Consider the following 45,390-nt stretch of genomic DNA (forward strand, 5'->3'; position numbering starts at 1 on the left):
ACCCGGGCGCGCAGATCCGCGACAACGCGCTGAGTAAAGCCCGCTACGAGTTCCGCTGGGACGACCAGTTCAACCTGGGCCTCGACCCGGACAAGGCCAAGAGCTTCCACGACGAGACCCTGCCCAAGGAATCGGCCAAGGTCGCCCACTTCTGCTCCATGTGCGGCCCGCACTTCTGCTCGATGAAGATCACCCAGGACGTGCGCGACTTCGCTGCCGCCCAGGGCATCGCCGAGGCCGAAGCCCTCGAGAAGGGCATGGAGACCAAGGCGGTCGAGTTCGTGAAGAAGGGCGCGGAAATCTACCAAAAAGTCTAAAGTCACCTTTCGCCGCTTCCGACGAACGGGCCTCAGGGCCCGTTCTTTTTTTGTGCATTGAACCGCTTTCGCATGGCTTCCCCGGCCATGCCGGCGCGCCGCATCCCCCGCGGCACGCGCCTTTCCGCCCCCCTCAAAAGCACCTGCTGCATTGCGGAATATCCAGTCCCCGCGCGGGATGCGCCGCTCGATCTACCGTTCGTCGCAGCCATCTCAAGTTCGCATCCGCGCCGCCGTTTCCTACTGGACCGGAACGAACGGGACGTCGTGACGCAGATCACCGAACCCGTTTCAGTTTTTTTTCATTTTTGTCGTTACCGTAATTAGTACGAGACCAGATTCCGCGCTGGCCTGAACTGTCTGCAAAGACCGGTAAACCCCAAAAACTGACCGCCGCCCCGGCAACGGAAGTGGCCCGAGAACCGAGATGCGCAAGCTGCCCGAAAACGGATTCACGCTGGTCGAGTTGCTGGTGTCGGTCGCCATTGCCGCGATCCTCATCAGCATCGCCGCGCCGTCGTATGTCGCGCTGACCAACACAAACCGGCTGGCCACCCAGGCCAACGACATCCTGGGCGGCCTGATGATTGCCCGCAGCGAGGCGATCCGCCTCAACCAGCGCGTGGTGTTCTGCCGCAGCGACGACGGCAGCACCTGCTCGGCGGCCACCGACGGCTGGAAGGGCTGGCTGGTGTTTGCCGACATCGACGGCACCGACACCCCCAGCGCATCGGAAATCCTGCGCAGCGGCACGATCTCCAACGCCTCCGGCATGAGCGTGCTGGCGAGTGCCGCGATCAGCGGCCAGACCAACCGCATCCGCATCGGCTCGGACGGCTTTGCCCGCACCGCGCCGGGTTCGTCGTCAGCCCTGCTGCAGGCCAAGCTGTCGGTGTGCATCGTCACCGCGTCGCCGGCCCACAACGCCCGCGAGCTGCGCATCGCCTCTGGCGGCCGCCCGCTGATCGTCCAGGTGGACAACGACGGCGCCTGCCCCACCCCCTCCAACTCCTGACCCCTATCCACAGGCATCCCGGAAATGAGAAACAAGTCCCTCCTCAAGCGGCAAAAAGGCGTGGGCCTCATCGAAGTGCTCGTCTCGATGGTCGTGCTGTCGCTCTGCATGCTTGGCATGGCCGCCCTGCAGACCGTCTCGCTGCGCAACAACCAGAGCGCCCAGTCGCGCTCGATGGCAACCATCATGAGCGCCTCGATCACCGAATCCATGCGCGCCAACGTGATCGCCGCCAAAGGGGGCGAATACAACGTGGACACCTGCTCGAGCGCCAGCGGCACCAGCCTCGCCAGCACCGACGTGGCCTCCTGGCTCAACGCCCTCAAGGGAGCCATCGGTCGCACCGCGTGTGGCGGCATCGTGTGCCGCAACGCCACCTGCGACATCACCGTGCAGTGGGACGACTCCCGCGCCACCAGCGGCAAGTCCGCCTTCAGCGTGACCACCCGCGTCATCCTGTGAAGACCGCCATGTTCGCCCCGATCTCACGCCCCGCCCGCATGAAGGGGCTGACGCTCATCGAGCTGATGATCTCGCTCGTTCTGGGCATGGTGCTGGTGGGCGGCGTGCTGGTGGTCTTCCTGGGCAGCCAGACCTCCTACAAGACCTCCGACAACCTCTCCAAGATGCAGGATTCGGCGCGGATCTCCTTCGCGCTCATCAGCCACGAGATCCGCGAGGCGGCCGGCACCGGCTGCGGCAACGGCAGCCGCCTGGACAACGCCATATCCAAGCGCAACGAGAGCATCCTCAACGCCGCCCAGGCCACCACCCCGGCCTGGTGGAGCGTGATGGGCAACGGGGTGATGGGCTACGACGCAGGCACGGCCAGCCCCGCGATCGCCATCGGCACCGGCACTACCCAACGCGTCAGCACCACCGACGCGATCCAGCTCACCGGCGCTTATGGCGCCGGCTTCAGCATCGACGCCCACAGCAACACCGGCTACAGCTTCACCCTCAACACCGCCACGTCGGGCCTCAACGCCAACGACGTCCTGATCGCCTGCGACTACAAGCAATCCACGGTGTTCAACGCCTCGTCCGTCGCCGGCAAGACGGTGACCTACGCGGCCGGCGCCGGCAGCGCCCGCAACTGCGGCATCGCCCTGGGTTACGACGCCGACAACAACTGCTCCACCACGGCCTACAAGTACGACTCGCTGGTCGCCCGCCTGTACCGCTTCGGGGCCAGCACCTGGTACATCGGCAACGGCACCAACGGCCGCCCGTCCCTCTACCGCGTCTTCCTGAACGGCAACCCCGAGGAGATCGCCACGGGCGTGACGGACATGCAGATCCAGTACCTCCAGAACGGGAACACGGCCTATGTGGACGCCGCCTCCGTCACCGACTGGAGTGCCGTCATCTCGGTGCGCCTCACCCTGAACTTCGAAGGCCTGGACAAGAACATCGCCACCGGTGGAACCGGGGATCGCCGCATCAGCACCGTGGCCACCAGCACCATCATGCTGAGGAACAGAACGCCATGAGCCGGAACCCGCACCACGCCCAGCGCGGCATGGTCCTTGTCGCCTCGATGATGATCCTGATCATCATCACCCTCCTCGGCCTCTCGGCCATGCGCAGCGCCGGCCTCGAGGAGCGGATGAGCGGCAACCAGTACGACCAGAACTACGTGTTCGAGGCCGCCGAAGCGGCCCTGCGGGAAGCCGAAATCGTCGCCGCATCACCGCTGACCTTCACCAGCACCTGCACCAATGGGCTCTGCCCGACGCCCGTTGCGGGCGCCACCGACCGCTGGATGGACAGCAGCTTCACCGGGTGGAAATCGGCCGCCAACGCCAACGCGGGCATCGTCACCGCCCAGTACATCCTCGAAGACATGGGCGCCCAGCCGGTGGATGGCACCTGTCATCTGCAGGTGCCGGTCGAGCCCACCTGCCTCATCCCGATGGTCCGCATCACCGCCCGCGCAGTGGCCGCCAACGGCCGCGGCACCTCGGTCACGCTTCAATCCAATCTACGCCAGTAATCCAGGGAGTCGGTCATGAGCAGCCCGTCCAATCTCAAGCGCAACTGCAAGTCCGGGGCCGTTTTCACGCCATCGCTGGTCGCCCTTGCCGTCGCACTCATCTGCCAGCCCGCAGGCGCCGCCCTCGACATCCCGAGCGCCCCCCTGCAATCGGCCGCAGCGATTCCGTCGAACATCCTGTACATCCTGGACGACTCCGGCAGCATGCAGTTCGAGATGATGCCGGACGATCTGGTCATCTTCCCCGACAACGCCACCACGGCAAGCCAGCTGGGCACCTACCTCTTCCCGCCGCCCAACCGGACCATCTACGGCTCAGACACCTACGGCTGGGGCAACGCCTCGCAGGTGCTGATCCCGGCCTTTACCGACACCAGTTTCCAGAGCTTCTACAAGCGCTCGTCGTACAACAACAACGTCTTTTACGACCCCACCATCACCTACACCCCGTGGGTGAGATATGACGGGACCTCCTACGGCAACGTGACGCCGTCCGCAGCCCCCTGGCATCCAGCCAATTCCGGCGCGGGCACGATCAATCTCACCGCCCAGCAGACCTCCACCGCCAACTGGATCACGGGCACCTCGCTGACCTCCTGGAACTCGATCTGCGGGTGGGGTGGCAGCTGCAGCCACAGCTACTACCCGATCACCTTCTACGTGTACAAGGGCAGCGGTTCCACGGCGGCGGCGGCCAGCTACATCCGTTACCAGATCCGCGGCTCCACCGGCTACAAGCAGGATCTGAACGGCGGCAGCAACACCACCGTCACCAGTTTCAACTGGGGCTCGGTCAGCCGCACCGTGGCCGAGGAAGCCCAGAACTTCGCCAACTGGTTCAGCTACTACCGCTCGCGCACGTTGGCGGCCCGGGCCGGTTCGAGCATTGCGTTCTCCAAGCTCGGCACCAACTACCGGGTCGGCTTCACCACCATCAACAGCAGCAGTTTCGGCGACGCGATCCCCACCTCCGGCGTCTTCGAGAGCACCAACCGGCAGACCTGGTTCAACAACCTGTTCACCAACACCGTCCCAACCCTCGGCACGCCCCTCAAGGAAGCCCTCGACAAGGCCGGCCAGTACTATTCGCGCACCGACAACACCGGCCCCTACGGCCCCGCCCCGCAGCTGTCGTGCCGGCGCAACTTCACGATCCTGACCACCGACGGCTACTACGCCGACACCACCATCGCGGGGGTCGACAACGAAGACGGCACGGCCGGCACCACCATCACCGGCACCAGCTCCCAGTCGTACAAGTATTCGGCAGTCAGGCCCTACCAGGACAGCTACACCAACACCCTGGCCGACATTTCCATGTACTACTGGAAGCGTGACCTGCGGACCGACATGGCCAACAACATGCGGGCCACCAGCACCAACCCATCGTTCTGGCAGAACATGAACACCTTCACCCTGTCCCTCGGGCCCCAGGGCACCCTCAACCCGGCCACCGATCTGGCCGCCCTCACCTCGGGCACGAAGACCTGGCCCAACCCGCTCGACGGCGACGCCCAGAAGATCGACGACCTGTGGCACGCGGCGGTTAACGGCCGCGGCAGTTTCGTTGCCGCCAAGAACCCCACCGAGTTCGCCAACGGCCTGGTTTCGGCCCTCACCACCATCGGCGAAGCCGGCGGCGTGTGGAACGTGGCCGTCACCGCCTTCACCCTCGAAGCCAACGGCAAGACCTTCGTCGCGCGCTACGACGGCAACTGGGGTGGCGACCTGTGGGCTGTGGGCTACAACGCCAACGGCCAGATGAACACCACCTCGGACGGCACCCCGATCCCGCTCTGGAAGGCCTCCGCCAACGTACCGGCGCCCGCCTCGCGCAAGATCTACACCTGGAAGGACAGTGGCGGCGGCGGCACCACCTTCGAGTACACCAACCTCAGCTCCAGCAAGAAGAGCGCCCTCGGCAGCTCGGCGGTGGTGGACTACCTGCGCGGCGTGCGCACCGGCGAAGTCTCCAACGGCGGCGCCTACCGCAACCGCACGTCGGTGATCGGCGACTTCGCCAACCCGGCACCGGTTTACGTGAAGGCCTCCAACACCATCTTCGCCGCCGCCAACGACGGCATGCTCCACGCCTTCAACGCCACGAGCGGCGTCGAGCAGTTCGCCTACATTCCGGGCAGCGTCAACTTCTCCACGATGGCCACGCTCGCCAACCCCAACTACTCCCACGCCTACCTGAACGATGGCGAGCTGGTGGTCTCCGACCAGGCCACCGTTGGCAAGAACATCCTGGTGGGCAGCCTGGGCCGCGCCGGCAAGGGCATCTACGCGCTCGACGTCACCACGCCCTCCACCTTCGGCACCAGCAACGTGCTGTGGGAATACACCGATTCCGACCTGGGCCAGACCCTCGGCAAGCCGCTCATCGCCCGGCTCAACACCGGCGACTGGGCGGTGATCATCGGTAACGGCTACAACAGCACCAACGAAAAAGCCTTCCTGTACATCCTCAACCTCAACACCGGGGCGCTCATCAAGAAGATCGCCACCGGCGCGGGCTCGTCGTCGGCCACCAACGGCCTGTCTTCGCTGGTCGGCTTCGACAAGGACGGTGACAGCAAGATCGACCTGATCTACGCGGGCGACCTGCTCGGCAACTTCTGGCGCTTCAACCTGACTGGCACCGATACCTCCGCATGGAGCGGCACCTCGATGTTCACCGCCCGGGATGCCAGCAACAACACCCAGCCGATCACCGCCGGGCTCTCCGTTGCCATCGACCCGAAGACCAACAAGCGCTGGGTTTTCGGCGGCACCGGACGCTACCTGACCAACGGGGACGTCTCCGACACCGCCATCCAGAGCTGGTACGGCCTGATCGACGACGGCACCACCATCGCCAGCCGCAGCGCCCTCACCCAGCGCACCCTCACCGCCGAAACCGCCCAGGGCAGCTACCTCACCCGCACCTTCTCCGAGGCCGTCGCCAACGACATGGTCGGCAAGAGCGGCTGGTACGTGGACATGGCCGTCGGCGGCGTGAAGACCGGCGAACGCATCGTGTCGCGCAGCCAGTACTCGGCAGGCGTGCTGTACGCCAGCAGCGTCATCCCCAGCTCGGACAAGTGCGCCTCGGGTGGCAGTGGCTATCTCAACGCCCTCAGCGCCTTCTCGGGCGCCACGCTCACCAAGCCCTTCTTCGACATCAACAACGACAACGCCTTCGACGACGCCGACAAGAAGCTGGTCGGCGGCAAGCTCACCCCGGCAGGCTCGGTGCGCACCGGCGGGATGATCGGCGAGATCACCATCAAGAAGGTGACCGACTCGAAATTCACGATCCAGAGCTGCGACTCGACCGGCGTCTGCAAGGCCCAGCCGAACGTGAACCTCAGCGAACTCAAGGGGCGCGTCTCGTGGCGTGAAATCCGCAAGGAATGACTTGGCGTGCCGTTATAGCGGTGGTCAGTCGCAACCACCGCCACCGGAACACCCACCATGCGTAACCGTCTTCCTAAAAACCAGGCCGGCATGACGCTCATCGAGCTGATGGTCGCCGTGTGCATCGTCGGCATCCTGACGATGATCGCCTACCCCAACTACTCGACCTACGTGGTGCGCAGCAAGCGCAACCTGGCCACCGCCTGCCTGCAGGAAGCGGCCCAGTACATGGAGCGCTTCTACACCACCAACCTGCGCTACGACCAGGCCCTCGACGGCACGGCCGTGGCGCTGCCCACCACGTCCTGCGTCAATGACATGAAGGGCAACTACGTGCTGGCAGTTGCCTCGGTGAGCGCCAACGCGTTCGTCCTGAAGGTCACCCCCCAGGGCGGCCAGGCCAGCTCCGACACCCAGTGCGGCACCCTGACCCTCAGCCAGAGCGGCGCCCGCACGGTATCCGGCACCGGTACGACCAGCACCTGCTGGTAAGCATCACCCCGACAAAGGCGGGAAGTCCCGGCCCATCCGGCCGGCGCTTCCCGCCTTTGTCATTCAGGCAACACTTCGCACCCATCCGCCAGCGGCGCCGGCACGTGGGCAACACCCTGCCGTCGGGCAGGTGCTAGCATTCCTGGATACCGACCACCAGAAGCCAGGCCCGCCCATGAACCTCGAGAAAGTCATCTTCGGTTTCTTCATCGTCTTCGCCGCCACCCTCAACTTCGGCTTCTTCATCGGCGAGATCGACAACCCGGCCCACCACGACATCTACGAGCTGTTCGCCGCGGTGGTGGTCAACCTGATCGCCACCGTGCTCAAGTTCGGCGACCGCACCCAGATCGGCGCCATCCACCTCGCCACCAGCCTCGTGGCCGACTTGCAACTGCTCGCCGCCGCGATGGTGTGGGGCTACGTCGTCCACGTGGCCGGCACCGGGCTCACCCCAGCCACCATGTCGAGCATCGTCTCGCTGTCTGGCGGCGCCCTCTTCGCCAACATCGTGTCGGTGGTGATCCTCATCGCCGAAACCATCATGCAGCGGCGCTGACGCCGTGAACAACACCCCCACCAGCACGATCTTCCTGGTCCTGCGGCGGCTGCGCACGCCGCTGATCGTGCTCATCGTGATCTTCGCGGTATCGGTGCTGGGCCTCACCCTGGTGCCCGGCCCGCCCGACCCCAACGGCGGCGGCCTGGGGCCGCGGATGAGCTTCTTCCACGCCGTCTATTTCATCAGCTACACCGCCACCACCATCGGCTTCGGCGAAATCCCCTACGCCTTCTCCGAGCAACAGCGGCTATGGACGCTCCTGTGCATCTACCTGTCGGTGATCGGCTGGGCCTACACCCTGGGCACCGTCTTCGCGATGCTGCAGGACAAGAACTTTCTCAACGCCATCGCCGTACAGCGCTTCTCGCGCCAGGTGCGGCATCTGCGCGAACCCTTCTTCCTTGTGTGCGGCTACGGCGAGACCGGCCGGCTGATCTGCCGGGCGCTGGACGAGCTGGGCTTCCGGGCGGTGGTCATCGAACTGGACGAGACCCGGGTCGGCGACCTGGAGCTGCAGAGTTACTCCGCCGACATGCCGGCCCTGTGCGCCGACGCCGGCAAGCCCGACACCCTCGTGTTTGCCGGGCTCACCAGCAAGTACTGCCGTGGGGTGATCGCCCTCACCAACGACGACGGCACCAACCTCGCGGTGGCCATCGCCGCCCGCCTGCTGGCCCCCGCCCTGCCGGCCCTGTGCCGCGCCGAACACGCCGAAACGGTTGCCAACATGGCCTCGTTCGGCACCCGGCACATCATCAACCCCTTCGAAAAGTTCGGCGAGTACATGGCCCTCGCCCTGCATTCGCCGGCCGCCTACCACCTTCTGCTTTGGCTCACCGGCCTGCCCGGCACCACCATCACCCGCCACCGCGAGCCGCCCGCCGGCAAGTGGGTGCTGTGCGGTTACGGCGCCTTCGGCCGGGTGATGACCCAGGCCCTCGAAGGCGCCGGCCTGCCGGTGACGATCATCGACCGCGCCCCGCCCATCGACCCCAGCCACACCTGGATCAAGGGCGACGGCACCGGCGTGGAAGCCCTGCGGGCCGCCGGCATCGCCGACGCGGTGGGCATCGTGGCCGCCACCGCCAACGACGTGAACAACCTGTCCACCGTCGTCACCGCCCGGGAGCTCAACCCCCGGCTGTTCACCGTGCTGCGGCAGAACCACGTCGCCAACCACACCCTGTTCGAGGCCTTCGAGTCCGACTTTGCGATGGTGCCCAGCGAAATCGTCGCCCACGAATGCCTCGCCATCCTCACCACCCCACTGCTGGCCCCCTTCCTCAACGCCGTGCGCCGGGCCGACGACAACTGGTCTCAGCAGCTGCTCGACGAGCTCACCGAGCGCTTCGGGTGGGACGTGCCCATGGTGTGGAGCGTCACCCTCAACATCGCCCAGGCCCCGTCGGCCTATCGCCTGCTGATGCGCCACGACAGCCTGCGGCTCGGCCAGCTGCTGCGCGCCCCAGTCACCGGCCGACCGCCCCTGGAATGCCGCGCCCTGCTGCTCCTGCGCGAAGGCGATCCGCCCCACCTGCTGCCCGGGGACGACCAGGACATCAAGCTGGGCGACCAGCTGCTGCTGGTGGGCCTCGAGGCCGCCCGCAAGGATCTCGACCTGACCCTCTTCAACGCCCACACCCTGTCCTACGTGCTGACCGGCCAGGATTCACCCGGCGGGCTGGTGTGGGAATGGCTCGCCGCCCGCCGCCGGGCCGGCACCACCTGACACCCGGCGCGGGCGGCGGGCGCCCGGGCTGCCGCCACCGCTGAGCTAGAATGCGCGCTCCCGATCACCGCAACCCGCCATGCCCTTCCGCCTGCCCCCGCCCGTCATCCGCACGCTGTTCGCCCTTGCCCTCATCGTCATCTTCATCCTGGCGATGATCCCGATGGCTGTCGTGCCCGAGGTGGTGGATTTCCAGGACAAGCTGCACCACAGCGCGGCCTTCGCGGTGCTGACGCTGCTGGGCTGGGCCGGCTGGCCGGCGCGCATCAACGCCGTTGCCGGCGGACTGCTGGGCTACGGCATCCTGATCGAGATCTGCCAGCACACCCTCACCACCAACCGCTTCGGCGAACCGATGGACGTGGTGGCCGACATGCTCGGCATCGTCATCGCCCGGTGGATCATCCAGGCCAGGACGGCACGCCCGGCGTAAGCGCGACCCGACGTCTCCGGGATCAGGCCACGGCGAAGCGGTCGCGCACGACGATCTCGTCGAGCGGCAGCGGGCCACTGCGCGGATGCGCCGGCTGGGCCGCCTTGCCGATCGCGACGAACATCGCAATGACGTGATCGGACGGCAGCTGGATCAGACGGGCCACCGCGTCGAAGTCGAAGCCATCCATCGGGCAGCTGTCGTAGCCCAGCTCCTGCGCCGCGAGCATCAAGGTCTGCGCGGCGATCCCGCAGGAGCGCATCGCCTCGTCGCGCTGGACCACATCCCGGCCGCGGTAGTAGCCGTCGAGCATTGGCAGGATGGCTTCCTTCACCGGCGCCGCGGCATCGCGCCAGTAGCGGGTCGGTGCCTTCTCCCAGGCCTTGAGGTCGGCGGTCACGACAACCAGCAGGGACGCATCGGTCACCTGCGCCTGCCCCCACGCGGCCGCGCGCAGTTGCTGACGCAGTGCCGGGTCCTGGGCGAGGACAAAGCGCCAGTTCTGGATGTTGAAGGCCGTCGGTGACAGCTTGACCAGCTGCATCAGCGCCTCGATTTCGTCCTCGCCGATGCGGTGTGTCGGGTCAAAGGCCTTGACGGCACGGCGCTGGCGGATGGCTTCGGATACTTTCATCATGGATCTCCTGGAGGGTTGAAACATACAAACCAGTTGGTATGTATTGGGGTAAAAAAATCAGCGCGGCGGGCGCAGGCTGGCGACGTAAGCGCGCAGTTGCGCCATCGTCGCGTGAAAGGCCGCCGCCGACTGCAGGTTCTTCGACACGCTGACGGCACCTTCCCAGGCCGCAACGATGAACAGCGCGCAGGCCTCGCAATCCACGTCGGCGCGAATCTCCCCGGCGGCCTGCGCCCGCCGCAGCAGCGCGGCCAGCTTGCGCTGCCAGCGCTCGAGGATGGCTGCGAGATGGGCCCGAAAATCCTCGTCGAGGGCGCTCATCTCCTGCATCAGGTTGTTCAGCGGGCAGCCGAGATTGATCGCCGACGCATCGGCCGAATGGCTGCACGCCAGCAGGTCGAGCAAGGCCGCCACCGACGCCTGCGGCCCGTCGTCGAGCGGACGCACCACCCAGTCCTCGAGCAGCGGCGCGATGCGCTCGTCAATGACGGCGAGCCCCAGCGCCTTTTTGCTGGGAAAGTGGTGGTAGAAGGCGCCCTTGGTGAGCCCGGTCTCCGCCAGAATGCTCGCCACGCCAGCCGCCCGAAAGCCTTCGCGGTGGATTTCGGCGAAGGCGGCATCAAGGATGCGGGCGCGGGTGAGATCGGGCTGGCGGCTCATGGTGGGCGAATTACATACCGATCGGTCGGTATGTGTCAACAGACCTGATCGGGCAAAAAGAAGGCTGCCCGCGGGCAGCCTCTTCATGCAGCGCAAAAACCGCTCAGGCGGCAAACACGTGCTTCACCCGCAGGGTCTCGCCCCGCTCGACGAGGCCGATCAGGCGGTCGATGTTGGGGTGCTTGCCCGGATTGAGGCGCGCGTCCTCGCTGTGCTCCGAGTAGATCTCGATACCCTGGGCGGCGGCAGTCGGGGTGATGGCGCCGTGGATCTGGGCCAGGTGGTTGTACACCGCCAGCGAGCCAGCCTGGCCGGGCTTGTTCTCGATGGTGGCCACCACCTCATCGGCGGCGCCCAGCAGCTGGATCGAAGCCAGATGCGATACGCCCGGCAGGGCCTTGAGCTTGTCGGCAAATGCCATGGATGAATCTCCGCAATCAGGTTGAAACTGAAACGCGAAGGGCGACCGTCGTCGCCCTTCTGCCCATGCCGGCACCTGCGCGCCGGCGGGATCTCAGATGCGCTTGGCCAGCTCGGCGGCCTTGCCGATGTAGCTGCCCGGGGTCATCTCGAGGAGGCGGGCCTTCTCGGCTTCGGGGATCGCCAGGGTGCCGATGAACTGCTGCAGCGCTTCCTTGGTGATGCCCTTGCCGCGGGTCAGCTCCTTGAGCTGCTCGTAGGGGTTGGGCACGGCGTAGCGGCGCATCACCGTCTGGATCGGCTCGGCGAGCACTTCCCAGCAGGCGTCGAGATCGGCGGCGAGGCGGGCGGGGTCGGCTTCCAGCTTGCCCAGGCCGCGCAGGCAGGAATCGTAGGCCAGCACGGCATAGCCGAAGGCCACACCCATATTGCGCAGCACGGTGGAGTCGGTCAGGTCGCGCTGCATGCGGGACACCGGCAGCTTGTCGGCCAGGTGGCGCAGCACGCTGTTGGCGAGGCCCAGGTTGCCTTCGGCGTTCTCGAAGTCGATCGGGTTGACCTTGTGCGGCATGGTGGACGAGCCGATCTCGCCGGCCTTCAGCTTCTGCTTGAAGTAGCCCAGGGAGATGTACATCCAGATGTCGCGGCACACATCCAGCACGATGGTGTTGGCGCGGGCGGTGGCGTCGTACAGCTCGGCCATCGCGTCGTGGGGTTCGATCTGGATGGTGTAGGGGTTGAAGGCGAGGCCCAGGGATTCGATGAAGCGGCCGTTGAAGGCTTCCCAGTCGAACTCGGGGTAGGCCGACAGGTGAGCGTTGTAGTTGCCCACGGCGCCGTTGAACTTGGCGGTCAGCTCGACGCCGACGATGGCCTTGCGGGTGCGGCGCAGGCGATACACCACGTTGGCCATCTCCTTGCCCAGGGTGGTCGGGCTGGCGGGCTGGCCGTGGGTGCGGGAGAGCATCGGCAGGTCGGCGTGCTGGTGGGCCAGCTCGACGAGACGGGCGATGATCTTGTCGAGGGAGGGCAGCAGCACGTCGTCGCGGCCGTCGCGCAGCATCAGCGCGTGGGAGACGTTGTTGATGTCCTCGGACGTGCAGCCGAAGTGGATGAACTCGGTGACGCGGGTGACTTCGGGGTTGTGGCCAAGGCGCTGCTTGAGCCAGTACTCCATGGCCTTCACGTCGTGGTTGGTGGTCGCCTCGATGGCCTTCACGGCTTCGCCGTCGGCCACCGAGAAGCTGGCGATCACGCCGTCGAGCTCGGCGATGGTGGCGGCGGAGAACGGCGCGATCTCGGCCAGTTCGGGCGCGGCGGCCAGCGCCTTGAGCCATTCGATCTCGACCTTCACGCGGTTGCGGATCAGGCCGAATTCGGAGAAGTGCTCGCGCAGCGCGGAGACCTTGGATTCGTAACGGCCGTCCAGCGGCGACAGCGCGGTGATGGGTTGCAGGTTCATGCGTAAAGCCCTTGAGGCAGAAAAGCAAAGTTCTCTATTTTACCGCCTTGGAGCGCGCTTCGCCGATGATAAAATCCGGGCTCCCCAACTGCTGTGCCAAACCCATGAGAAAAGGTCCGCAACTTCTCGAGAACTTCATTTTCTGGAGCCGCTGGCTCCAGGCGCCGCTGTACCTCGGCCTGATCGTCGCCCAGGGCATCTACGTGTGGCTGTTCATGGCCGAACTGGGCCACCTGGTGAGCAACGTCATCAACTCCGGCGGCCACATCAGCGAAACCGAAACCATGCTGGTGGTGCTCGGCCTGATCGACGTGGTGATGATCGCCAACCTGCTCATCATGGTCATCATCGGCGGCTACGAGACCTTCGTCTCGCGGCTCGACCTCGAAGGCCACCCGGACCAGCCCGAGTGGCTGTCCCATGTGAACGCCGGCGTACTGAAGATCAAGCTGTCCACCGCGATCATCGGCATCTCGTCGATCCACCTGCTCAAGACCTTCATCAACGCGGCCAACCTGCCCGAGAAGGCCATCATGTGGCAGGTCATCATCCACGTCGTGTTCCTGTTCTCTGCCCTCGCCATGGCGTGGGTCGACAAGATCATGAACCAGACCGTTCTGCTGTCAAAACACTAAAGAGAGGGAGCCTCACCCATGACCGCAATCAAGCAGGAAGACCTGATCCAGTCCGTCGCGGACGCCTTCCAGTACATCAGCTACTACCACCCGCTGGACTACATCAAGGCCCTCGGCGAAGCCTACGAGCGCGAAGAATCCCCCGCCGCCAAGGACGCCATCGCCCAGATCCTGACCAACTCGCGCATGGCCGCCGAAGGCCACCGCCCGATCTGCCAGGACACCGGCATCGGCATGGTGTTCATCAAGGTCGGCATGCAGGTCACCTGGCCGGACGCCACCATGAGCGTCCAGCAGATGATCGACGAAGGCGTGCGTCGCGCCTACGCCAACCCGGACAACCCCCTGCGCGCGTCCGTGCTGGCCGATCCGGCCGGTGCCCGCAAGAACACCAAGGACAACACCCCGGCGGTGGTCCACTTCGAGCTCGTCCCGGGCCACCACGTCGAGGTGATCTGCGCAGCCAAGGGCGGCGGCTCCGAAGCCAAGTCCAAGTTCGCGATGCTCAACCCGTCCGACGATCTGGTGGATTGGGTCCTCAAGAAGATCCCCGAGATGGGCGCCGGCTGGTGTCCGCCGGGCATCATCGGCATCGGCATCGGCGGCACGCCCGAGAAGGCCATGCTGCTGGCCAAGGAATCCATCATGGCCCCGGTCGATATCCACGACCTCAAGGCCAAGGCCGCTGACGCCGCCGCCAAGGGCGAAAAGCTCACCCGCGCCGAAGAGCTGCGTCTCGAGCTCTACGAGAAGGTCAATGCGCTGGGCGTCGGCGCCCAGGGCCTGGGCGGCCTCACCACCGTCCTCGACGTGAAGGTGCTCGACTACCCCTGCCACGCCGCCAACCTGCCGGTCGCGCTGGTGCCCAACTGCGCCGCCACCCGTCACTGCCACTTCCACCTGGATGGCTCCGGCCCCGCCAAGATCGAGCCGCCCAAGCTCGAGGACTGGCCCGCCGTCACCTGGACGCCGGATCTCAAGTCCGCCACCCGCGTGAACCTCGACACCCTGACCAAGGAAGAAGTCGCTGCCTGGAAGCCGGGCCAGAAACTGCTGCTCAACGGCAAGATGCTCACCGGCCGCGACGCCGCCCACAAGCGCATCGCCGACATGCTGGCCAAGGGCGAGAAGCTGCCCGTCGACTTCACCAACCGCGTGATCTACTACGTCGGCCCGGTGGACCCGGTGCGCGATGAAGTCGTCGGCCCCGCCGGCCCGACCACCGCCACCCGGATGGACAAATTCACCCGAATGATGCTCGAGCAGACCGGCCTGATCTCCATGGTCGGCAAGTCCGAGCGTGGCCCCACCGCCATCGAAGCCATCAAGGACAACAAGTCCGCCTACCTGATGGCCGTCGGCGGCGCCGCCTACCTGGTGGCCAAGGCCATCAAGTCGGCCAAGGTCGTCGGCTTTGCCGACCTGGGCATGGAAGCCATCTACGAGTTCGACGTGCAGGACATGCCCGTCACCGTGGCGGTCGATTCTTCCGGTACCTCGGTGCACAACACCGGCCCGAAGGAATGGCAGGCCAAGATCGGCAAGATCCCGGTCACCGTCGCCTGATTCTCTGCTTCGCAAGAAACCCGACACGCGTGTCGGGTTTTTTTTCGTCCGGGTCACGGCCAAGGGTCAATACCACCCGCGACAGGGCCGATAATCGGATCAACTGCGTCCGGCTGCGCCTGCGGCCCGGCCGCGCCAATGAGCAAATCGTCACCCCCGAGGACGAGCGCCTGATGCCTGCACCCGCCGAGCAACCCGTGGGCCCTACCCCCACGCCCCTCCACGACCTGAAACGCGCCGCGCTGTGGCCCGGGGCATTGCTGCTGCTTTTCCTGATGATCGGCCTGCTGCCATCATCCGATTTCGGCATTGGTCGCTACCTGCCGCTGCACACCGCGATGGAGACCGGCGCCATCGTCGTGGCGATGCTGGTGTTCGGCATCGTCTGGAACGCCTACTCCGACGAGCGGCCTGGCAATGTGGTGCTGCTGGGCGTGGTGCTGCTGGGCACGGCCCTGCTCGATTTCGGCCACATGCTCGGCTACCGGGGCATGCCCGATTTCATCACCCCGGCGAGCCCCCAGAAGGCCATCGTGTTCTGGCTGGCAGCCCGCCTGCTGGTGGCCGCCGGCCTGCTGGTGGCCGCCCTCCGGCCGTGGCAACCGATGCTGGAGACACGGCACCGCTACCGGCTGCTGGCCGGCGTGCTGGCCTACGTGGCCCTGCTCTACGCCCTCGAACTGCTGACACCCGACCACCTGCCGGCCTTCTTCGTGCCCGGCAGCGGACTCACGCCGCTCAAGGTGGCATTCGAATACGGGCTGGTCCTCATCTACGGCGCCGCGGCACTGGTGTTCGCATGGCGGGCGATGCACGGTGCGGCCTTCAATGCGGCAGATCTCTTCGCCGCGTCCGCGGTGGCGATGCTCTCCGAGCTGTGCTTCACCCGCTACGTGTCGGTGAGCGACAGCTACAACTTCATCGGCCACCTGTACAAGATCATTTCCTACGGCTTCATCTACCGGGCGGTGTTCGTCGAGAGCGTGCGCCAGCCCTTCCAGGCCCTCAGCCGCGCCCTCGAAAACGAGAAGCACTGGGCCGCCGAACAGCACTCGCTGGTGCGCACCCTCGACATGCTTGAAGAGGCCGTCATCGAGCTGCGCCCCGACGGCACCATCATCAACGCCAACAGCGGCTGGTGGCAGCTGGCCGGCCGCGCGCCCGGCACCTACCCGCTTCTCGACTCCGTCCACCCGGAAGATCAGGCCGCCTTCGCGGGCTGCCTCAACAGCCTCGCCGACGGCACCAAGGACGAGTTCCACGGGCGCTTCCGCTTCGTGGGCGACGCCGCCTACGAACGCTGGATGGAGTGCCGCTTTGTCACCGAACTGACCGACGCCGGCAAGATCGTCGGCATCCGCGGCGTGCTGCGGGACATCACCAAGACCTACCTGCAGGAGCGTCACATCGCCCACATGGCGCTGCACGACGCCCTCACCGGCCTGCCCAACCGGGTGCTGCTGGAAGACCGCGTCTGCAAGACCATCCAGCTGGCCCGCCGCAATCAGGATCGGGTTGCGGTGTGCTTCATCGATCTCGACCACTTCAAGAACATCAACGACGCCTATGGCCACAAGGCCGGCGATGCGCTGCTGCTGTCCATGGCCCAGGCCCTCGAGAAGAACCTGCGCGACGGCGACACCGTGGCCCGCTGGGGCGGTGACGAATTCGTCGCCCTCCTGCCCGGCATCGTCAACATCGAGGACGCCCGGCAGGTGGCGCGCAAGCTGCAGAAGGTGATGCCGCGCAGCTTCGCGGTGGCCGGCCAGCCGATCAACGCCACCTTCAGCATGGGCATCGCGATGTTCCCCGACGACGGCGACAGCGTCGAATCCCTGCTGGCCCATGCCGACCGGGCGATGTTCTACGCCAAGTCCCAGGGGCGGAACAACTTCCAGCTGTTCTCCGAGATGTCGGCCAAGGGCCTGGGCAAGAAGGAGCTGTACATCCAGGCCAAGCTGGCCGACGCCATCCAGGGCGGACAGATCGAGGTGTGGTTCCAGCCCCAGGTGCGCACCGAACGCGACGCCGAAGGACGCCACCGGCTGGTGGGCATCGAGGCCCTGGCCCGCTGGCACGACAAGGATCTGGGCTGGATCTCCCCGGCCACCTTCATCCCGATGGCCGAGAGCCTGGGCCTGATCGCCGACCTCGGCCAGCGGGTGACGACCCTCGCACTGGCCCAGTTCCAGCGCTGGCACGCCCGCCGCCCCGAGCTGCACCTTTCGCTCAACATCTCCAAACGCCAGCTGTTTGCGCCGGAATTCGTCAGCGGGCTGATCCACGAAGTGAGCCGGCACGACCTGCCCACCTCGGCCATCGTGCTGGAGATCACCGAATCCGTCGCCCTGCTCGAAGTGGAGTTCGCCGAGGAGCGCCTGCGCCAGCTGGTGGACGCCGGCTTCATCCTGTCGATCGACGACTTCGGCACCGGCTACGCCTCGCTCTCCCAGCTCCACGAGCTGCCGGTGCAGGAGCTCAAGATCGACATCTCCTTCGTCCAGCGCGTGCACACCCCCGACGGCCTGCGCATCCTGCAGGCCATCGTCCAGCTGGGCCGTGCCCTCGGGCTGCGCACGGTGGCCGAAGGCGTCGAGGACGCCCAGACCGCCACCACCCTGCGCGAGCTCGAGGTGGACACCCTGCAGGGCTATCACTTCGGCCGGCCGGTGCCGGCCCGCGTCCTCGAAGAGCTGCCGGCCTTCGCCGATCAGGACTGAGCCCCGGCAGGCTCAGCCCGGCGCGCCGCGAAACTTGTCCGGCCGCAGCACGGCCACGTCGGTCACGAACATCACCATGCCGTAGTTGGCCGAGTAGCCGGCGTGGAGCGTGTCCACGATGGCCTCGGCGGTCAGCTCGTCGCACAGCACCTCCACGCGGATGTTGGCCGACGCCCCCCACGACCCGTCGCGCAGGCCGTGGGCGCCCTGCCCGCGGGCCTCGGTGATGGTGTAGCCGCGGGCCCCGAGGCGGGCCAGTTCGCGCACCAGCTCGGGCTCCAGGCTGGCTTCGCAGATGATGGTGAGGAGCCTGCGCAGGCTCAGGGGCAGATTCATCAGATCACTCCGGCAAGGTGGCTGGCAAGCCAGTGGTAGGTCGGCACGCCGACCAGCAGGTTGAACGGGAAGGTGATGCCCAGCGACGCGCCGATCGACAGGGCCGGGTTGGCCTCTGGCACCGCGATGCGCATCGCCGCCGGCGCCGCAATGTACGACGCGCTGGCGTACAGGGTGGCGAGCAGCATCGCGCCGCCCACCGAGAAATCCAGCAGATTGGCGGTGAGCACCCCCAGCAGGCCGCCCGCCAGCGGCATCAGCACCGCAAACACAGCCAGGAAGACCCCCGCCCGGCGCAGGTCGGCCAGCCGCCCGGCGACCACCAGGCCCATCTCCAGCAGGAAGAAGGCCAGCATGCCCTTGAACAGGTCAAAGAACACCCGGTCGAGGGGCTGGATGCCTTCCGGCCCGGCCAGCCAGCCGATCAAGAGGCCACCGCCCAACAGCACGATGCTCTTGCCCGCCAGCACCTCGTGGAACAGCTTGCCCCAGCGGGTGTCCGCCGCGCCCCGGCGGGCCAGCGCCACGCCCATCACCAGGGCCGGCAGCTCCAGCAGCGCCAGGAAGACCACCATGTAGCCCTCGGCCGGCTCGCCGCGGCTGGCCAGATAGCTGCTCGCCACAGCAAAGGTGACCACGCTCACAGACCCATAATGGGCAGCAATCGACGCCGCATCCGCCCGCGGCAGGCGACCCAGCCGCTGCAGCACCGGAAACGCCGCGAGGGGAATCAGCAGCGCCACCGCCACGATTACCAGCGCCGGCAGCGCCAGATCGGCCACGTTGTGGCGCGACAGTTCGACGCCGCCCTTCAGGCCGATGGCGAGGAGCAGGAAGATGCTCAGGGCCTCATACACCACGCCGGGCAGCTTGAGGTCGGAACGCACGATGCCGGCCACCAGGCCGAGCACGAAGAACAGGATGACAGGTTCGAAAGGCATGCTTGGATCGGGCAGCCGCCCGCAGACAACAGAACACTTGCAAGCTTGGGGGCGGTGCAGCATAAAATCCAATTAAAGCTTTTCGACAAACCAATAAGCCATAACTTATACATGCGCCGCCGCATCACCTTCCGCCAGCTCGAAACCTTCGCCGCCGTGGCCCGCCTGGGCAGCTTCAGCCGCGCCGCCGAGGCCATGCACCTCACCCAGCCCGCGGTGTCGATCCAGCTGCGCCAGCTGGCCGACACCGTCGGCATGCCGCTCTTCGACCAGACCGGGCGCGAACTGCGCCTCACCGCCGCCGGCGACGAGCTCCTCGCCACCGTGCGCAACCTCGATGACGTGTGGAACCGCTTCGACTCGGCCATCGACGAGCTACGCGGCCTGCGTCGCGGCAAGCTGCGGGTGGCGCTCGTCACCACCGCCAAGTACTTCGTGCCGCGCATGGTCGGTGCCTTCTGCCGGCGCTACCCGGATGTCTCCATCGAGCTGGAGATCGCCAACCGGGCCAAGATCGTCGAGCGCCTGCGCCGCAACGAGGACGACCTGTATGTGATGTCCTACCCGCCCGACGACCTGGACATCGTCGTCCATCCCTTCCTCGACAACGAGCTGGTGGTGCTCGCCCCCCGCGACCACTGGGCCGCAGGTCGGCCGGTGACGCTGGCCGAACTGGCCGGCGAGCCCTTCCTGCTCAAGGAGCCCGGCTCCGGCTCGCGCCACGCGGTGGACGCCTTCGCCGCAGCGGCCGGCGTGCAATTGCGAGTACGCCTGTCGCTGGCCAGCAACGAGGCGCTGCTGGAGCTCGCCGGCACCGGCATGGGCCTCACCGTGCTGTCGCGCCACGCCCTGGGCGAGCGCCTCGACGCCGAGGGCCTGTGCGTGCTCGACGTGGCCGGCTTTCCCCTGCATCGGCCGTGGAACGTCGTGCATCTGCGCAGCAAGGTGCTGTCGCTGCCGGCCCGGGCCTTTCTCGACGAGCTGCGCCAGGCCCCGGCCCTGCCTGCCGGCTGACACCCGTGGACAGCCCGGGCGTCGGCATCGCTAGAATATGACAATCTCGTCACCCGCCACTGCTCCGCCACGCCCGCCCATGTTCCGCAAACTGCGCATCGCCATCCTGCTGATCATCCTCGTCACCGTGGCTGTGGGCGCGTGGCGCGCCGGCGCCCAGGCCACCGACTGGAAGCACTCGGTGCACACCACGATCTACCCCATCATGGCCGACGACTCGCCGGTCACCCGCCAGATCGTCGAGCGCCTGCACCCTGACGACTTCGCGCCCATCGGCGAATGGCTGCAGGAGGAAGTCCGCCGCTACGGTCGGCCGCTGCTGCGCCCGGTGGCAATCAACCTGGCGCCGCCGGTCAATGCCCTGCCCCCGCCGCTCCCGGAAGGTGGCGGCCGGCTGTCCGTGGCCCTGTGGAGCCTGCAGCTGCGCTACTGGGCCTGGCGCCACGACGCCGCGCCGGGGCCGCGCCCGGAGATCCGCCTGTTCGTGCTCTACCACGACCCGGCCCGAACCCCGGCGCTGGATCACTCCCTCGGCCTCGAGAAAGGGCTGATCGGCGTGGTGAAAGTCTTCGCCAGCCGCGACGAGCGCCAACGCAACGCGGTGGTGATCGCCCACGAGCTGCTCCACACCCTCGGCGCCACCGACAAATACGATCCGCAGACCCTGCTGCCAGTCTTCCCCGACGGCTACGCCGAGCCCAACCGCCAGCCGCGCCACCCTCAGGCCCTGGCCGAGATCATGGCCGGGCGCATCCCGGTAGCCGAAGGCCGCGCCGACGAGGCGGACAGCCTCGCCGACACGCTGATCGGCCCGCAGACCGCCATCGAGATCGGACTGCAGCCGCGCGGGCATTAGCGCCGTCAGGTGCGCTATGCTTGCCGGACGAGAACAAGAACGAGGCAGGAGACCGATGGCACCAGCACCCTTCGCCGCGGAGGCCGAACGCATCCGCCGGCACGTGAACGACACGCTGCTGGCCGCCTTCTCCGAGCTCTCCGAGGGCATCCTGATCGTCGACCGCGAAGCCCGCATCGTGTGGATGAACGAGCAGTACCCGCGCCACCTGGGCATCGCCGATCCGGCCTCGGTGATCGGCCTGCCGGTCGAGGACGTGATCCCCAACAGCCTGATGCGCAGCGTGGTGGCCAGCGGCAAGCCCATCATGCTCGACGTGATGGAGTTCGGCAGCGAATCCTTCGTGGTGATGCGCCTGCCGGTGCGCGACAGCGCCGGTACGATCATCGGCGGCGTGGGGGTGATGATCTTCGACGACCCGCGCCAGCTCGCCCCCTTGCTGTCGCGCTTCCAGAACCTGCGCCTCGAGCTCGCCGACACCCGCCGCAAGCTCGACGAAGCCCGCCGCACCCGCTACACCTTCGCCAGCTTCGTTGGCACCAGCCCGGCCTGCGTGGCGGTCAAGGACAAGGCCCGGCGCGCCGCCCGGGCCGTCTCGCCGGTCCTGATCCTCGGCGAGACGGGCACCGGCAAGGAGCTCCTCGCCCAGGCCATCCACGCCGCCAGCCCGCGGGCTGACGGCCCCTTCGTGGCGGTGAACATCGCCGCGATCCCCGAAACCCTGCTCGAAGCCGAGTTCTTCGGCGTCGCCCCCGGCGCCTACACCGGCGCCGACCGCAAGGGCCGTAGCGGCAAGTTCGAGCTGGCCCAGGGCGGCACCCTGTTCCTCGACGAGATCGGCGACATGTCGCCGGCGCTGCAGGCCAAGCTCCTGCGGGCCCTGCAGGAGAAGGAGATCGAGCCGGTGGGTTCCAACCGGCTCATCCCCATTGACGTACGCATCATCGCCGCCACCAGCCGCAACCTGCAGAAGGACGTGGACGAAGGCCGCTTCCGCCCCGACCTGTTCTACCGGCTCAACGTGATGACGCTGGATGTGCCGCCGCTGCGCGAGCGCATCGACGACCTGCCGCTGATCGCCGAATGCCTCACCGACAGCATCGCCCGCCAGCTGGGCGAGCCGCCTCGCAGCCTGTCGGCCGACGCCATCGCCTGCCTGGCCGGCTACACCTGGCCGGGCAACGTGCGCGAGCTGTCGAACATGCTCGAACGGGCGCTCCTGCTGTCCGACGCCGACCGGCTCGAAGCCCGGGATTTCGAGCACCTGCTGCCCGCCGCGGCGCGGGCCACGCCCGCCCCGGCCAAGGCCAGCCCCACGCGCACCCTCGACCAGATCCAGCAGGACGCCGAGCGCCGGGCCATCGTCGACGCCATCGCCAGCGCCGGCGGCAACAAGGCCCAGGCTGCGCGCATCCTCGGCATCTCCCGCGCCTCGCTGTACGAGAAGATCTCCGCCCTTGGCCTAGGCAGCGCCGCCAACACCTGACGACAACACCGCGACACCTGTCCGAGGCACCAGACACCCTGCCCGGCGCCACGGACACAATGCACCGCAGCAAAAATACGTTCTCCTTATGAATCAATAAGTAAAAACACTGGCATGGTTTCTGCGCATAGATCGCCGCAAACCCATAACGGAGGAGATTCCAACCATGTCATTCCTGATCGTATTAGCCTCGCTGTGCTTCCTGATGTACATCGCGTACCGGGGCTACAGCGTCATCCTGTTCGCGCCGGTCGCAGCCCTCGGCGCCGTCCTCTTTACCGACCCGACCCTCGTCGCACCGATGTTCACCGGCCTCTTCATGGACAAGATGGTCGGCTTCGTCAAAAACTACTTCCCGGTCTTCCTGCTCGGCGCCATCTTCGGCAAGGTCATCGAGCTGTCCGGCTTCTCGAAATCCATCGTCTCGTCGGTCATCAAGCTGGTGGGCGCCGAGCGGGCGATGCTCTCCATCGTGCTGGTGTGCGCGCTGCTCACCTACGGCGGCGTGTCGCTGTTCGTGGTGGTGTTCGCGGTGTATCCCTTCGCGGCCGAGATGTTCCGCCAGGGCGGCATTCCCAAGCGCCTGATCCCCGGCACCATCGCCCTGGGCGCCTTCTCGTTCACGATGGATTCCCTGCCCGGCACGCCGCAGATCCAGAACGTCATCCCGACCACCTTCTTCAAGACCAACATCTACGCCGCCCCGGTGCTGGGCGTGATCGGCTCGATCTTCATCTTCGTGCTCGGCATGGCCTACCTGGAATGGCGTCGCCGCGCCGCTGCCGCGGCCGGTGAAGGCTACGGCACCAACCTGGTGAACGAACCCGAACCCTTCGACGACACCGAAAAGCTGGCCAACCCGATCCTCGCGGTCCTGCCGCTGGTGCTGGTGGGCGTCACCAACAAGCTCTTCACCGACCTCATCCCGACCATCTACGGCAAGAGCCACAGCTTTGTTCCGGCGGTGATCGGCAAGGCCGCGCCGGTGGTGCAGGACGTCTCCAAGATCGCCGCCATCTGGGCGGTGGAAGGCGCGCTGCTGGTGGGCATCCTCACCGTCATGGTGTTCGCCTGGAAGACGGTCGCCGCGCGCTTTGCCGAAGGCACCAAGGCCGCCGTCGGCGGTGCACTGCTGGCATCAATGAACACCGCGTCCGAATACGGTTTCGGCGCCGTGATCGCCGCCCTGCCGGGCTTCCTGGTGGTGGCCGACGCCCTCAAGGTGATCCCCAACCCGCTGATCAACGAAGCCATCACCGTCACCACCCTGGCCGGCATCACCGGCTCGGCGTCGGGCGGCATGGGCATCGCGCTGGCCGCCATGTCGGAGACCTTCATCACCGCCGCCAACGCCGCCGGCATTCCGCTGGAAGTGCTGCACCGGGTCGCCTCGATGGCCTCCGGCGGCATGGACACCCTGCCCCACAACGGCGCGGTCATCACCCTGCTGGCCGTCACCGGCCTCACCCACAAGGTGGCCTACAAGGATATCTTTGCGATCACGATGATCAAGACCAGCGCGGTCTTTGCGATCATCGCCACCTACTACCTCACCGGCCTCGTCTGAGACGCGGCGGATCTTCAGGCACAGGAGTCGCCATGAACACCAGCCAGAACCCCGTCACCACCGCGCTACCCACCGCCGGCAACGGCAAGATCGTCTCGGCCCGTGAAGCCGTGCGCCTGATCCGCGACGGCGACACCGTCGCCACCGGCGGCTTCGTCGGCATCGGCTTTCCCGAGAACATCGCCGTCGCCCTCGAGGAATACTTCCTCGAGACCGAAGGCGAGGACATGCACGGCCTCGGCGCCCCCCGCAACCTCACGCTGGTGTACGCCGCCGGCCAGGGCGACGGCAAGGACCGCGGCCTCAACCACCTGGGCCACGACGGCCTCGTCGCCCGCGTCATCGGCGGCCACTGGGGCCTCGTGCCGCGCCTGCAGCAGCTGGCCGTGGCGAGCCGCATCGAAGCCTACAACCTGCCCCAGGGCGTGATCACCCACCTGTTCCGCGACATCGCCGCCGGCAAGCCGGGCACCCTCACCCGGGTGGGCCTGGGCACCTTCGTCGATCCGCGCTTCGGCGGCGGCAAGCTCAACGAGCGCACCACCACCGACATCGTCCGGCTGATGGAGATCGACGGCGAGGAGTACCTGTTCTACAAGGCCTTCCCGATCCACGTGGGCATCATCCGCGGCACCACCGCCGACGCCGACGGCAACATCACGATGGAGAAGGAGGCGCTCACCCTCGAGGCCCAGGCCATCGCGATGGCTGCGCATAACTCGGGCGGCATCGTCATCGCCCAGGTGGAACGCATCGCCGAGCGCGGCAGCCTCAATCCGCGGCAAGTAAAGATTCCCGGCATCTTCGTGAACTGCGTGGTGGTGGCCGAGAAGCCCGAATACCACATGCAGACCTTCATCGAGACCTACAGCCCGGCCTTCGCCGGCGAGCTGCGGGTGCCCATGTCGGCGGTGGCGCCGATGGAGATGAGCGAGCGCAAGATCATCGCCCGCCGCGCGGCGCTGGAGCTGCGTGCCAACGCGGTGGTGAACCTGGGCATCGGCATGCCCGAGGGACTCGCCGCGGTGGCCGCCGAAGAGAAGGTGACCGACCTCATCACCATGACCGCCGAACCCGGCGTGATCGGCGGCGTGCCCGCCGGCGGGCTCAACTTCGGCGCCGCCATCAACCCCCAGGCGATCATCGACCAGCCCAGCCAGTTCGACTTCTACGACGGCGGCGGGCTGGACATGGCCTTCCTGGGCCTCGCCCAGGCCGACCGCGAGGGCAACCTCAACGTGTCGCGTTTCGGGCCGCGGCTGGCTGGCGCCGGCGGCTTCATCAACATCAGCCAGAACGCCAAGAAGGTGGTTTTCGTGGGAACCTTCACCGCGGGCAACCTGAAGGTCGCCATCGAGGCCGGCAAGCTCATCATCGAGAACGACGGCTCGGCCTCGAAGTTCGTCGAACAGGTGGAACACCGCACCTTCAGCGGCCCCGAGGCCAACCGGCGCGGCACGCCGGTGCTCTACATCACCGAGCGCTGCGTGTTCCGGCTGGGGCCCGACGGGCTGGTGCTCGCCGAGGTGGCACCGGGCATCGACATCGAGCGCGACATCCTCGCCCGGATGGATTTCCGCCCGCAGATCCCGGCCGAACCGGCGCTGATGGACCCCCGCATCTTTGCCGACGGGCCGATGCACCTGCGTCCGGATCTGCTGGAAATGCCGCTGGACGAGCGGCTCTCCTACGATCCGGCCGGGCAGCTGTTCTTCGTGAATTTCGAGGGGCTCAACCTGCGCACCAGCGCCGACATCGAACGCATCCGCGTGGCGGTGGAAGGACGACTGGCGGCGATCGGCCACAAGGTGGCGGCGGTGGTCAATTACGACCGCTTCAGCATTGCGCCGGAAGTGGTGGATGAGTACGCGGCGATGGTCAAGGCGCTGGTCGAGCGCCACTACACGCAGGTCACCCGCTACACCTCGAGCACCTTCCTGCGCCTGCAGCTGGCCGGGGCTTTCGACCGCAGCGCGACACCGGGCCAGCTTTACGCCGATGCCGGCGCGGCCCACGCGGGGCTGCGCCAGCGCTGACCCGACCGGGCGCTACTTGATGATGTCGACGATCTCGACGCCCATCTCGTAGAGCCCGGCCTGTTCCAGGCCGTGGCAGCGACGCACGCGCACCCGCGCGTGCAGCGGCTGGAACGGGCCGCCCATGTCGGGCGGCAGCACGGCGATCTCGAAGACTTCGTCCATCTGCGGCACGTGGGTGGACCGGATGGTCAGGCCGCCGACGCTGAGGTCGACGCAGGTGCCGACGACGGCCTGCGTGGAATGGGGGAGCTTGATGCCCACCTTGCAGCCGAGGGGGATGCGGCGATCCCGGCGGCGTTCGGTCATGCGGTCCATGTGCGCTTTCGATTGGTTGTGCCTGCGATGGGCGCACCTTACGGAAGTCCTACCGGCGTCGCAAGGTTCAGAGACGCTTGCAGGCGGCAGCGCGAAACCGGCACAGATGAATCAAACTGAAAAAACGATAGGTACAGATGCGCGCCCGGCTCAGGGCGCCGAATTGGCCACGTCCCGGGGCGGCACCAGCCGCACCAGCCGCACCTCCCCATAGGCCACGCGCTGGGCAAAGGGCCGGCCGCTCTCGATGCCCATCTGCCACCGCACCACCTCGTAGGCGCCAAAGCCCGGCTGGCCCGCCAGCTGCGCCGCCCGGCGGGCGAACACCTGACGCGCCTCGCCGCCACCGCCGCTGTGCATGGCCTTGTGGCGCAGGGCCAGGATGTAGTGGTCGTCGGACTGGCGGGATTCCTCGATCGTCCAGTTGGGCGCGAAGGGATCGCTGACGATGTACACGGCCGCCGCCGCGGCGCCGAAGGGTGCCTTCAGGAAGCCGGCATCCTGCACCAGCAGCGCGGCCGCCGGGACGAGGCCCCACTCCTTGGCCGGCATGTTCTCGCAACCGGCCAGAAGCGTGGCGAGGGCCAGGGCGATAACGGGCGTGCGGCGCGTCATCACATCAACTACAGATAGTTGAACAGCGACAGGTTGCTGACCTTCAGGAAGCTCTGCTGGGCCGCTTCGAGGAAGGTCTTCTGCTGGGTGAGGTTGCTCACCGCCTCGGCGTAATCCACGTCCTCGAGCCGGGACAGGGCCTGGTTGTACTGGAGGTCGAGGTCGCTGCCGATGTTCTGCTGGGTTTCCACTTCGACCATCCGCGAGCCGACGCCAGACTGGACCCGCGAGATGTTGTCCTGGGTGGCGTCCATGCTGGCGATGGCCTGCCTGTTGCCGAAGGCGATGGCCGACGCGTTGCCCGACTTGAGCGAGGTGACGAAGTTGCCCAGCACGTCGAAGGCGCTGGCCACGGTGGACACGTTGAAGCTGTCGCCCGCCGCCGGCGCGCCGTCGAGGCTGAGGGTGACGCCGCCGAAGCTGAGGGTGGTGCTGGTGCCGCTCGTCGAGGAGGTGACGGGCACGGTGGCGCCGGTGGTGGCATCCACCACCGAATAGGCCGGGCCGGAAGCGACATTCACCGCGTAGGCGTGGCCGTTGTAGCTGCCCGCCAGCGACAGGCCCGACACCAGGGCCGAGCCGGTGTTGGCGGCGCTGGACAGCGCAAAACCCGAGCCGGGCGCGGCGTGGATGGCGTTGAAGATGTCGTCGCCGGAGGTGGTGATCGGGAGCTCCCGCGAGGCGGAGATCTGCAGCGTGCGTGCGCCCTGGTCGCCCTGGTACTGGACGCCGGCCGCGAGCGAGCCGGAGAACGGCAGGCTGTTGCTGCGATAGCCGCCGAAGACGTAATCGCCGGCCGAATCCTGGCTGTTGGCGATGCCAAGCAGCGCATCGAACTGCTGGGCCACATCCACGCCGATGGCGGCGTGCTCCTGGTTCGAATAGGTGCCGTTGCCCGCCTCGACGGCGCGAGTGCGCACGTAGGTGACGATGTCGGTGGCGGCCATCAGCTTGCTGTCCACCAGCTTGAGGGCGTCGCCCGCATAACCCTGGTTGCTGGTGTAGAGGGCGTTGACGCTCTTCGACTGGGAGACTTCCAGCGCCCGCGCCGAGGCGACCGGGTCGTCGGAGGGCCGCAGGATGCGCCGGCCGGTGGACACCTGCTGCTGGGTGTCGAGGAGCTGGGCGCTCTGCCGTTGCATCTGCGCGACGCCCGTGTCGTAGATCATGCCCGTGGTGACTCGCATGATGATGTTCCTTCAGGTTATTGGCCGAGGGCCAGCACTTGGTCGAAGAGCTTGGAGGCAACGCTCATCACCTTGCTCGCGGCCTGGTATGCCTGCTGATAACGGATCAAGTTGGCCGCTTCTTCATCGAGATTTACCCCAACAAGGGATTGCTGCGCACTCGAGGCCTGCTGGACCAGACTTTCCTGGGCGTCGCGATTGACGCCGAGCTCGCGCGCCTTGTTGCCTACCGCGCTCACCAGCTGGGAATACACCGACTGGAAGGTGGCCGAGGGCTGGCCGGAGGCGGACAGCAGGGTCTTGGTGGTCTGCAGGTTGCCCAGCAGCACGGCGTTGCGGCTGTCGGAGACGCCGGCGGTGTTGGCGCCGATGTTGAAGCGGTCATTCACGGACGGGGCGCCGGAGACGGTGAAGGACACCTCTGACACGAAATCGGTGCCGCTCATGTGGCCGAAGGCGATGCTCATCCCGCTGCTGTAGGGCACCGGCGAGCCGACCGTCTGGGTGCCATTGAGCGGGGTGTAGGCGACGGCCATGCCGGGGGGCAGGTTGCTCACCGTCAGCATGCCGCTGCTGTTGTAGCTGAGGGTGGTGTAGCCGGCCTTGAGGGCGCTGAGGTTGGTGGTGTCGGACACCACAGGGGCGCTGATGGAAGCCGTTCCCTTGTTGGGCGTGCCGCCCCGCAGCAGGAAGCTGTCGCCCGCCGCCGGGGTGCCGGTGAAGGAGAACGAGACGTCCTGCTGGTTGGTGGTGGCGCCGGTGGCGTGCCACAGGCCGACGGTCATCCCGGCGGTGTAGGGGATGCTGGACAGGGCGCTGGGGCCGACGACGGTGCCGCTGGCGTCGGTGTAGCTGACCTTCATCCCGCTGGGCAGGCCGGTGATCGACAGGGTGTCGGGGCTGGCGCTGAAGCTGAACACGGTGTTGGCGGCCGCGAGGCTGGCGAACTTGTCCGAGCTGAGCACGGCGGGCGCGCTGATGGAGGCGGTCGCGCTGCTGCCGATGGTGCTGAGGAGGCCTTCCGAGCCGGCGCTGCTGCTGATCGGCGCGGCGGCGGCGATCATCCGGGTGTCGGTGATCGCGACGCCGAAGGTGCCGGCCACGTAGCGGGTCGGCTGGATCAGGAAGCTGTCGCCCACGTTGGACGAGGTCGGCTTGTCGATCCGGAGGCCGACGCCGGTGTCGGTGGGGATCGTGGCGCCGTCGGAGACGCGGGTCAGCTTGTAGTTGCCGACGGTGTCGGTGAAGGTGATGCGGTAGTCGTCGCCGGTGAGCTTGGAGATGTCGTCGTAGTGCACGTCGTCCTTGCTGAACGCGGTGGAGGCCAGCGCGTTGCGGGTGACGTAGATGTCCGGCTGGGTGAAGAAGTCGGTGCCGAGGTTGCCGTTGAGATCCTGGCCGAGGGCGTGCTGGGCGTTGAAGCGGGTGGCCATGCCCACGGCGATCAGACCGAGCTGGTTCTGGGCCGCGTCGAGGGACGAGGTGCGCATCGACAGCAGGCCGCCGAGCTTGCCGCCGCCGAGCAGGCTCTCGGGGATCGGGATGGCGCTGCCATTGGACGCGATGATGTTCACGTCGAGCCGGGTCGGATCGGACAGCGAGGGCCGGGCGTCGAGGTTGGTGGCGTTGGTGCCGATCACCAGCGGCTGGCCGGTGCCGATGAACACCGACATGGAGCCGTCGTCGGCGACGTTGGTGGACACGCGGACCAGCTTGTTGAGCTCGCTGATGAGCAGGTCGCGGGTGTCGAGCAGATCGTTGGCGGGCTGGTTGGAGCCGGCCTGCTGGGCGATGATGATCTTGTTGTTGATCTCGGCGATGTCCTTGGCGTAGCTGCTGATGGCGCCGACGGTCTCGTCGATCTGGCTTTCCACGCCGGAGCGCACGTCGTCGAGGCGCTCGGACAGGTTGTGGAAGCGCGCCACGAGGCTCTGGGACGTGGAGATCATCGACTGGCGGGCCGGCACGCTGGCCGGGTTGGCGGCCACTTCCTGCACGCCACTGAAGAACGACTGGATCGCCGGGGTGAGGCCCACGGTGGCGTCGGCCAGCATGTTGTCGATCTGGCTGATCTCGGTGTTGTAGGTGTCGTACTCGCTGAACTTGGTGTCGGCGGACAGCACCTGGTTGGTCAGGAAGGCGCTGTAGGCGCGCTTGACCGTATCGACCTTGGTCCCTTCGCCGAAGAAGCCGGCGCCGGTGAACATCGCCGGGTTGGTGCTCTGGACGGTGTTCTGGCGGCTGTAGCCGGAGGTGCCGGCGTTGGAGATGTTGTGACTGGTCGTGACCAGGCCCGCCTGGGCGGCGTTGAGTCCGGTGAGGCCAATGCTGAAGATGCTGCTGCCCATGATCCGCGTCCTTGCGTCGGTGGTGTCTGCTCCTACCTATGCAAAAACTCTGCCAGTTTTGAAACCGGCAGCGCCGACGCGGTCAGGCCGACGGGCTGGCGCTGCCCGAGAGGGCCACGCGCAGGGTGTTGCCGTTGATGATGCGGGCCAGCTTGTCGGCGTACTGCGGATCGGTGGCGTAGCCGGCGGCCTGCAGGCCGCGGGCGAAGGCGGTGGCGTCGCTCTGGCCCACCACCGCGGCGTAGCGCGGGTTGTTGCGGATCAGGTTGGCGTAGTCGCGGAAGGAATCCGCGTAGCTGCCATAGGCGCGGAAGCGGGCGTTCTCACGGGTCGCGGCGCCATTCACGTATTCGGTGGTGGCGGTGCTCACGGTGTCGCCCGACCAGCTGCGCCCGGCCTTGATGTTGAAGAGGTTGTGGCTGGGCGTGCCGTCGGCGTTCTTCAGCTCGAACTTGCCCCAGCCGGTTTCCAGCGCGGCCTGGGCCACCAGGAAGCGGGCCGGGATGCCGGTGGCGCGGCTGGCCTCGACGGCCTGGGGCCACACCTTCTCGACAAAGGCCCGCGGGCCGGCACCGGCCGGCATGTTGGGGAGCATCGGGACGGCAGTTGCCGCAGACGAAGCTGCCGCTCCGGCAGTTTTTGCCGCCTGGCTTGCCGTGCCGGTAGCGGACGGCGACACGGCGCCATCGAAGCCACGGCGGATCGCCGCATCCAGCGGCACCGGGCCGTCGGGCAGCTTCACCTCGGCCTTGCCGGCATTGAGCTGACGCTCGATCACCTTGGCGAGGCCGATGCCGCCAGCGCGGGTGGAGAGCTGCATCGACATCTGCTGGTCGAGCAGCGACTGGTACATGCGCGTCTCGTCGCTGTCGAACATGCTGCCCTTGGGGGTCGCGTCGCGCATCGACTTGAGCATCTGCTGGACGAACAGCGCCTCGAACTGGCGAGCGGCTTCCTTGGTCGCCTCGGGCGAGCTCTCCTTCGACAGCCGGCGCAGGCCGCCGAGGGTGTTCGGGTCGAGGGCGTTGATCTGGCTGAAATCGGAGGCGGCCACGTCAGATCACCTCAAGCTCGGCGCGCAGGGCGCCGCTGGCCTTCATGGCCTGGAGGATGGCGATGAGTTCGAGGGGGTTGGCGCCCACCGCGTTGAGGGCCTTGACCACGTCGGCCAGGTTGGTGCCGCCCTTGATGTTGAAGATGTTGCCACCTTCCTGCTTGATATCCACGCCGCCCTTGTTGGTGACCGCCGTCTGCCCGCCCGAGAAGGCGCCGGGCTGGCTGACCTGCTGCTCGTTGCTGATGGTGACGGTGAGGCTGCCGTGGGAGACGGCGCAGTTCTGCAGGGCGACCTTCTGGTTCATCACCACCGAGCCGGTGCGGGAGTTGATGATGACTTTGGCGGCCTGGATGGCGGGGGTCACGTCGAGGTTTTCGAGTTTGCCCAGGAAGGCCACCCGCTGGTTGATGTCGTCCGGCGCGCGCACCTGGATCTGCCGGCCGTCGACGGCCTGGGCGCTGCCCGGGGCGACGGCGTTGATGGCGTCGACCACCTTCTGGGCGGTGCCGAAATCGGTGTTGTTGAGTTCGACGAAGACCGAATCGCCCTGCCCCACCGGGCTGGCGACGGCGCGCTCGACGGTGGCGCCGCTGGGGATGCGCCCGGCCGAGAGGTGATTGACGGTGACCTTGCCGCCGGACGGCGCGGCACCGCCGGCACCGCTCACCGCGAGGCTGCCCTGGGCCATGGCGTACACCTGGCCGTCGGCGCCCTTGAGGGGCGTCATCAGCAGGGTGCCGCCCTTCAGCGAGCGGGCGTTGCCCATGGACGACACGGTGACGTCGATCTGCTGGCCCGGCCGGGCGTAGGGCGGCAGGCTGGCGGTGACCATCACCGCGGCCACGTTCTTGAGCTGCAGCGACTGGCCCGGCGGCAGGGTGACGCCCAGGTTGCCGAGCATGTTGATGATGCTCTGCACGGTGAAGGGCGTCTGGGTGGTCTGGTCGCCGGAGCCATCCAGGCCCACCACCAGGCCGTATCCGATCAGCTGGTTCTGGCGCACGCCGCCGATGGAGGCGAGATCCTTCAGGCGCTCGGCCTCGACCGCCGTGCTGCCCAGCAGGCACACGACGGTAAGCAGCCCGAGCACGCAGCGGGACAGCGGGCGGGTGACGGTGAGGATTCGGAGGGAGGTTCGGCGAGGCATGACGGCAGTCCTCAGAACGGCATGGCGGTGAGGAAGAAGCGCTGCATCCAGCCCATGGTCTGGACTTCGTCCAGATAGCCGTTGGCACGGTATTCGACGCGGGCGTCGGCCACCTGGGTGGATTGCACGGTGTTGGCGCCGGTCACATAGACCGGATTGACGACCCCGGAGAAGCGGATGAACTCGTTGCCCTGATTGACGGCGATCTGCTTTTCGCCCGAGACGAGCAGGTTGCCGTTGGGCAGCACCTCGATGACCGTGGTGGTGATGGTGCCGGTGAAGGTGTTGTTGGCGGCGGCATCGCCCTTGCCGCCGAACTTGGTGGCGTCGGAGGCGGTGGCGTCGAGGCCGGCGAGGCCCTTGAGCGGCAGCTTGTCCATCGCCGAGATCGACGCCGACAGGCTGGCGCTGCGCTCCGCGGCGGTGGAGGATTTCTTGCTGGCGGCGGTGGATTCGACCAGATTGACGGTGATCACGTCGCCGATGAAGCGGGCGCGGCGATCCTCGAACAGCGGCCGCGAAAAGTTGGGCTGGAAGATCGCGCCGGGCTGGGACGCCAGGGCCGTGCGCGGCTCGGGGCGCACGCTCATGGGTTGATGCACGGCGGTGGGGGGCGTGGCCTGGAGGGCGGCGCAGCCGGCCAGGGCCGTGGCGGCCAGCATCGGAACAAGTTGCCGGACGGGTTTCATCATCATCGTTCTCCGCGCGCTGCGATTACAGCGAGGTGAGCTTACCGAGCATGGCGTCGGACGTGGACACGGCCTTCGAGTTGATCTCGTAGGCGCGCTGGGTCTGGATCATCAGCACCAGCTCTTCGGCCACATTGACGTTGGAGGTTTCCACGTAGGTCTGGTTGAGCACGCCGACGCCGTTGGTGCCCGGGGTGTTGGGGTTGGGCGTGCCGCTGGCGGCGGTTTCCAGGTAGAGGTTCTCGCCCATGCTCTGCAGGCCGCCGGGGTTAACAAAGCCCGCCAGCTGGATGTTGCCGATCTGGGAGGGCGCGGCCTGGTTGGGCAGCGTCACCGACACCACGCCGTCCTTGCCGATGGTGACCGACAGGGCGTTGGCGGGGATGGTGATCGCGGGCTGCAGCGGGTAGCCGCTGGAGGTGACGATCTGGCCGTTGGCGTCTTTCTGGAAGGCGCCGTCGCGGGTGTAGGCGGTGGTGCCGTCGGGCAGCAGGATCTGGAAGAAGCCGTCGCCCTGCACCGCCACGTCGAGGGCGTTGCCGGTCTGGGTGAGGTTGCCCTGGGTGTGGATGCGCTCGGTGGCGATGGGGCGCGCGCCGGTACCGATCTGCAGGCCAGAAGGGATGGTCGTCTGCTGGGTGGACTGGGCGCCCGGCTGGCGCAGGTTCTGGTAGAGCAGATCCTCGAACACCGCCCGGGAGCGCTTGAAGCCGTTGGTGGCCACGTTGGCCAGGTTGTTGGAGATGACGTCGAGCTGCGTCTGCTGGGCGTCGAGACCGGTTCGGGCAATCCAGAGGGCGCGGATCATCGTGGGCTCCTGTACTTCGGGCGTCGCCGGCGGGGCGACGGGGTTGGCCGCTTCAATGCGGCAGGGTCATCCTATCCTTTGCAAGTCCTGTTCCAGCCCCGGAGAAGGTGGCGAAAAGGCTGTCAATTCAGGGGGAAAGCACGATCCGGCAAGAATCCGCGGGGGCCACCGGCAGCCGGCCCGGAAAATCTTGCCGGCGGGCGGCAGCGCCGCCGAAATGAAAACGCCTGCCGACGAGCCGGCAGGCGCTGGGATGGAAGGCTGGCTCAGCCGGCGCGAGCCGGTCAGCTCTTGGCGACGAGCTGGCCGGCGGAGCGGTCCATTTCCTGGGCGGTGGACAGCATCTTGGTCTGCATCTCGTACTGGCGGGCCAGGGAGATCATCGAGACCATCTGCTCGACCACATTGACGTTGCTGCCTTCGAGATAGCCGGAAGCGACGCGCACGGCCGGGTCGGCCGGGGCGGCGGCACCGTTGGCGGTGCGGAAAAAACCATCGCCGCCGCGCTTGAGACCAGCCTCGGGCGGATTGACGAGCTTGAGCTGGTCCACCGCGCTGGTGCTGTTGCGGGCGCCGGTGCGCGGCACCGTGGAGATGGTGCCGTCGGAACCGATCGCCACTTCGACATCGGGGGGCACGGTGATCGGGCCACCGGTGCCCAGCACCGGCAGGCCGCCGCGGGTCTGCAGGATGCCGTTGGCGCTGACTTCGAAGTTGCCGTTGCGGGTGTAGCCCTCGGTGCCGTCGGGCATCTGCACCGCAAACCAGCCCTTGCCCTGGATCGCCATGTCGAGGCCACGGTTGGTGTGCTGGAGGGGGCCGGGCGTGAAGTCGTCGGCGACGCTGGCGTCGGCCACGAACGCGCGGGTGGGCATCGGGGCGTTCTGCACCTGCACCGCGCGCAGCTTGTGGAGCTCGGTCTTGAAGCCGGTGCTGGTGGCGTTGGCCAGGTTGTGGGCGACGGCCGCCTCCTGCCCCATGGTGGCGGAGGCGCCGGTCATTGCGGTGTAGATCAGGCGGTCCATGGCGGGCTCCCCGGGTTAATCAGCGCAGGTTCACCAGGGTCTGCAGCACCTGATCCTGGGTCTTGATGGACTGGGCGTTGGCCTGATAGGCGCGCTGCTGGGTGATCATGTTGACCAGCTCGGAGGTGAGATCCACGTTGGACTCTTCGATGGCCGCCGACTGGAGCACGCCCAGGGTGCCGGTTCCCGGCGCAGCGCCAGCGCCATCCACCGCACCGGCTTCCGGCGTCCATTGCCACTGGTTGCCACCCACCGACACGAGGCCGTTGGGGTTGCGGAAGTTGGTCAGCAGCACCTGGCCCATCGTGCGGGACTGGCCGTTGCTGAAGTTGCCGAGGATGGTGCCGTCGGCTTCGACGGTGAGGCCCGACAGCGAACCCGGCTTGTAACCGTTCTGGCTCAGCTTGGCGACGCCGAAGCTGTTGCCGAACTGGGTGGAGTTGGTCAGATCGACGGTGACGGTGAGCGCCTTGGTCGCGCCGGTGGTCACGGTGTAGGAGGTGGAGATCGTCTTGGGCGTGAGCAGGCCACCGTTGGAGTCGAAGCTGACGGTGGTGGGGCTGTGCAGGCCGGTGGCCGGGTCGATCTCGGGCGGGAAGCCGCCATCCAGGCTGGTGTAGACATCCCACTTGTTGGCCTGAGCCGTCTTAACGAAGTACAGCGACTGGGTGTGCGGGTTGCCCAGGGAGTCGTACACCGTCTGGGACGTGGTGCTGGTGTAGCTGGCCGGGTCGGTGATGCTGAAGCCGCCGGTGTTGGCGGTGGCAGCAAAGGTGGGAATGCCGAGGGTGGTGCCGGCGAGCGTGCCGGAGCCGTCGGACACGACGATCTTCGACGTACCGCCGGCCGTGGCCGAGCTGAAGGTGATGGCGTCGGAGGGGTTGGTGCCGACGACGACCTTGCCCCGGAGGCCGGAGGAGCCCGCGCCGGTAGCATCCACCGCGGCCTGCAGCGCAGTGGCCAGAACGGCCGCCGTGGCGTAGGTGCCGGCCGGCACGGAGACGGCAACCGCCGAGCCACCATCGACCGCGATGTTCATGACCGACGCCGGAATGGTGAGCGGATAAGCAGGGACGACCGTGCCCGTGAGGCTGGCGTAGGTGGCGTTGCTGCCGCTCACCGACATGATGGCGGTCGCGGTCGGCGCCAGTTTCAGCTGCATGGCGGCGTTGCCGCTCACGTCCAGGCTGGAGAGCCGGCCGCCGTGGGTCGAGTTGAGGGTGATGATGCCGCTGCTGTCGCTGGAGGCGGTGACCCGGCCCTTGAGGGTGGTCTGGTCGATGGCGGTCTGGATGGCGGCGACCAGCGAGCTGGTGTCGGTGTAGGTGCTGGCGGCGATCTTGGCGGTGGCGGTGGTCTCGCCATCGACGGTGATCGTCAGGTCGTTGTTGGCGGCGGTGAAGCTCAGCGGCGCGGACGACGAGACGGGCGTGCTCGTGCCCTTCAGGAGCGCCTGGGTGAGCGACTTGGGCGACCCGGAGCGGGAATCCAGATTGACGGTGTAGCCCGCGTCGGTGGTGGCTTTCGGATCGGCGTCGCCGAAGCTCAGCTGGATCTCGCCGCCCACGCCGGAGGGCAGGCCCTTGGCGTCGTAGGTGTTGCCGGTGAGGCGCAGGCCGCTGGAATTGACCACGTAGCCTTCCTTGTCCACATGGAACTGGCCGTTGCGGCTGTAGGTGATGGTGCCGGCGTCGCTCATCCGGAAGAAGCCGGCGCCATTGACCGCCAGATCCAGCGTGTTGCTGCTGGTGGAGATGTTGCCCTGGGTGAATTGCTGGGACACCTTGTTCACCGACGCGCCGATACCCACCTGGGTGGCGCTGCCGGCCGACAGCGACGCAGCGAAGACGTCCGCAAACTGGGCCGAGGCTTCCTTGAAGCCGACGGTGCCCGAGTTGGACACGTTGTTGCTGATGGCGTCGAGGGCCTTGGAGGCGATGGAAAGACCGCTCAAACCTTGCTGGAATGCCATTTTCTGTCTCCGCTTAGAGAATCTGCTTGATGTCGGCGAGGCTCACCAGACCGCTGCCCACGTCGAGGGACACGCTGCCGCTGCTGGTACGCAGGACGCTGTTCACCGTGGAGATCTGGAGCGCGACGGGCTTCAGGGTGGTGTCACCCCGGGTCGCGGCCACGCTGATGGTGTAGTTGCCGCTGGCGGCCTGGGCGCCATTGGTGGTGAGGCCGTCCCACGAGAAGTTGTGCACGCCGGCATCCGCATCGCCCAGTTCGAGCTTGCGCACTTCGAGGCCGTTGGCATCCTTGATCGTCACCGTCACCTTGTCCGCCGCGCTGGGCAGCTCGAAGCCGCCGTAGGTCTTGCTGCCGCTGGTCAGGCTGAGGCTGTTGCCAGCGACCATCACGCCCTTGCCGACCAGCGCCGCGGCCTGCAGCACTTCGCTGGACTGGCTGTTCTGGAGCATCGAGGCGAGGGTGGTGTTGAGCTTGTCGAGACCATTGACCGTCTCGATCTGGGCCATCTGGGAGGTCATCTGGGCGTTGTCGACGGGGTTGAGCGGGTCCTGGTTCTTGAGCTGCTCGGTGAGCAGCTTGAGGAAGCGGCTCTGGGCGGCGTCGGTCTTGGACGCGGAGGAGCTGGAACCCTTCTGCAGCGCGGCGATGACGTCGGCGGACGTCGTGGAGCCGGTGGAATTGACGGTGCTCATGATTGTTCAGCTTTCGGTGTCTGGTTACTGGCCGATGGCGAGGGTCTTTTCCATCAGGCTCTTGGCCGTGCCCATCATGTCGGCGTTGGTCTGATAGGCGCGGGACGCGGAGATCATGTTGGTCATCTCCTCGACCACATTCACGTTGGGCATCGTCACGTAGCCCTCGGGATTGGCGGCGGGGTTCTTCGGGTCGTACACCATGCGCATCGGCGCGGCGCTCTCGACCACCTGGGTCACCCGCACGCCCTGGGCAGCCACGCCGGCACCGGGCATCGGGGTGGCGGCAAACACCACCTGCTTGGCCTTGTAGGGCTGGCCGTCGGCGCCCACCACGCTGTCGGCGTTGGCCAGGTTGCTGGCGGTGGTGTTGAGGCGCATCGACTGGGCATGGAGCGCCGAACCGGCCACCTGGAAGACGTTGAGCATGCTCATGGCGATCTCCTTACTGACCCTGGACGGCCATCTGCATGGAGCGCAGCAGGCCGTTGATGAAGGTCACGCTGGCCTGGTACTGCACCGAGTTCTCGGCGAAGGCGGCGCGCTCGGTGTCCATATTGACCGTGTTGCCATCCACCGCGCCCTGCTCTTCGGTGCGGTACTTGAGGCTGGCTTCCAGCGGGCTGGCGGCACCGCCGGCGATGTGGCGCTTGGCGGTGGTCTTGAGGGGCAGGCCGCTGGTCGCGCCGCCGAGGGCACCCGCCAGGGCTTCGCGGAAATCCACGTCGCGGGCCTTGAAGTTGGGCGTGTCGGCGTTGGCGATGTTGGAGGCGATCACCTGCTGGCGGTAGGCACGGGCGTTCAGTGCGGTCTGGTGGAAGCGCAGCGTTTCGTCCAGTCGGTTCGTCATCTCTGCCAAGTCCTCAAGTTTGTCGCCGTGTCCGCCGTAAGTTTTCGCAGACTGGCTGGCAGCTACACCTTTGCAGCTTCCGTGCCAGTCATCTTATGAGCCGCCCGGCCCCGTCGATGGGCCGAACAGGCGGCAATTCGCGCCCCAATTCCCATCCCTGCCTCCGGGTTTTGCCTCCCCGCCCCTGCCGCTGCGGCAAAGTTTGCCGGCACCTGCCGCCTCACCGGCACGCCTGCCGGCCTGCCCGAATAGGGCCGGGAAAGCGTCTCTGTTTCTGCCGCCGGAGCAGGCGCCCACATGTTCCAATGGCGTCATCGATTTTCTCCACGCCCGCGCCGTGACCCGCCTGATTCCCCTCCTCCTCGTGCTTCTCTGCCTCGCCACGCCGGCCTTCGCCCGCCAGGACGCCGCACCGGTGCGCGCCGAGGTGGGCCGCTTCCTGGCCACGCAGACCCGCAGCCTGTCGGGCGAGGTGAGCATCCAGGTGGGCGAGTTCAGCGCCGACAACCAGCTTGCGCCCTGCCTGCAGCTCGAAGCCTTCCTGCCGCCCAACGGCCGCGCCTGGGGGCGGATCTCGGTGGGCGTGCGCTGTCTGGCGCCAGTGAGCTGGTCGGCGTGGGTGCCGGCCGACGTGCGCGTGAAGGGCCCATACGTGGTCACCAACGGGCCGCTGGCTGCCGGCCAGATCGTCAGCCCCGGCGACCTGCGCGTCGAATCCGGCGAACTCACCGCGATGGCCGCCGACCTGATCACCGACCCGACCCAGGCCATCGGCCAGGCGGCCCGGATCAGCCTCGGCGCGGGGCGTCCGCTGGCCGCCAGCCACCTGCGCCAGCAGCCGGCAGTGATGCAGGGCCAGCCGGTCAAGGTCGTCTCCGGCGGCGCCGGATTCCAGGTGGCCAACGACGGCGTGGCCCTCAGTTCGGCCGCCAACGGCCAGGCCGCCCAGGTGCGCCTGTCGAACGGACAGGTCGTGCGGGGCATCGCCCGCAGCGGAGGCGTAGTCGAAATCACGCTGCCATGAAACCGCCCCCATCCCGAAGGACTCCAATGGGTTAAAGTTTCATCTCCACGAGTCGTATACCCAGTCGACTTATGGATGAAAGGGCAATGCCGTGAAGATCGATAACTCTGTCAAAGCGACCAGCAATCTGCCGTCCGGCGAAGGCCGCGCACGTGCTGCCAAGGAATCACCGAAGACTCAGGATTCCGCGGGTGGCGAACGGGTCGAACTGTCGTCCCTGTCTGCGCGCCTGCAGCAGATGGAAGAAACCATCGCCAACACCCCCGTGGTGGATAGCGCGAAGGTGGACGAGATCAAACAGGCGATGAGCGAAGGGCGCTTCAAGGTGGACACCGAAAAGGTGGCCGACGGCCTCATCGACAGCGTGCGTCAGATGCTGAACGCACAAACCGCCAAGGCGTAAGCGGGCATGGCCGTCGATCCCGGCTTCCACGCTCGCCTCGCCCAGCTCATCCAGGACGAGCGCCGCGGCATGCGCGGCTTCGTCGCCCTGCTTGAGCGGGAAGAGGCCTTGCTGGTGCATAGCCAGATTGACGCACTCGCTCTGCTTGCCGAAGAAAAGACCGCGCTCTACCGCGCCCTCCAGCGCCTGTCCGACGACCGGGTGGTGATGTTTGCCCGCCTCGGCGCGAAGGTCACGAACGAGAACATCCGCATCGTGCTCGCCAGCAATCCCGAGGCCCTCGCAGCCTGGGAAGACGTGGTTGCCCTGGCCGAAGAAGCCAAGGAGCGCAACCGGGTCAATGGTCAGCTGATCACCCAGCGCCTGCAGAACAACCAGCAGGCCCTCACGACCCTCCTCGCCGCCGCGGAGCACCCGCAGATCTACGGCCCGGACGGTCAGTCCCGCCCCACTGCCGGCAGCCGCCACTTCGGTTCGGTCTGATCCTCCCGGCGGATCGTCTTGAGCTATTTCGTCCAGCTTCGGGGTTGATCGCCACCCGGCGTTGTTGCGTCCACGCCCGGCTAGACGCGGAGCCGCGCCCTACTGCGCCGGCGGAGTTTGAGGCTTCGCCTCGGCCTCGGGCGCAACGGGCACCGGCGGCGCGGCATCGGATGGCAGGATCGAATCGGCGATGCCGGACGCCCTCACCCTCGACTGCACCTCAGGTTCGACCACCCGCGATTCGATCAGGATCGTCACCCGCCGGTTGCGGGCGCGCCCCTCGGGCGTGAGGTTGTCGGCCACCGGACGCTGGTCGCCGTAGCCGGCAGCCGTCAGCCGCGCTGGCCGTACGCCGCTTTCCACAAACAGTCGCACCACGCTCGACGCCCGCACGGCCGAGAGCTCCCAGTTGGAGGGGAAAGCCGCGGTGGCGATGGGAATCGTATCGGTGTGACCTTCGACGGTGATCGGAAACTCCGCCGGCGCCACCACCTGCCCGACCGCCCGCAGGGCCGTGACGGCATCGCGGCCGAGCTGGGCCTCGCCGGGATTGAACAGCACGCTGGCGTTGATCTCGACGGTGATGCCAAAGGCGCCCTCGGTCACCCGCACCTGGCCATCGGCCACCAGTGGGGCGAGCACCTTGCGGATCTCCTCGGCCATGTTCTTGACGCGCTCGGCCTTGGCCTTGCGCGCCTCCTCCACCTCGGGGCTGGGCGGCGGCGGGCTGGGGCGGATCGACGGGATCGGGGCGGACGACATCTGGGCGTTGTTGGACTGCACACCGAGCTTGCGGAAGGCATTCACCACCGAATCGGACATGATCCGGTACTTGCCCTCGTTGATCGACGAGAGCGAATACATCACCACGAAGAAGGCGAACAGCAGGGTGATGAAGTCGGCGTAGGAGACGAGCCAGCGCTCGTGGTTCTCGTGCTCGTCCTCGTGCTTGCGGCGCCGCGCCATCGCCCTACCCCGCGTAGCCCTTGAGGCGGCTCTCGATGATGCGCGGGTTGTCGCCGTTGGCAATGCCGACGAGGCCATCCACCAGCATCTCGCGCATTGAGGTGAGGGTGCCGATCACGCCGAGGAGCTTCTTCGAGACCGGCAGGAAGATCAGGTTGGCCGAGCCGACGCCGTAGATCGTCGCCACGAAGGCCACCGCGATGCCGGAGCCGAGCTTGGAAGGATCGGAGAGGTTTTCCATCACGTGGATGAGGCCCATCACCGCGCCCAGGATGCCGATGGTCGGCGCGTAGCCGCCGGCGGCTTCCCAGATCTTGGCGCCCTGCTTCATCTGGCCTTCCCAGGTGTCGATCTCGACCTCGAGCACTTCGCGCAGGCGATCGGGTTCGACGCCATCGACCAGCAGCTGAAGGCCCTTCTGGATGAAGGGATCGTCGATGGCGGGGATCTGGCTTTCGAGCGCCAGCAAGCCTTCCTTGCGGGCCACGTTGCTCCAGCGGACAACCTCGGCGATCAGCGCATCGTGATCCAGCCTGGGCGGCACGAAGACCCAGCGGACCATCTGCATGCCCAGCCGGAAGACCTTGAGCGAGCTTTGCAGCATCACCGCGCCGAGGGTGCCGCCGATGACGATGAGGAAGGCCGTCGGCTGGATCAACGAGCCGACGTGGCCACCTTCGAGCACCTGCCCGACGAGGATCGCGGCCAGCGCGAGGGTGATGCCGATCAGGCTGATGCTGTCCATGGAAACGCCCCGGGCCCGGTTCAGCCGGCGGCCGGGCGACGGCCACGGCCGCGCCCCTCACCCTTGGCCTTGGGCGCCGTCTGGATCGCGCCGGAGATGCGCGAGCGCAGGCGGGCGATGGCCTGGCTGTGGAGCTGGCACACGCGGGATTCTGAGACGCCGAGCACTTCGCCGATTTCGCGCAGGTTCATGTCCTGTTCGTAGTAGAGGCCCATCACGGTCTTCTCCCGCTCGGGCAGATCGTCGATGGCCTTGATGAGCACGTCGCGCATGTTGCTGTCGAGGAGCAGCGTGAGCGGGTCGTTGCCCTCGAGGGTGATGTGGCGTTCAAGGTAGTCGTCGTCGCCCTCGCCGCTGAAATCCTCGAAGTACACCAACTGGTAGCCACGGGCCTCCTGCAGCATGTGCTGGTATTCGGCCAGGGGCACGCCCAGCGAGTCGGCCAGTTCGGCCTCGGTCGGATGCCGCCCGTTGGCCTGTTCGAGCTGATGCACCGCCGCCTCGATGCGCCGCATGTCCCGGCGCAGGCTGCGCGGCAGCCAGTCGTTCTCGCGCAGGCCGTCGAGCATCGAGCCGCGGATGCGCTGCACCGCGTAGGTCTCGAACTGCGCGCCGAGGCCTTCTTCGTAGCGGTTGATGGCGTCGAGCAGGCCCAGCATGCCGTTCTGGATGATGTCTTCCACCTGCACGCTGGCCGGCAGCTTGGCCATCAGGTGATAGGCAATGCGCTTGACCAGCGGCGCGTACTGGACGACGAGTTGCTCTTTATCGAGGGTGCCGGAAGCGGTGTACATCTTTCGTCTGCTTTCTGGTCGGGTTTTGGAGTCGCGCGGCGCTCACACTACTCATCGGCAACGATAGGCTTTCATGCAGCCGACGACACAAGATTTCACAATTTCACTTTTTGCCGATTTCAACCGGCCACGCCGGCCTGGGACGACCAGGCGCGCAGACGGCGGATGAAGGCCTGGGCACCTTCGGCCGGGTGACGGGCACCGAGAGGCGTGGTCATGGCGTCGGCCAGGGGGTCGCGCTCGACCTCACCGCGCCACACCAGGGGCAGCCCCACGTGACGGGCGGTGAAGTCGTTGAGGCTGGCAAAGAGCGCGGTGGCGTCGGCCCGGTCGCGGGCGCCGCTGACGGCGATCTCCAGCGATCCGGCGCCGGCGGCGGCCAGGCCCTTGATCCACTGGCAGGCACCGCGGGCACCGACACCGCTCGCTTCCACCACCAGCAGGCGACGGCCGGCGGCGCGGGCGAAGGGGGTGAGGCTGCGCACGTCGCCGACGGTGTGGATCGCCAGCAGATCGGCACGGCGCTGGAGTTCGGCGATGCCGGCTTCGAGGCGGGCGTGCGGGGTCTCGTCGAGGAGCGGCACGGCCAGCACGGTGGCGGCGGCCGGCACGACCCACAGCCCGTCGGCCACCTCACGCATGGTTTCGGTCACGTCGTGCTGGCCCTGCAGGGCGCCCAGCAGGTCGCCGCCGTCGGGGTAGCCGAAGGCCGCCAGCAGCGAGCCGCGGTCGGGTGCGTGTTCGTCGATGGCCACCACCCGGCGGGCCCCTTCGGTGAGGGCGGTGAGGGTCTGGACAGCCAGGTCCCGCGGCGAGCGGCCCGAGGTGAACAGCGCCACCACGGCCGACGGGGTGCGGCGGAACAGGCGGCGCAGGCCGGCGGCCTGATCGGAGGCGTGCAGCATCTCAAAGCCCTCCGCGCAGCTGGGCCACCCCGGTCTGCCCCGCGTTGGCCATCATCAGGCCGGCTTCGAGGGGGTCGAGCCGAAAGGGCGAGTTGGCGGGCAGTTCGCGCAGCGCCTGGTCGAGGAGCGCGTCGCGGTCGGGCAGGTGGAGGTCTTCCGGCACGCGCTGGCCGTTGGCGACGTAATACACATTGACCTGGTGGCGCACGGCCACGTCGAGCACCGGCGCGAGGGACATGGCTTCGTCCATCTTGGTGAGGATCACGCCGGACAGATCGTCGCCGCCGTAGGCATTGACCACGTCGTCGAGGGTGTCGCCGCGGCTGGTGGCGTTGAGCAGCAGCAGGCGCGACACCTTGCCGGCGCCGGTGAGCATGGCGGCCTGTTCGGCGACCATCTTGTCGCGCTGGCTCATGCCCATGGTGTCGATCAGCACCATGTGCTTGTCGCGAAGGCTGGCGAGGGTTTCGCGCAGGTCGTTGGCGTCGCGCACCACATAAACGGGCACGCCGAGGATGCGGCCGTAGATGCGCAGCTGTTCGTGGGCGCCGATCCGGTAGCTGTCGGTGGTGATGAGAGCCAGCTTGTCGGCGCCGTGGCGCACCACGCAGCGGGCGGCGAGCTTGGCGGTGGTGGTGGTCTTGCCGACGCCGGTGGGGCCGACCAGCGCGAACACGCCGCCCCGGTCGATGATGTCGGCGTCGCAGTCCATGGCGCGGAAGCGCCGGGCGAGCTCGGCGTGGAGCAGGCGGTGGGCTTCTTCGGGGGCTTCGTCTTCGGGCACGCACTCGGCCAGCTCTCGGGCCAGCACGGCGGAGAAGCCGGCTTCCAGCAGATCGCCGATCAGGCGGGCGCGGCCGGGGGCGCTGCGGCTCAGTTCACCCCAGGCAAAGCCGGCGAGCTGGCGTTCGATCATCCCCCGGATGGCGGCCAGTTCGTTGGCCATCTGGGAGTTGGCGGATTCGAGGGCGCGGATGCGTGCTTCTTCCTCGATGCCGGCGGGGCGCTGGCGGGCGGGAGCTTCGGGCGCGCGGGGCGCGGCAGCGTCGCTGCGCAGGGGCGAACGGGGCTGGGCGGG

Annotated in this window: 45 protein-coding genes; 21 read left to right on the forward strand and 24 right to left on the reverse strand. The window is 67.2% G+C overall.

Annotation, left to right across the window (positions count from 1 at the left end; genetic code table 11):
* The 10 genes from QQK25_RS13080 to QQK25_RS13125 all read left to right on the forward strand — a co-directional run.
* On the forward strand, positions 1-317 hold a 317-nt coding region (locus QQK25_RS13080), incomplete at its 5' end, for a phosphomethylpyrimidine synthase ThiC (protein WP_284188301.1).
* A 427-nt stretch (positions 318-744) separates the two neighbouring features.
* The gene (locus QQK25_RS13085) at positions 745-1,332 is read left to right on the forward strand and encodes a GspH/FimT family pseudopilin (protein ID WP_284188302.1); all 588 of its coding nucleotides are present in this window, start codon (positions 745-747) and stop codon (positions 1,330-1,332) included.
* A gap of 24 nt (positions 1,333-1,356) precedes the next feature.
* The gene (pilV, locus tag QQK25_RS13090) at positions 1,357-1,794 is read left to right on the forward strand and encodes a type IV pilus modification protein PilV (RefSeq protein WP_284188303.1); all 438 of its coding nucleotides are present in this window, start codon (positions 1,357-1,359) and stop codon (positions 1,792-1,794) included.
* An 8-nt stretch (positions 1,795-1,802) separates the two neighbouring features.
* The gene (locus QQK25_RS13095; protein ID WP_284188304.1) at positions 1,803-2,825 is read left to right on the forward strand and encodes a PilW family protein; all 1,023 of its coding nucleotides are present in this window, start codon (positions 1,803-1,805) and stop codon (positions 2,823-2,825) included.
* Positions 2,822-3,328 carry a pilus assembly PilX family protein gene (locus QQK25_RS13100; protein ID WP_284188305.1) on the forward strand — a complete coding sequence of 169 codons (507 nt, stop codon included), beginning with the start codon at positions 2,822-2,824 and terminating at the stop codon, positions 3,326-3,328. The genes QQK25_RS13095 and QQK25_RS13100 overlap by 4 nt, the downstream gene beginning before the upstream one ends.
* A 15-nt stretch (positions 3,329-3,343) precedes the next feature.
* Complete coding sequence (locus QQK25_RS13105) at positions 3,344-6,730, forward strand: pilus assembly protein (protein WP_284188306.1); 3,387 nt, start codon at positions 3,344-3,346, stop codon at positions 6,728-6,730.
* Between the two features lie 57 nt (positions 6,731-6,787).
* On the forward strand, positions 6,788-7,222 hold the full coding sequence (locus tag QQK25_RS13110; protein WP_284188307.1) for a type IV pilin protein: 435 nt from the start codon (positions 6,788-6,790) through the stop codon (positions 7,220-7,222).
* 175 nt (positions 7,223-7,397) lie between these two features.
* Positions 7,398-7,781 carry a DUF6394 family protein gene (locus QQK25_RS13115; protein ID WP_284188308.1) on the forward strand — a complete coding sequence of 128 codons (384 nt, stop codon included), beginning with the start codon at positions 7,398-7,400 and terminating at the stop codon, positions 7,779-7,781.
* A gap of 4 nt (positions 7,782-7,785) precedes the next feature.
* Positions 7,786-9,513, forward strand: coding sequence for a potassium channel family protein (locus tag QQK25_RS13120; protein WP_284188309.1), 1,728 nt, complete (start codon positions 7,786-7,788; stop codon positions 9,511-9,513).
* A 79-nt stretch (positions 9,514-9,592) separates the two neighbouring features.
* Positions 9,593-9,946, forward strand: coding sequence for a VanZ family protein (locus tag QQK25_RS13125; protein WP_284188310.1), 354 nt, complete (start codon positions 9,593-9,595; stop codon positions 9,944-9,946).
* A gap of 22 nt (positions 9,947-9,968) precedes the next feature.
* Here the strand turns inward: QQK25_RS13125 and QQK25_RS13130 are convergent, their stop codons facing one another.
* The 4 genes from QQK25_RS13130 to purB form a co-directional block, all read right to left on the reverse strand.
* On the reverse strand, positions 9,969-10,583 hold the full coding sequence (locus QQK25_RS13130; RefSeq protein ID WP_284188311.1) for a nitroreductase family protein: 615 nt from the start codon (positions 10,581-10,583) through the stop codon (positions 9,969-9,971).
* 57 nt (positions 10,584-10,640) lie between these two features.
* The gene (locus QQK25_RS13135; RefSeq protein WP_284188312.1) at positions 10,641-11,282 is read right to left on the reverse strand and encodes a TetR/AcrR family transcriptional regulator; all 642 of its coding nucleotides are present in this window, start codon (positions 11,280-11,282) and stop codon (positions 10,641-10,643) included.
* 64 nt (positions 11,283-11,346) lie between these two features.
* Positions 11,347-11,664 (reverse strand): DUF2322 family protein, encoded by a 318-nt coding sequence (locus tag QQK25_RS13140; RefSeq protein ID WP_284188313.1) that lies wholly within the window; start codon positions 11,662-11,664, stop codon positions 11,347-11,349.
* A 93-nt stretch (positions 11,665-11,757) separates the two neighbouring features.
* Positions 11,758-13,125, reverse strand: coding sequence for an adenylosuccinate lyase (purB, locus tag QQK25_RS13145; protein WP_284188314.1), 1,368 nt, complete (start codon positions 13,123-13,125; stop codon positions 11,758-11,760).
* Between the two features lie 104 nt (positions 13,126-13,229).
* Here purB and QQK25_RS13150 point away from each other — a divergent pair, with 104 nt between their 5' ends.
* From QQK25_RS13150 to QQK25_RS13160, 3 genes are all read left to right on the forward strand, one after another.
* Complete coding sequence (locus QQK25_RS13150; protein ID WP_153159945.1) at positions 13,230-13,760, forward strand: TIGR00645 family protein; 531 nt, start codon at positions 13,230-13,232, stop codon at positions 13,758-13,760.
* 18 nt (positions 13,761-13,778) lie between these two features.
* Entirely contained in the window at positions 13,779-15,326 is a 1,548-nt protein-coding gene (locus QQK25_RS13155) for a fumarate hydratase (protein WP_284188315.1), read from the forward strand.
* 173 nt (positions 15,327-15,499) lie between these two features.
* On the forward strand, positions 15,500-18,046 hold the full coding sequence (locus QQK25_RS13160; RefSeq protein WP_284188316.1) for a bifunctional diguanylate cyclase/phosphodiesterase: 2,547 nt from the start codon (positions 15,500-15,502) through the stop codon (positions 18,044-18,046).
* 12 nt (positions 18,047-18,058) lie between these two features.
* Here QQK25_RS13160 and QQK25_RS13165 read toward each other — a convergent pair whose 3' ends face one another.
* Together QQK25_RS13165 and QQK25_RS13170 are read right to left on the reverse strand one after the other, a co-directional pair.
* On the reverse strand, positions 18,059-18,382 hold the full coding sequence (locus QQK25_RS13165) for a P-II family nitrogen regulator (protein ID WP_284188317.1): 324 nt from the start codon (positions 18,380-18,382) through the stop codon (positions 18,059-18,061).
* Positions 18,382-19,323: a sodium-dependent bicarbonate transport family permease gene (locus tag QQK25_RS13170; RefSeq protein ID WP_153159941.1), complete on the reverse strand. Its 942-nt coding sequence runs from the start codon at positions 19,321-19,323 to the stop codon at positions 18,382-18,384. The genes QQK25_RS13165 and QQK25_RS13170 overlap by 1 nt, the downstream gene beginning before the upstream one ends.
* Before the next feature lie 111 nt (positions 19,324-19,434).
* Here QQK25_RS13170 and QQK25_RS13175 point away from each other — a divergent pair, with 111 nt between their 5' ends.
* From QQK25_RS13175 to QQK25_RS13195, 5 genes are all read left to right on the forward strand, one after another.
* The gene (locus QQK25_RS13175; protein ID WP_284188318.1) at positions 19,435-20,337 is read left to right on the forward strand and encodes a LysR family transcriptional regulator; all 903 of its coding nucleotides are present in this window, start codon (positions 19,435-19,437) and stop codon (positions 20,335-20,337) included.
* Positions 20,338-20,416: 79 nt separating this feature from the next.
* Positions 20,417-21,193 (forward strand): hypothetical protein, encoded by a 777-nt coding sequence (locus QQK25_RS13180; protein WP_284188319.1) that lies wholly within the window; start codon positions 20,417-20,419, stop codon positions 21,191-21,193.
* 55 nt (positions 21,194-21,248) lie between these two features.
* Complete coding sequence (locus tag QQK25_RS13185; RefSeq protein WP_284188320.1) at positions 21,249-22,679, forward strand: sigma-54 interaction domain-containing protein; 1,431 nt, start codon at positions 21,249-21,251, stop codon at positions 22,677-22,679.
* A gap of 166 nt (positions 22,680-22,845) precedes the next feature.
* Positions 22,846-24,246 carry a GntP family permease gene (locus QQK25_RS13190; RefSeq protein ID WP_284188321.1) on the forward strand — a complete coding sequence of 467 codons (1,401 nt, stop codon included), beginning with the start codon at positions 22,846-22,848 and terminating at the stop codon, positions 24,244-24,246.
* Positions 24,247-24,278: 32 nt separating this feature from the next.
* The gene (locus QQK25_RS13195) at positions 24,279-26,282 is read left to right on the forward strand and encodes an acyl CoA:acetate/3-ketoacid CoA transferase (RefSeq protein WP_284188322.1); all 2,004 of its coding nucleotides are present in this window, start codon (positions 24,279-24,281) and stop codon (positions 26,280-26,282) included.
* 12 nt (positions 26,283-26,294) lie between these two features.
* On the opposite strand, the gene QQK25_RS13200 is transcribed toward QQK25_RS13195, so the two are convergent.
* The 13 genes from QQK25_RS13200 to flgB all read right to left on the reverse strand — a co-directional run bounded on the left by QQK25_RS13200 (position 26,295) and on the right by flgB (position 38,992).
* On the reverse strand, positions 26,295-26,600 hold the full coding sequence (locus tag QQK25_RS13200) for a PilZ domain-containing protein (protein WP_153159935.1): 306 nt from the start codon (positions 26,598-26,600) through the stop codon (positions 26,295-26,297).
* 150 nt (positions 26,601-26,750) lie between these two features.
* Positions 26,751-27,215 (reverse strand): hypothetical protein, encoded by a 465-nt coding sequence (locus QQK25_RS13205; RefSeq protein WP_284188323.1) that lies wholly within the window; start codon positions 27,213-27,215, stop codon positions 26,751-26,753.
* Positions 27,216-27,223: 8 nt separating this feature from the next.
* On the reverse strand, positions 27,224-28,402 hold the full coding sequence (gene flgL, locus QQK25_RS13210) for a flagellar hook-associated protein FlgL (RefSeq protein WP_284188324.1): 1,179 nt from the start codon (positions 28,400-28,402) through the stop codon (positions 27,224-27,226).
* 17 nt (positions 28,403-28,419) lie between these two features.
* Positions 28,420-30,750: a flagellar hook-associated protein FlgK gene (gene flgK, locus QQK25_RS13215; RefSeq protein WP_284188325.1), complete on the reverse strand. Its 2,331-nt coding sequence runs from the start codon at positions 30,748-30,750 to the stop codon at positions 28,420-28,422.
* A gap of 82 nt (positions 30,751-30,832) precedes the next feature.
* On the reverse strand, positions 30,833-31,804 hold the full coding sequence (gene flgJ, locus QQK25_RS13220) for a flagellar assembly peptidoglycan hydrolase FlgJ (RefSeq protein WP_284188326.1): 972 nt from the start codon (positions 31,802-31,804) through the stop codon (positions 30,833-30,835).
* A gap of 1 nt (position 31,805) precedes the next feature.
* The gene (locus QQK25_RS13225) at positions 31,806-32,954 is read right to left on the reverse strand and encodes a flagellar basal body P-ring protein FlgI (protein ID WP_284188327.1); all 1,149 of its coding nucleotides are present in this window, start codon (positions 32,952-32,954) and stop codon (positions 31,806-31,808) included.
* Between the two features lie 11 nt (positions 32,955-32,965).
* A complete protein-coding gene (locus tag QQK25_RS13230) occupies positions 32,966-33,643 on the reverse strand; it encodes a flagellar basal body L-ring protein FlgH (RefSeq protein ID WP_284188337.1) in 678 nt (225 codons plus the stop codon).
* 25 nt (positions 33,644-33,668) lie between these two features.
* Complete coding sequence (flgG, locus tag QQK25_RS13235) at positions 33,669-34,451, reverse strand: flagellar basal-body rod protein FlgG (protein ID WP_153159929.1); 783 nt, start codon at positions 34,449-34,451, stop codon at positions 33,669-33,671.
* A gap of 284 nt (positions 34,452-34,735) precedes the next feature.
* Positions 34,736-35,476 carry a flagellar basal-body rod protein FlgF gene (flgF, locus tag QQK25_RS13240; protein ID WP_284188328.1) on the reverse strand — a complete coding sequence of 247 codons (741 nt, stop codon included), beginning with the start codon at positions 35,474-35,476 and terminating at the stop codon, positions 34,736-34,738.
* Positions 35,477-35,495: 19 nt separating this feature from the next.
* Positions 35,496-37,448, reverse strand: coding sequence for a flagellar hook protein FlgE (locus QQK25_RS13245; RefSeq protein WP_284188329.1), 1,953 nt, complete (start codon positions 37,446-37,448; stop codon positions 35,496-35,498).
* A 13-nt stretch (positions 37,449-37,461) separates the two neighbouring features.
* Positions 37,462-38,142 (reverse strand): flagellar hook assembly protein FlgD, encoded by a 681-nt coding sequence (locus tag QQK25_RS13250; RefSeq protein ID WP_284188330.1) that lies wholly within the window; start codon positions 38,140-38,142, stop codon positions 37,462-37,464.
* Positions 38,143-38,166: 24 nt separating this feature from the next.
* Entirely contained in the window at positions 38,167-38,577 is a 411-nt protein-coding gene (gene flgC, locus QQK25_RS13255) for a flagellar basal body rod protein FlgC (RefSeq protein WP_153159925.1), read from the reverse strand.
* Between the two features lie 10 nt (positions 38,578-38,587).
* Complete coding sequence (gene flgB, locus QQK25_RS13260; RefSeq protein ID WP_284188331.1) at positions 38,588-38,992, reverse strand: flagellar basal body rod protein FlgB; 405 nt, start codon at positions 38,990-38,992, stop codon at positions 38,588-38,590.
* 337 nt (positions 38,993-39,329) lie between these two features.
* Here flgB and flgA point away from each other — a divergent pair, with 337 nt between their 5' ends.
* From flgA to QQK25_RS13275, 3 genes are all read left to right on the forward strand, one after another.
* Positions 39,330-40,016, forward strand: a complete 687-nt coding sequence (gene flgA / locus QQK25_RS13265) for a flagellar basal body P-ring formation chaperone FlgA (RefSeq protein ID WP_284188332.1) — start codon at positions 39,330-39,332, stop codon at positions 40,014-40,016.
* A 91-nt stretch (positions 40,017-40,107) separates the two neighbouring features.
* The gene (flgM, locus tag QQK25_RS13270; protein WP_153159923.1) at positions 40,108-40,419 is read left to right on the forward strand and encodes a flagellar biosynthesis anti-sigma factor FlgM; all 312 of its coding nucleotides are present in this window, start codon (positions 40,108-40,110) and stop codon (positions 40,417-40,419) included.
* 6 nt (positions 40,420-40,425) lie between these two features.
* Entirely contained in the window at positions 40,426-40,902 is a 477-nt protein-coding gene (locus QQK25_RS13275; RefSeq protein ID WP_153159922.1) for a flagella synthesis protein FlgN, read from the forward strand.
* A gap of 99 nt (positions 40,903-41,001) precedes the next feature.
* Here the strand turns inward: QQK25_RS13275 and motD are convergent, their stop codons facing one another.
* From motD to flhF, 5 genes are all read right to left on the reverse strand, one after another.
* Positions 41,002-41,868: a flagellar motor protein MotD gene (gene motD / locus QQK25_RS13280; protein WP_284188333.1), complete on the reverse strand. Its 867-nt coding sequence runs from the start codon at positions 41,866-41,868 to the stop codon at positions 41,002-41,004.
* Between the two features lie 4 nt (positions 41,869-41,872).
* Positions 41,873-42,613 carry a flagellar motor protein gene (locus QQK25_RS13285; protein ID WP_153159920.1) on the reverse strand — a complete coding sequence of 247 codons (741 nt, stop codon included), beginning with the start codon at positions 42,611-42,613 and terminating at the stop codon, positions 41,873-41,875.
* Between the two features lie 20 nt (positions 42,614-42,633).
* Positions 42,634-43,407 (reverse strand): RNA polymerase sigma factor FliA, encoded by a 774-nt coding sequence (locus QQK25_RS13290; protein WP_284188334.1) that lies wholly within the window; start codon positions 43,405-43,407, stop codon positions 42,634-42,636.
* A 119-nt stretch (positions 43,408-43,526) separates the two neighbouring features.
* Positions 43,527-44,312: a MinD/ParA family ATP-binding protein gene (locus QQK25_RS13295; RefSeq protein ID WP_284188335.1), complete on the reverse strand. Its 786-nt coding sequence runs from the start codon at positions 44,310-44,312 to the stop codon at positions 43,527-43,529.
* 1 nt (position 44,313) lies between these two features.
* Positions 44,314-45,390, reverse strand: a 1,077-nt coding sequence (flhF, locus tag QQK25_RS13300) for a flagellar biosynthesis GTPase FlhF (RefSeq protein ID WP_284188336.1), incomplete at its 5' end; no start/stop codon positions are given.

It is taken from the genome of Zoogloea oryzae (genome assembly GCF_030161255.1).
GTDB classification, from domain to species: domain Bacteria; phylum Pseudomonadota; class Gammaproteobacteria; order Burkholderiales; family Rhodocyclaceae; genus Zoogloea; species Zoogloea oryzae.

Coding starts and splice junctions, on each gene's coding strand:
- QQK25_RS13085 (WP_284188302.1), top strand. CDS start 745: ATGCGCAAGCTGCCCGAAAACGGATTCACGCTGGTCGAGTTGCTGGTG.
- pilV (WP_284188303.1), top strand. CDS start 1,357: ATGAGAAACAAGTCCCTCCTCAAGCGGCAAAAAGGCGTGGGCCTCATC.
- QQK25_RS13095 (WP_284188304.1), top strand. CDS start 1,803: ATGTTCGCCCCGATCTCACGCCCCGCCCGCATGAAGGGGCTGACGCTC.
- QQK25_RS13100 (WP_284188305.1), top strand. CDS start 2,822: ATGAGCCGGAACCCGCACCACGCCCAGCGCGGCATGGTCCTTGTCGCC.
- QQK25_RS13105 (WP_284188306.1), top strand. CDS start 3,344: ATGAGCAGCCCGTCCAATCTCAAGCGCAACTGCAAGTCCGGGGCCGTT.
- QQK25_RS13110 (WP_284188307.1), top strand. CDS start 6,788: ATGCGTAACCGTCTTCCTAAAAACCAGGCCGGCATGACGCTCATCGAG.
- QQK25_RS13115 (WP_284188308.1), top strand. CDS start 7,398: ATGAACCTCGAGAAAGTCATCTTCGGTTTCTTCATCGTCTTCGCCGCC.
- QQK25_RS13125 (WP_284188310.1), top strand. CDS start 9,593: ATGCCCTTCCGCCTGCCCCCGCCCGTCATCCGCACGCTGTTCGCCCTT.
- QQK25_RS13130 (WP_284188311.1), bottom strand. CDS start 10,583: ATGATGAAAGTATCCGAAGCCATCCGCCAGCGCCGTGCCGTCAAGGCC.
- QQK25_RS13140 (WP_284188313.1), bottom strand. CDS start 11,664: ATGGCATTTGCCGACAAGCTCAAGGCCCTGCCGGGCGTATCGCATCTG.
- purB (WP_284188314.1), bottom strand. CDS start 13,125: ATGAACCTGCAACCCATCACCGCGCTGTCGCCGCTGGACGGCCGTTAC.
- QQK25_RS13150 (WP_153159945.1), top strand. CDS start 13,230: ATGAGAAAAGGTCCGCAACTTCTCGAGAACTTCATTTTCTGGAGCCGC.
- QQK25_RS13155 (WP_284188315.1), top strand. CDS start 13,779: ATGACCGCAATCAAGCAGGAAGACCTGATCCAGTCCGTCGCGGACGCC.
- QQK25_RS13160 (WP_284188316.1), top strand. CDS start 15,500: ATGCCTGCACCCGCCGAGCAACCCGTGGGCCCTACCCCCACGCCCCTC.
- QQK25_RS13165 (WP_284188317.1), bottom strand. CDS start 18,382: ATGAATCTGCCCCTGAGCCTGCGCAGGCTCCTCACCATCATCTGCGAA.
- QQK25_RS13170 (WP_153159941.1), bottom strand. CDS start 19,323: ATGCCTTTCGAACCTGTCATCCTGTTCTTCGTGCTCGGCCTGGTGGCC.
- QQK25_RS13175 (WP_284188318.1), top strand. CDS start 19,435: ATGCGCCGCCGCATCACCTTCCGCCAGCTCGAAACCTTCGCCGCCGTG.
- QQK25_RS13180 (WP_284188319.1), top strand. CDS start 20,417: ATGTTCCGCAAACTGCGCATCGCCATCCTGCTGATCATCCTCGTCACC.
- QQK25_RS13185 (WP_284188320.1), top strand. CDS start 21,249: ATGGCACCAGCACCCTTCGCCGCGGAGGCCGAACGCATCCGCCGGCAC.
- QQK25_RS13190 (WP_284188321.1), top strand. CDS start 22,846: ATGTCATTCCTGATCGTATTAGCCTCGCTGTGCTTCCTGATGTACATC.
- QQK25_RS13195 (WP_284188322.1), top strand. CDS start 24,279: ATGAACACCAGCCAGAACCCCGTCACCACCGCGCTACCCACCGCCGGC.
- QQK25_RS13200 (WP_153159935.1), bottom strand. CDS start 26,600: ATGGACCGCATGACCGAACGCCGCCGGGATCGCCGCATCCCCCTCGGC.
- QQK25_RS13205 (WP_284188323.1), bottom strand. CDS start 27,215: ATGACGCGCCGCACGCCCGTTATCGCCCTGGCCCTCGCCACGCTTCTG.
- flgL (WP_284188324.1), bottom strand. CDS start 28,402: ATGCGAGTCACCACGGGCATGATCTACGACACGGGCGTCGCGCAGATG.
- flgK (WP_284188325.1), bottom strand. CDS start 30,750: ATGGGCAGCAGCATCTTCAGCATTGGCCTCACCGGACTCAACGCCGCC.
- QQK25_RS13225 (WP_284188327.1), bottom strand. CDS start 32,954: ATGCCTCGCCGAACCTCCCTCCGAATCCTCACCGTCACCCGCCCGCTG.
- QQK25_RS13230 (WP_284188337.1), bottom strand. CDS start 33,643: ATGAAACCCGTCCGGCAACTTGTTCCGATGCTGGCCGCCACGGCCCTG.
- flgG (WP_153159929.1), bottom strand. CDS start 34,451: ATGATCCGCGCCCTCTGGATTGCCCGAACCGGTCTCGACGCCCAGCAG.
- flgF (WP_284188328.1), bottom strand. CDS start 35,476: ATGGACCGCCTGATCTACACCGCAATGACCGGCGCCTCCGCCACCATG.
- QQK25_RS13245 (WP_284188329.1), bottom strand. CDS start 37,448: ATGGCATTCCAGCAAGGTTTGAGCGGTCTTTCCATCGCCTCCAAGGCC.
- QQK25_RS13250 (WP_284188330.1), bottom strand. CDS start 38,142: ATGAGCACCGTCAATTCCACCGGCTCCACGACGTCCGCCGACGTCATC.
- flgC (WP_153159925.1), bottom strand. CDS start 38,577: ATGAGCATGCTCAACGTCTTCCAGGTGGCCGGTTCGGCGCTCCATGCC.
- flgB (WP_284188331.1), bottom strand. CDS start 38,992: ATGACGAACCGACTGGACGAAACGCTGCGCTTCCACCAGACCGCACTG.
- QQK25_RS13275 (WP_153159922.1), top strand. CDS start 40,426: ATGGCCGTCGATCCCGGCTTCCACGCTCGCCTCGCCCAGCTCATCCAG.
- motD (WP_284188333.1), bottom strand. CDS start 41,868: ATGGCGCGGCGCCGCAAGCACGAGGACGAGCACGAGAACCACGAGCGC.
- QQK25_RS13285 (WP_153159920.1), bottom strand. CDS start 42,613: ATGGACAGCATCAGCCTGATCGGCATCACCCTCGCGCTGGCCGCGATC.
- QQK25_RS13290 (WP_284188334.1), bottom strand. CDS start 43,407: ATGTACACCGCTTCCGGCACCCTCGATAAAGAGCAACTCGTCGTCCAG.
- QQK25_RS13295 (WP_284188335.1), bottom strand. CDS start 44,312: ATGCTGCACGCCTCCGATCAGGCCGCCGGCCTGCGCCGCCTGTTCCGC.